Origin of the sequence: Massilia agrisoli (assembly GCF_020831365.1) — a bacterium.
Lineage (GTDB): Bacteria > Pseudomonadota > Gammaproteobacteria > Burkholderiales > Burkholderiaceae_D > Telluria_A > Telluria_A agrisoli.
Window position 1 is genome coordinate 396,711 of record NZ_JAJHPV010000020.1, and the last position, 54,004, is coordinate 450,714.

The 54,004-nt window shown below is 63.3% G+C and carries 56 protein-coding genes and 1 tRNA gene (2 of these 57 only partly in view); 32 read left to right on the forward strand and 25 right to left on the reverse strand.

Annotated features, from left to right (window positions below):
• A protein-coding gene (locus LMJ30_RS18435) for a TonB-dependent receptor (protein WP_229433879.1) crosses the window boundary here: on the reverse strand, positions 1-409 show its 5' end (the start). It extends 1,892 nt beyond the left edge of the window; only the first 409 of its 2,301 coding nucleotides appear in the window; its start codon is at positions 407-409; its stop codon lies beyond the left edge, outside the window.
• A 264-nt stretch (positions 410-673) separates the two neighbouring features.
• Between LMJ30_RS18435 and LMJ30_RS18440 the strand changes: the two genes are divergently transcribed.
• On the forward strand, positions 674-1,612 hold the full coding sequence (locus LMJ30_RS18440; protein WP_229433881.1) for a LysR family transcriptional regulator: 939 nt from the start codon (positions 674-676) through the stop codon (positions 1,610-1,612).
• Between the two features lie 2 nt (positions 1,613-1,614).
• Here the strand turns inward: LMJ30_RS18440 and LMJ30_RS18445 are convergent, their stop codons facing one another.
• Entirely contained in the window at positions 1,615-2,763 is a 1,149-nt protein-coding gene (locus LMJ30_RS18445; RefSeq protein ID WP_229433882.1) for a GNAT family N-acetyltransferase, read from the reverse strand.
• Between the two features lie 35 nt (positions 2,764-2,798).
• Between LMJ30_RS18445 and LMJ30_RS18450 the strand changes: the two genes are divergently transcribed.
• The 4 genes from LMJ30_RS18450 (at position 2,799) to LMJ30_RS18465 (ending at position 6,502) form a co-directional block, all read left to right on the forward strand.
• Entirely contained in the window at positions 2,799-4,850 is a 2,052-nt protein-coding gene (locus LMJ30_RS18450; RefSeq protein ID WP_229433884.1) for an NAD(+) synthase, read from the forward strand.
• A 107-nt stretch (positions 4,851-4,957) separates the two neighbouring features.
• On the forward strand, positions 4,958-5,680 hold the full coding sequence (phbB, locus tag LMJ30_RS18455) for an acetoacetyl-CoA reductase (RefSeq protein ID WP_229433886.1): 723 nt from the start codon (positions 4,958-4,960) through the stop codon (positions 5,678-5,680).
• 9 nt (positions 5,681-5,689) lie between these two features.
• The gene (locus LMJ30_RS18460; RefSeq protein WP_229433888.1) at positions 5,690-6,100 is read left to right on the forward strand and encodes a bacteriohemerythrin; all 411 of its coding nucleotides are present in this window, start codon (positions 5,690-5,692) and stop codon (positions 6,098-6,100) included.
• A gap of 63 nt (positions 6,101-6,163) precedes the next feature.
• Positions 6,164-6,502 (forward strand): P-II family nitrogen regulator, encoded by a 339-nt coding sequence (locus LMJ30_RS18465; protein ID WP_169466069.1) that lies wholly within the window; start codon positions 6,164-6,166, stop codon positions 6,500-6,502.
• 349 nt (positions 6,503-6,851) lie between these two features.
• Here the strand turns inward: LMJ30_RS18465 and LMJ30_RS18470 are convergent, their stop codons facing one another.
• The 3 genes from LMJ30_RS18470 to trxB all read right to left on the reverse strand — a co-directional run bounded on the left by LMJ30_RS18470 (position 6,852) and on the right by trxB (position 9,183).
• Entirely contained in the window at positions 6,852-7,457 is a 606-nt protein-coding gene (locus tag LMJ30_RS18470) for a trimeric intracellular cation channel family protein (RefSeq protein WP_229433890.1), read from the reverse strand.
• A gap of 91 nt (positions 7,458-7,548) precedes the next feature.
• The gene (locus LMJ30_RS18475) at positions 7,549-8,217 is read right to left on the reverse strand and encodes a Smr/MutS family protein (RefSeq protein ID WP_229433892.1); all 669 of its coding nucleotides are present in this window, start codon (positions 8,215-8,217) and stop codon (positions 7,549-7,551) included.
• 9 nt (positions 8,218-8,226) lie between these two features.
• Positions 8,227-9,183 (reverse strand): thioredoxin-disulfide reductase, encoded by a 957-nt coding sequence (gene trxB, locus LMJ30_RS18480; RefSeq protein ID WP_229433893.1) that lies wholly within the window; start codon positions 9,181-9,183, stop codon positions 8,227-8,229.
• Positions 9,184-9,375: 192 nt separating this feature from the next.
• Here trxB and LMJ30_RS18485 point away from each other — a divergent pair, with 192 nt between their 5' ends.
• From LMJ30_RS18485 to LMJ30_RS18495, 3 genes are all read left to right on the forward strand, one after another.
• On the forward strand, positions 9,376-11,730 hold the full coding sequence (locus tag LMJ30_RS18485) for a DNA translocase FtsK (RefSeq protein WP_229433895.1): 2,355 nt from the start codon (positions 9,376-9,378) through the stop codon (positions 11,728-11,730).
• A 24-nt stretch (positions 11,731-11,754) separates the two neighbouring features.
• Positions 11,755-12,384, forward strand: coding sequence for an outer membrane lipoprotein chaperone LolA (lolA, locus tag LMJ30_RS18490; protein WP_371873044.1), 630 nt, complete (start codon positions 11,755-11,757; stop codon positions 12,382-12,384).
• Between the two features lie 197 nt (positions 12,385-12,581).
• Positions 12,582-13,889 (forward strand): replication-associated recombination protein A, encoded by a 1,308-nt coding sequence (locus LMJ30_RS18495; RefSeq protein ID WP_229433898.1) that lies wholly within the window; start codon positions 12,582-12,584, stop codon positions 13,887-13,889.
• Between the two features lie 4 nt (positions 13,890-13,893).
• Here LMJ30_RS18495 and LMJ30_RS18500 read toward each other — a convergent pair whose 3' ends face one another.
• Positions 13,894-14,250 (reverse strand): winged helix-turn-helix domain-containing protein, encoded by a 357-nt coding sequence (locus LMJ30_RS18500; protein ID WP_229433900.1) that lies wholly within the window; start codon positions 14,248-14,250, stop codon positions 13,894-13,896.
• Positions 14,251-14,341: 91 nt separating this feature from the next.
• Here LMJ30_RS18500 and LMJ30_RS18505 point away from each other — a divergent pair, with 91 nt between their 5' ends.
• The 5 genes from LMJ30_RS18505 to LMJ30_RS18525 all read left to right on the forward strand — a co-directional run bounded on the left by LMJ30_RS18505 (position 14,342) and on the right by LMJ30_RS18525 (position 17,451).
• Positions 14,342-14,893: a hypothetical protein gene (locus tag LMJ30_RS18505; protein WP_229433901.1), complete on the forward strand. Its 552-nt coding sequence runs from the start codon at positions 14,342-14,344 to the stop codon at positions 14,891-14,893.
• A gap of 95 nt (positions 14,894-14,988) precedes the next feature.
• Entirely contained in the window at positions 14,989-15,432 is a 444-nt protein-coding gene (locus LMJ30_RS18510) for a hypothetical protein (protein ID WP_229433903.1), read from the forward strand.
• A 150-nt stretch (positions 15,433-15,582) separates the two neighbouring features.
• On the forward strand, positions 15,583-15,783 hold the full coding sequence (locus tag LMJ30_RS18515) for a hypothetical protein (protein WP_229433904.1): 201 nt from the start codon (positions 15,583-15,585) through the stop codon (positions 15,781-15,783).
• A gap of 109 nt (positions 15,784-15,892) precedes the next feature.
• Complete coding sequence (gene serS, locus LMJ30_RS18520) at positions 15,893-17,188, forward strand: serine--tRNA ligase (protein ID WP_229433906.1); 1,296 nt, start codon at positions 15,893-15,895, stop codon at positions 17,186-17,188.
• Positions 17,189-17,360: 172 nt separating this feature from the next.
• A tRNA-Ser gene (locus LMJ30_RS18525) sits at positions 17,361-17,451 on the forward strand.
• A 112-nt stretch (positions 17,452-17,563) separates the two neighbouring features.
• On the opposite strand, the gene LMJ30_RS18530 is transcribed toward LMJ30_RS18525, so the two are convergent.
• The 4 genes from LMJ30_RS18530 to LMJ30_RS18545 form a co-directional block, all read right to left on the reverse strand.
• Positions 17,564-18,037 (reverse strand): STY0301 family protein, encoded by a 474-nt coding sequence (locus LMJ30_RS18530; protein WP_229433908.1) that lies wholly within the window; start codon positions 18,035-18,037, stop codon positions 17,564-17,566.
• The gene (locus tag LMJ30_RS18535) at positions 18,034-18,438 is read right to left on the reverse strand and encodes a BPSL0067 family protein (RefSeq protein ID WP_229433910.1); all 405 of its coding nucleotides are present in this window, start codon (positions 18,436-18,438) and stop codon (positions 18,034-18,036) included. Before LMJ30_RS18535 ends, LMJ30_RS18530 begins: the two co-directional genes overlap by 4 nt.
• A gap of 183 nt (positions 18,439-18,621) precedes the next feature.
• Positions 18,622-19,158, reverse strand: coding sequence for a response regulator transcription factor (locus LMJ30_RS18540; RefSeq protein ID WP_229433912.1), 537 nt, complete (start codon positions 19,156-19,158; stop codon positions 18,622-18,624).
• Positions 19,158-20,420 (reverse strand): ATP-binding protein, encoded by a 1,263-nt coding sequence (locus LMJ30_RS18545; protein WP_229433914.1) that lies wholly within the window; start codon positions 20,418-20,420, stop codon positions 19,158-19,160. The genes LMJ30_RS18540 and LMJ30_RS18545 overlap by 1 nt, the downstream gene beginning before the upstream one ends.
• A 144-nt stretch (positions 20,421-20,564) precedes the next feature.
• Here LMJ30_RS18545 and LMJ30_RS18550 point away from each other — a divergent pair, with 144 nt between their 5' ends.
• The 4 genes from LMJ30_RS18550 (at position 20,565) to LMJ30_RS18570 (ending at position 26,867) form a co-directional block, all read left to right on the forward strand.
• Complete coding sequence (locus LMJ30_RS18550; RefSeq protein WP_229434050.1) at positions 20,565-21,917, forward strand: cytochrome ubiquinol oxidase subunit I; 1,353 nt, start codon at positions 20,565-20,567, stop codon at positions 21,915-21,917.
• A gap of 9 nt (positions 21,918-21,926) precedes the next feature.
• Positions 21,927-22,949: a cytochrome d ubiquinol oxidase subunit II gene (locus LMJ30_RS18555; RefSeq protein WP_229434052.1), complete on the forward strand. Its 1,023-nt coding sequence runs from the start codon at positions 21,927-21,929 to the stop codon at positions 22,947-22,949.
• Between the two features lie 347 nt (positions 22,950-23,296).
• Positions 23,297-24,952, forward strand: a complete 1,656-nt coding sequence (locus LMJ30_RS18565) for a methyl-accepting chemotaxis protein (protein ID WP_371873045.1) — start codon at positions 23,297-23,299, stop codon at positions 24,950-24,952.
• Positions 24,953-25,091: 139 nt separating this feature from the next.
• Positions 25,092-26,867: a DUF885 domain-containing protein gene (locus tag LMJ30_RS18570; protein ID WP_229433916.1), complete on the forward strand. Its 1,776-nt coding sequence runs from the start codon at positions 25,092-25,094 to the stop codon at positions 26,865-26,867.
• Positions 26,868-26,877: 10 nt separating this feature from the next.
• Here LMJ30_RS18570 and LMJ30_RS18575 read toward each other — a convergent pair whose 3' ends face one another.
• The gene (locus tag LMJ30_RS18575; protein ID WP_229433918.1) at positions 26,878-28,071 is read right to left on the reverse strand and encodes a PepSY-associated TM helix domain-containing protein; all 1,194 of its coding nucleotides are present in this window, start codon (positions 28,069-28,071) and stop codon (positions 26,878-26,880) included.
• 188 nt (positions 28,072-28,259) lie between these two features.
• On the opposite strand from LMJ30_RS18575, the gene LMJ30_RS18580 reads away from it, so the two are divergent.
• From LMJ30_RS18580 to LMJ30_RS18595, 4 genes are all read left to right on the forward strand, one after another.
• Positions 28,260-30,350 carry a TonB-dependent receptor gene (locus LMJ30_RS18580; RefSeq protein ID WP_229433919.1) on the forward strand — a complete coding sequence of 697 codons (2,091 nt, stop codon included), beginning with the start codon at positions 28,260-28,262 and terminating at the stop codon, positions 30,348-30,350.
• A 126-nt stretch (positions 30,351-30,476) separates the two neighbouring features.
• Entirely contained in the window at positions 30,477-32,033 is a 1,557-nt protein-coding gene (locus LMJ30_RS18585) for an ATPase domain-containing protein (RefSeq protein WP_229433921.1), read from the forward strand.
• Entirely contained in the window at positions 32,030-33,262 is a 1,233-nt protein-coding gene (locus tag LMJ30_RS21895; RefSeq protein WP_229433923.1) for a sensor histidine kinase, read from the forward strand. The genes LMJ30_RS18585 and LMJ30_RS21895 overlap by 4 nt, the downstream gene beginning before the upstream one ends.
• A 167-nt stretch (positions 33,263-33,429) precedes the next feature.
• Positions 33,430-35,196 carry a M4 family metallopeptidase gene (locus LMJ30_RS18595; protein WP_229433925.1) on the forward strand — a complete coding sequence of 589 codons (1,767 nt, stop codon included), beginning with the start codon at positions 33,430-33,432 and terminating at the stop codon, positions 35,194-35,196.
• On the opposite strand, the gene LMJ30_RS18600 is transcribed toward LMJ30_RS18595, so the two are convergent.
• On the reverse strand, positions 35,186-35,920 hold the full coding sequence (locus LMJ30_RS18600; RefSeq protein ID WP_229433927.1) for a M23 family metallopeptidase: 735 nt from the start codon (positions 35,918-35,920) through the stop codon (positions 35,186-35,188). The genes LMJ30_RS18595 and LMJ30_RS18600 overlap by 11 nt on opposite strands.
• A 24-nt stretch (positions 35,921-35,944) precedes the next feature.
• A complete protein-coding gene (locus tag LMJ30_RS18605; protein ID WP_229433929.1) occupies positions 35,945-36,928 on the reverse strand; it encodes a L,D-transpeptidase family protein in 984 nt (327 codons plus the stop codon).
• Positions 36,929-37,023: 95 nt separating this feature from the next.
• Between LMJ30_RS18605 and LMJ30_RS18610 the strand changes: the two genes are divergently transcribed.
• On the forward strand, positions 37,024-37,305 hold the full coding sequence (locus LMJ30_RS18610; RefSeq protein WP_229433937.1) for a 2Fe-2S iron-sulfur cluster-binding protein: 282 nt from the start codon (positions 37,024-37,026) through the stop codon (positions 37,303-37,305).
• Positions 37,306-37,313: 8 nt separating this feature from the next.
• Here LMJ30_RS18610 and LMJ30_RS18615 read toward each other — a convergent pair whose 3' ends face one another.
• A complete protein-coding gene (locus LMJ30_RS18615) occupies positions 37,314-38,201 on the reverse strand; it encodes an alpha/beta hydrolase (RefSeq protein ID WP_229433939.1) in 888 nt (295 codons plus the stop codon).
• Positions 38,202-38,426: 225 nt separating this feature from the next.
• Between LMJ30_RS18615 and LMJ30_RS18620 the strand changes: the two genes are divergently transcribed.
• A complete protein-coding gene (locus tag LMJ30_RS18620) occupies positions 38,427-38,612 on the forward strand; it encodes a hypothetical protein (RefSeq protein ID WP_229433941.1) in 186 nt (61 codons plus the stop codon).
• On the opposite strand, the gene LMJ30_RS18625 is transcribed toward LMJ30_RS18620, so the two are convergent.
• Positions 38,613-39,296 (reverse strand): SOS response-associated peptidase family protein, encoded by a 684-nt coding sequence (locus LMJ30_RS18625; protein ID WP_229433943.1) that lies wholly within the window; start codon positions 39,294-39,296, stop codon positions 38,613-38,615. It abuts the gene before it with no gap.
• Between the two features lie 143 nt (positions 39,297-39,439).
• On the opposite strand from LMJ30_RS18625, the gene LMJ30_RS18630 reads away from it, so the two are divergent.
• Entirely contained in the window at positions 39,440-39,595 is a 156-nt protein-coding gene (locus LMJ30_RS18630) for a hypothetical protein (RefSeq protein WP_229433945.1), read from the forward strand.
• A 17-nt stretch (positions 39,596-39,612) separates the two neighbouring features.
• On the opposite strand, the gene LMJ30_RS18635 is transcribed toward LMJ30_RS18630, so the two are convergent.
• Positions 39,613-39,804, reverse strand: a complete 192-nt coding sequence (locus LMJ30_RS18635) for a hypothetical protein (RefSeq protein ID WP_229433946.1) — start codon at positions 39,802-39,804, stop codon at positions 39,613-39,615.
• Positions 39,805-40,000: 196 nt separating this feature from the next.
• Here LMJ30_RS18635 and LMJ30_RS18640 point away from each other — a divergent pair, with 196 nt between their 5' ends.
• Together LMJ30_RS18640 and LMJ30_RS18645 are read left to right on the forward strand one after the other, a co-directional pair.
• Positions 40,001-40,141: a hypothetical protein gene (locus LMJ30_RS18640; RefSeq protein WP_229433947.1), complete on the forward strand. Its 141-nt coding sequence runs from the start codon at positions 40,001-40,003 to the stop codon at positions 40,139-40,141.
• Positions 40,142-40,220: 79 nt separating this feature from the next.
• Complete coding sequence (locus LMJ30_RS18645) at positions 40,221-40,583, forward strand: helix-turn-helix domain-containing protein (protein WP_229433949.1); 363 nt, start codon at positions 40,221-40,223, stop codon at positions 40,581-40,583.
• Positions 40,584-40,675: 92 nt separating this feature from the next.
• On the opposite strand, the gene LMJ30_RS18650 is transcribed toward LMJ30_RS18645, so the two are convergent.
• The 3 genes from LMJ30_RS18650 to LMJ30_RS18660 form a co-directional block, all read right to left on the reverse strand.
• A complete protein-coding gene (locus LMJ30_RS18650) occupies positions 40,676-40,885 on the reverse strand; it encodes a hypothetical protein (RefSeq protein WP_229433951.1) in 210 nt (69 codons plus the stop codon).
• Positions 40,886-41,015: 130 nt separating this feature from the next.
• On the reverse strand, positions 41,016-42,653 hold the full coding sequence (locus tag LMJ30_RS18655) for a putative bifunctional diguanylate cyclase/phosphodiesterase (protein WP_371873046.1): 1,638 nt from the start codon (positions 42,651-42,653) through the stop codon (positions 41,016-41,018).
• A gap of 114 nt (positions 42,654-42,767) precedes the next feature.
• Complete coding sequence (locus LMJ30_RS18660) at positions 42,768-43,550, reverse strand: fused MFS/spermidine synthase (RefSeq protein ID WP_229433953.1); 783 nt, start codon at positions 43,548-43,550, stop codon at positions 42,768-42,770.
• 41 nt (positions 43,551-43,591) lie between these two features.
• Here LMJ30_RS18660 and LMJ30_RS18665 point away from each other — a divergent pair, with 41 nt between their 5' ends.
• The 4 genes from LMJ30_RS18665 to LMJ30_RS18680 all read left to right on the forward strand — a co-directional run bounded on the left by LMJ30_RS18665 (position 43,592) and on the right by LMJ30_RS18680 (position 47,505).
• Positions 43,592-43,867 carry a hypothetical protein gene (locus tag LMJ30_RS18665; RefSeq protein WP_229433955.1) on the forward strand — a complete coding sequence of 92 codons (276 nt, stop codon included), beginning with the start codon at positions 43,592-43,594 and terminating at the stop codon, positions 43,865-43,867.
• 15 nt (positions 43,868-43,882) lie between these two features.
• Positions 43,883-45,067, forward strand: coding sequence for a GGDEF domain-containing protein (locus tag LMJ30_RS18670; protein ID WP_229433956.1), 1,185 nt, complete (start codon positions 43,883-43,885; stop codon positions 45,065-45,067).
• Between the two features lie 92 nt (positions 45,068-45,159).
• Positions 45,160-46,614, forward strand: coding sequence for a Ppx/GppA phosphatase family protein (locus tag LMJ30_RS18675; RefSeq protein ID WP_229433958.1), 1,455 nt, complete (start codon positions 45,160-45,162; stop codon positions 46,612-46,614).
• 228 nt (positions 46,615-46,842) lie between these two features.
• Entirely contained in the window at positions 46,843-47,505 is a 663-nt protein-coding gene (locus LMJ30_RS18680; RefSeq protein ID WP_229433960.1) for a hypothetical protein, read from the forward strand.
• 61 nt (positions 47,506-47,566) lie between these two features.
• On the opposite strand, the gene LMJ30_RS18685 is transcribed toward LMJ30_RS18680, so the two are convergent.
• From LMJ30_RS18685 to LMJ30_RS18710, 6 genes are all read right to left on the reverse strand, one after another.
• The gene (locus LMJ30_RS18685) at positions 47,567-47,854 is read right to left on the reverse strand and encodes a hypothetical protein (protein ID WP_229433962.1); all 288 of its coding nucleotides are present in this window, start codon (positions 47,852-47,854) and stop codon (positions 47,567-47,569) included.
• Positions 47,855-48,020: 166 nt separating this feature from the next.
• The gene (locus tag LMJ30_RS18690; protein ID WP_229433963.1) at positions 48,021-48,677 is read right to left on the reverse strand and encodes an ABC transporter ATP-binding protein; all 657 of its coding nucleotides are present in this window, start codon (positions 48,675-48,677) and stop codon (positions 48,021-48,023) included.
• Between the two features lie 7 nt (positions 48,678-48,684).
• Positions 48,685-49,476 (reverse strand): phosphonate ABC transporter, permease protein PhnE, encoded by a 792-nt coding sequence (gene phnE / locus LMJ30_RS18695; protein ID WP_229433964.1) that lies wholly within the window; start codon positions 49,474-49,476, stop codon positions 48,685-48,687.
• Positions 49,473-50,303, reverse strand: a complete 831-nt coding sequence (locus LMJ30_RS18700) for a PhnE/PtxC family ABC transporter permease (protein ID WP_229433965.1) — start codon at positions 50,301-50,303, stop codon at positions 49,473-49,475. Before LMJ30_RS18700 ends, phnE begins: the two co-directional genes overlap by 4 nt.
• A gap of 3 nt (positions 50,304-50,306) precedes the next feature.
• Positions 50,307-51,119 carry a phosphonate ABC transporter ATP-binding protein gene (locus LMJ30_RS18705; RefSeq protein ID WP_229433966.1) on the reverse strand — a complete coding sequence of 271 codons (813 nt, stop codon included), beginning with the start codon at positions 51,117-51,119 and terminating at the stop codon, positions 50,307-50,309.
• A 13-nt stretch (positions 51,120-51,132) separates the two neighbouring features.
• Complete coding sequence (locus tag LMJ30_RS18710; protein WP_229433967.1) at positions 51,133-52,020, reverse strand: putative selenate ABC transporter substrate-binding protein; 888 nt, start codon at positions 52,018-52,020, stop codon at positions 51,133-51,135.
• A 128-nt stretch (positions 52,021-52,148) separates the two neighbouring features.
• On the opposite strand from LMJ30_RS18710, the gene egtD reads away from it, so the two are divergent.
• Both egtD and egtB read left to right on the forward strand, forming a co-directional pair.
• On the forward strand, positions 52,149-53,120 hold the full coding sequence (gene egtD / locus LMJ30_RS18715; protein ID WP_229433968.1) for an L-histidine N(alpha)-methyltransferase: 972 nt from the start codon (positions 52,149-52,151) through the stop codon (positions 53,118-53,120).
• A protein-coding gene (gene egtB / locus LMJ30_RS18720; protein WP_229433969.1) for an ergothioneine biosynthesis protein EgtB crosses the window boundary here: on the forward strand, positions 53,098-54,004 show its 5' portion. Its footprint extends 287 nt past the window's final position; only the first 907 of its 1,194 coding nucleotides appear in the window; it begins with the start codon at positions 53,098-53,100; the stop codon falls past the right edge of the window. Before egtD ends, egtB begins: the two co-directional genes overlap by 23 nt.

Here is a 54,004-nt window from a genome sequence, read left to right on the forward strand (position 1 = left end):
CGTCGAGGTAGATGCCGACGCCGGACTCGAAGCCCGCCAGCGGATCCTGCTGGCCGACGCCGCGGATGAACGCGGTCAGGGTCGAGTTGGTGGCGCGCGAGGACTTGAGGGTGGTATTCGGGAGCGAGAAGGCGAGGGCGGTGATGTCCGGGATCCCTTGCTTGGACAGCTGCTCGGCGCTGTAGGCGGTGACCGATACCGGCACGTCCTGCAGCGTTTCTTCGCGGCGGCGGGCGGTAACGACGACTTTCCCTACGTTGTTTTCGGTCGCCACGTCGGTGGCAGCAGCCTGTGGTGCTTCGACAGGTGCGGTCTGGGCATGGGCCAGGCCCATGGCGCCGCCGGAAATGGCGAGCAGTGCGGCAGCGGAGCGGTTCAACAGCTTCAGTTTCTTTTTGGTAACACGCATCTTGTGTCTCCTTCTTTTATTAGTGGTATGCGGGACAAAAATCGCACGCAACGGAGTGTGCCCCTATTTCATCGTGTCCGAAAGCTAACAACACGCCCAACGGTTGTGCAAAATTGCACAATGGCTCACCTCGCTAGGGCAGCGCACCTTAGCAGGGCATCGCCAGGTATGTATTGATCTGGATTTATATTTGATTTCAGGGGGATTGCCACGGCAATGTGCAGTGGTGCACAATATTGCTCATGAATAAATCATATTCGCCCCATGAATAACCATACGCTGCCGGAATGGACCGACCTGCGCTTCTTTTTGGAGCTGGCGCGTGCGGGGACTTTGTCTGGGGCGTCGCGCCGGCTGGAAGTCGAGCACACCACGGTGGCGCGGCGCATCGACCGGCTAGAGGCGCAGTTGGGAACCACGCTGTTCGACCGCAGCCGTGAAGGGTATGAGCTCACCGAAATGGGGCAGGCGCTGCTGCCGCACGCGGAGGCGATGGAGAGCGCGGCGCTGGCCGCCACCGAACAGCTGAGCGGGAACGAGGTGTCGGTGCACGGGGTGGTGCGGCTCGGCGTGCCGGAGCTGTTCGCGGTGCGCGTAGTGGCGCCGCTGATGGTGAAGATGCTGCAGACACATCCCGAGCTGAGCGTGGATTTGCTGGTGCTGCCGCGCTTTGCGAACCTGGCGAACCGCGAAGCGGACCTGGGGGTGATGCTTGATCCGCCGACCACGGGGCGGTACATGATTACCCGGCTGGCTACTTTCCGCATGCAGCTGTATGCGGCGCCGTCATACCTTGCGAGACATCCGCCGATTCTTTCACACCTCGACCTCGCGCCGCATGACTTCGTCGATTATGTCCAGGACCGGCTGCCGAGTTCCGAGTTGAGCTATCTGGCCGAGCTGGGATTCACACCGCGCAGGCGCCTGTGCTGTACCGGCATGCCGGCGCAGATCGAGGCAGCAGCTGCGGGGATGGGGCTGATCATGGCGCCGCCGTATGCGGTGCCCGATGACGGACGGTTGGTGCCGGTGCTCAGTGAATTCCATGCAGAGCGTTCGTTCTGGCTGGCGGCGCCGACTGACCTTTTCCGGCTGCAGCGGGTGAGGGCGGTATGGAATGTGCTGCGCGAATATGCGGAGGCGAGGCCGTCGCTGTTTATGCAGACCAGTGAACCGGTCAGGCCGCTGCGGGTAGGCCCTTAGCTTTACACGATTTTGGGATCTGTTCGAAACGGATTTCGATCGTTAAGTTCGTCAATGTAGGCCTCAATACCGCCGCTTTCGCGTTCCAGGAAGCGTTCGATAGCATCAGCGAATGCCTCATGTGCCAGCCAATGCGCTGACCACGTCCGCGTCGGCAGGAAGCCGCGGGCCATCTTGTGTTCCCCCTGTGCGCCGCCTTCGAATACGGCGATCTTCTGCTCGATGCAGAATTCAAGCGGCTGGTAGTAAGCGGTTTCAAAGTGAAGGCAGGGGACATGTTCCAGCTCGCCCCAGTAGCGCCCGAACAGCGTGTCTTGGTTATGGATCACCATCGATGACGCCACCGGCTCGCCGTCCCGCTCCGCGATCACGAGCAGGATATTGTCGGGCATTGTCCGGCCGATGCGCAGGAAGAAGTCGAGGTTCAGGTAGGGCGTCGAGTGGTGGTCGCGATAGGTGTGGCGGTAACAGCGGTTGAACAAGCGCCAGTCGGCTTCCGTCACATCGATGCCCCGCACACGCCGCAGTACCACCCCGGCCTCATGCACCTTGCGCCGCTCGGCGTTGATGTTCTTGCGCTTCTTCCGCTCCAGCGTGGCGAGAAATTCGTCAAAATCCCGGTAGCCCGGATTCAGCCAATGGAACTGCACGCCGCTTCGAAGCATATAGCCCGCCTCGGCAAGCTGCTGGGCTTCTGCTTCCGGCGGATAAAGGATGTGGGTCGATGACACGCCCGATGCCTGCTGCGTCGCGCGCAGGACGTCGATCAGCGCGGCGCGCGCGGCGGCGTCTACCGCCATCAGGCGTGGCCCGGTCACCGGCGTGAACGGAATCGCAGACAACAGCTTTGGGTAATACTCAAAGCCGTTGCGGTGGTAGGCATCGGCCCACGCCCAGTCGAACACATATTCGCCATATGAATGCGATTTGACGTACAGCGGCAGCGCGGCGGCCAGTTCTGCGCCGTCATACAGCACGATGAATTGCGGCTGCCAGCCGCTTTCCTCGCTGGCGCTGCCGGACTCGTGCAGCGCGTGCAGGAAGGCATACGACAGGAAAGGGTTGGGCTTGTCCTGGCGCGCGACCAGGGTGTCCCATGCTGGCTGGCCGACCTCGGCCAGGGAAGAAACGATATGCGTGCGATAATTCATTTATATAAAACCACTCGTATTTTTGCGCGGAAGTCATGAAGAATAACTTTTTCAACCTTTACTCGCACGATTTCGCACGCGTTGCCGTCGCCACCCCTCGCTGCAAGGTCGCCGATCCGGGCTTTAACGCCGCCGAAACGATCCGCCTTGCGCAGGAAGCGGCCAGCCGCGGCGCGGTATTAGTCGCCTTCCCGGAGCTCGGTTTGTCGGCATATTCTTGCGATGATCTGTTCCAGCAGCGCGCACTGCTCGACGCCTGCGAAGACGCTTTGCGGCAGGTCACCAGCGCATCGGCCAGGCTATGCGCTGCCATTATCGTCGGACTGCCGCTGCGCGTCGGGCACCAGCTGTTCAATTGCGCGGCCGTGGTCGCGGGCGGAAAAGTGCTGGGCGTGGTTCCAAAGAGTTATTTGCCCAATTACGGTGAGTTTTACGAGGCGCGCCAGTTCAGCACTGCCGACTGCGCATCGACGACAACTGTAGAACTGCTCGGCGAAACCGTTCCATTCGGCGCCGAGTTGTTGTTTGAAGTCGAAAACCTGCCGCTGCTGCGTTTCCATATCGAGATTTGCGAGGACGTGTGGGTGCCCGTTCCGCCATCGTCGTTTGCGGCGCTTGCCGGCGCTACGGTGTTGGTCAACCTGTCGGCATCGAATGTGGTCGTCGGCAAGAGCGGCTACCGCCACCAGCTGGTCAGCCAGCAGTCGGCGCGCTGCCTCGCCGCCTACCTGTACACGTCAGCTGGCCTCGGCGAATCGTCCACCGATATGGCGTGGGACGGCCAGGCGCTGATCTACGAAAAGGGCGACCTGCTGGGCGAGGCAGAGCGCTTCAGCGATGAGTCGCACATTGTGTACGGCGACGTCGACCTTGAGCGGCTGTCGCGCGAGCGCTTCCACACCACCACCTTTGGCCAATCCGTGCGCCGCCATGCGGGCGAGGTGTCGAAGTTCCGCGTTATCCGCTTCGACCTGGAAGTGCCGCGCGAGGGCGAGTTGCCGCTGGCGCGCACTGTCGAGCGATTTCCTTACGTGCCGGCGGACCCTGCTCGGCGCGACGAGCGCTGCACCGAGGTGTACAACATCCAGGTGCAGGCACTGGTCCAGCGCCTTTCTTCAAGCGGGATTTCGAAGGTAGTCATCGGCGTGTCGGGCGGGCTCGATTCGACGCACGCACTGCTGGTGTGCGCCAAGGCAATGGACCGGTTGAACCTGCCGCGTTCGAATATCCTGGCCTACACCATGCCTGGCTTTGCGACCAGCGAACGCACCTTAAAGCAGGCGAAGGACCTGATGACGGCCGTCGGCTGTGCGGCGAAGGAAATCGATATTCGCCCGAGCTGCATCCAGATGCTGAAGGACCTCGGCCATCCATACGCGGAAGGAAAGGAAGAGTACGACGTCACGTTTGAAAACGTGCAGGCAGGGGAGCGGACCAGCCACCTGTTCCGGTTGGCAAACTTCAACAATGCCATCGTGATCGGCACGGGCGACCTGAGCGAACTGGCCCTCGGCTGGTGTACCTACGGCGTGGGCGACCACATGTCGCATTACAACGTAAACGCGAGCGTGCCAAAGACCTTGATCACGCACCTGGTGCGTTGGGTTGCCGATTCGGGCGCCATCGGGGCGGCAGGATCGGATGTGCTGATCAATATCCTCGACACCGAGATCAGCCCGGAACTGGTTCCCGGCAAGGCGGGCGACACCAAGCCGGCGCAAAGCACCGAACGCGTTATCGGCCCGTACGAAATGCAGGATTTCAATCTCTATTACATCTTGCGCTACGGGTTTGCGCCGTCGAAAGTGGCGTTCCTGTCGTACTCGGCCTGGAGCAAGCGCGATGCCGGCGTTTGGCCTGATGCGCCGCACGCCAGCCGCAACGAGTATGCGCTGCCGGAGATCAAGCGCTACCTCGGCATCTTCCTCTACCGCTTCTTCAAGACCAGCCAGTTCAAGCGTTCCTGCGTGCCGAATGGCCCGAAGGTCGGCAACGGCGGCTCGCTGTCGCCGCGCGGAGACTGGCGTGCTCCGAGTGACTCCGAGGCAACTGTCTGGATGAATGACCTCGACAATATTCCGGACTGAGCAGAAATTATTTATACCGTTCTTGATGCAGCTTAAGTACGCGCGGTGACACGGCCGCGGTTCGGTAATACAGTTGGGATTAGTGCCGCAGCTGTGAAGGAACCGCCATGCAGAGAACCGCGCTTGTCACCGGAGGAACCCGGGGCATAGGCCAAGCTATTTCCGTTGCTCTACACGCGGCTGGCCACCGCGTTGCAGCCGTTTATCAAAGCAATACCGACGCTGCCCGTGCTTTCTCGGAAGCCAGCGGCATCCCTGTTTTCCAATGGGACGTGTCCGACTTTGAGGCCTGCCGACACGGCGTGGGCAAGGTGTCGGAAGCGCTCGGGCCGGTGGACATTCTTGTCAACAACGCCGGCATCACAGACGACGCCATGTTGTATCGCATGTCTGTGGAGCAGTGGTGGAGCGTCATCAATACCAATCTCGGCTCAATGTTCAACATGTCGCGCCACGTCATCCACGGCATGCGCGAACGCGGCTTCGGCCGCATCATCAACATCAGTTCGATCAACGGGCAAAAAGGCCAGCTGGGCCAAGCCAACTATTCAGCCGCGAAGGCGGGCATCCTTGGCTTTACCAAGGCGCTGGCGCTGGAGAGCGCGCGCAAAAACGTCACCGTCAATGCCATCGCGCCAGGATATTGCGATACGGCGATGGTTGCAGAGGTGCCGCCCGATGTGCTGAAATCGATCGTCGACACCATACCGGTAGGGCGCCTGGGCACACCGCTGGACGTGGGGCGCATGGTCGCGTTCCTGGCTGACGACGCGGCTGGTTTCATCACTGGCGCTACCTTCAATGTCAATGGCGGCCAGTACCTGGCGTAAGGAGGGGAGATGGATGTACTTGAGTGGGTTCCGGCGATGGAGCTGGGCCACCCGGCGCTCGATGAAGCGCATAAGGCCCTGTTCCATGAAATGATGCGCTTGTACGTCGCGCCGGATAGCGAACTGGCCGAAGGTTTGCCGCTGCTATGTGACAAGCTCGAACGTGACTTCCGCGAGGAAGAAGACCTGATGGAAGCCATGGATGCTCCGCATATGAAGGAGCACCGTGAGCAGCACGCCAGGGTGCTGAGTGCCTTGCACCATGTTGAGGCAGGCGAACCGGCGGCGGCGCGCGAGGCGGTGATGCTGTTGCCGCAGTGGTTCCAGCTGCATCTGGCGACGATGGACAGGTCGTTGGCAGCGTTTGCGTCTGCATCCGGCATGCAGAAGCGGGAGAATGGAGGCTACGCAACCTTGTAGAAAGCACCACGGTGGTCGCTCGTCGTTTAAAATAGCAGGCGAACCACCTTACAAGGAGAAGCCATGAAACAGATTACCTGCGTGATCAAACCGTTCAAGCTGGACGAAGTGCGCGAAGCGCTGGCCGACGTGAACGTGACCGGGCTGACCGTAACCGAGGTGAAGGGCTTTGGCCGCCAGAAGGGCCACACCGAGCTGTACCGCGGTGCTGAGTACGTGGTCGATTTCCTGCCGAAGGTGAAGATCGAGGTGGTGGTGGATGACGGGATGGTGGAGCAGGTGGTTGATGCCATCATCAAGGCGGCGCGCACCGGCAAGATCGGCGACGGGAAGATTTTCGTGCAAGAGGTCGAGCAGGTGATCCGGATTCGCACCGGCGAAACGGGGCCGGAGGCAGTTTAAGTTTCGTACGCGGCACTACAGCCATGCAAACACGGCGGATGACGCGCTTCGCGCTCTTCCGCCCGACGCTGTTGAGATGATCCGTAGGGCGGATAAGCGCAGCGCATCCGCCGAATTGAGGACGCCGACACGCGTGCAAACATCCGCTATCGTCGTTTCTATGTAGGGCGGAAGAGCGAAGCGTCATCCGCCGATCTATGCAGCCGCGCCAACGGTGTGTCCGTATTCGCGGGCTCGCATGGCAAATTCGGCGGATGCGCTCCGCTTATCCGCCCTACGGTCGGCGGTCAACGGGTCGCGGAGATGGAAAAGCACGGCGCGGATTGCCAAATTACCAGCGCAAAATACGCTACCGCCCCATCTGGATATCAAACCGCCACGTCAGCAGCCGCAGTCCGGTAATAAACGTGGCGCTCGACCACAGCGCAAAGTCATGCGGGAATTCGAAATGCCGCATGAGTAAATACATCCAGCTTCCCAGGAACGAGCAGATCGCGTATGGCTTCCCGTCCCGGAACACCATCGGTACCTCGTTACAGACGATATCCCGCAGCACCCCGCCAAAAATCCCGGTAATCACGCCCATCATCGACGCGATAAAGATCGGCATATCGGCGTCCAGCGCAGCCGACACCCCCGCAATCGAAAACAATCCCAGCCCGATCGCATCCGCAATCACGATCAGCTTCTCGGACAGCACATGCCTTAGCGTGCGGATCAGCGGCGACGCCATCAGCGCAAGGATAAAAATGAGAATCGCATATTCCTGGTGCCTGACCCAGAACAGGGGCCGCAGGTCGAGCAGGATGTCGCGCAGCGTGCCGCCGCCGAACGCGGTAATGAACGCAACCGTGAACACCCCGACCAGGTCCATCCGCTTGCGCCGCGCTTCGATGAAGCCCGAGAACGCGCCGACCAGGATCGCCATGATTTCGATGAATTTAATGAGGGTCATGCATTAGGAGAAAGATAGCGATGTTGCTACCTTACCATGCGCATGACGGCAGGGGGAAGGGCGCGCAGCGCCCTCGGCAGTCCAGGCGGTGTCAGAGCGCGGGCAGGGCCGCCCTCAGCAGGACAATCAGTGCGCCGTGGGGGCGCCCGTCCATGTTTGCGGCGCAGAAGGCGATCACATCGTCTTTCTGCTCGAGCCAGCTGTGCACCATCGAGCGCAGCACCGGTTCGCCGCCAGCCGAGCCGAGGCCCTTGCCATGAATAATGCAGACGCAGCGCAGCTTGCCCTTGACCGCCCGGCGCAGGAAATCGCCAAGCTGGTCGCGCGCGGTGTCGCGCCGCATGCCGTGCAGGTCGAGCTCGTCCTGCACCTTCCAGTAGCCTTTGCGCAGCTTTTTCAGCACGTCGGAACCAACGCCGCTGCGGGTAAAGCTGACACCCGGTTCGTCTTCGAGCAGATGCTCGACATCAAAGTCGTCCGACAGCGATTCGCGCAGCACCGCCGCATCGTCCTCGGCCTGGGTGCGGAACTTTTGCCGTGGCGGAGGTGGATTGACCCCCGGCGGCGCGTTCGGCACATAGCGGTTCGACTCGGGCAGCTTCTTAACGCCGCCGAGCGAGCTGCGGAACACATTGGCTTCCTGCTGCGCAATGCGTTCACGCTTCTCGCGCTCGGCTTTTTCAATGGCGCGCTGCTCTTCCTGGGCCTTGAGCGATTCGCGCAAGGCTTTCAGGTCGGCAAAGTCCTTCATCGACGCCATGATGCTTCCTTAGTCCTCCAGGCTTTCGAGGTAGCGCTGTGCATCCAGTGCGGCCATGCAGCCGGTGCCGGCGCTGGTGATCGCCTGGCGGTACACGTGGTCCTGCACGTCGCCGGCCGCGAAAACGCCCGGGATGTTGGTCGACGTTGCCATGCCTTCGAGGCCGGTCTTGGTCTTGATGTAGCCGTCTTTCATGTCCAGCTGGCCTTCGAAGATGCCAGTGTTCGGCTTGTGGCCGATCGCCACGAACAGGCCATGCACCGACAGCGGGGTAATGGTGCCGTCTTCGGTCGACTTGATATTAACGCCCGTGACGCCGCTTTCATTGCCGGTAACTTCTTCCAGCGTGTGGTTGTACTTGATAACGATTTTGCCTTCCTCAGCCTTGGCCTTGAGGCGGTCGACCAGGATCGGCTCGGCGCGGAACTTGTCGCGGCGGTGGATCAGGGTGACCTTGGTGGCGATGTTCGACAGGTACAGCGCTTCCTCGACCGCGGTATTGCCGCCGCCGACAACCGCCACTTCCTGGCCACGGTAGAAGAAACCGTCGCAGGTGGCGCAGGCGGACACGCCTTTGCCCATAAATGCCTGTTCCGACGGCAGGCCGAGGTACTGGGCCGAAGCGCCGGTGGCGATGATCAGCGCATCGCAGGTGTAGGTGGCGGTGTCGCCAACCAGGCGGATCGGCTTCTCGTTCAGGTAGGTCGTGTGGATGTGGTCAAACACGATTTCGGTGTTAAAACGCTCCGCGTGCTGCAACAGGCGCTGCATCAGCTCAGGACCTTGCACGCCCATCGGGTCGCCCGGCCAGTTCTCGACATCAGTGGTGGTCATCAGCTGGCCGCCTTGCTCGACGCCGGTCACCAGCATCGGCTTCAGGTTCGCTCGCGCCGCATAAACTGCTGCGCTGTAGCCGGCTGGGCCGGAACCGATAATCAGGACTTTGGCGTGTTTGGTAGTGGTCATGGGAGCTTCTATCGAAATGTGTATGAGACGAAACTGGGGTTTATCTATGCCAGATCAAGTGACGCTTGGGTACTAAATGCGTAGCCAAGATTATAGACGATGATGCGTACGTGCATGAATGATGGGCATGTATTGCAATATATGGCTTAGAATGGACGGATTGCAGTTATAGCAGCAGCGCGTTACCTCAGAATGACAAAGACTACCCAAGCTCAAACTTCCAGTTATACCCGCAACACCACCGTCCGGCAGCCGCTGCCGAACCGCCTGGTGCGCCTGCTGTCCGAGGCGCGCTGGATCGCGCTTGCCGTGGTGTTCCTGTATTTCGTCATGATCCTCCTTAGCTATAACAAGGGTGACCCGGGCTGGTCGCACGAGGTGCAGGTGCCGAAGGTGATCAACCTCGGCGGCCGCGCCGGCGCATGGCTGGCCGACCTGATGCTGTTCGTGTTCGGATTCTCCGCCTGGTGGTGGTGCGTCTGTTTCCTGCGGCTGGTCTGGAAGGGCTACCGCTCGCTGACCGACAAGTTTGTGATGGAGCGCGAGTCCGACCCGGAGCATGAGCATGAAGGCGCGATCCGCTGGATCGGCTTTGCGTTGCTGTTTATCGGCAGCGTCGGGATTGAGTACCTGCGCATGCGCTCGCTGAACGTGCAGCTGCCCTTCGTCAATGGCGGCGTGCTGGGCAAGATGATCGGCCAGAATGCGCATGACGCCTTCGGTTTCACCGGCGCCACATTGCTGCTGCTGGCGCTGTTCGCGCTGGGTTTCTCGCTGTTCTTCCAGGTGTCATGGATGGCGGTGGCCGAGCGTATCGGCGAGGCAATCGAGAACGCCATCGAATGGTTCCGCCTGCGCTACCAGGACCGCGAGGACCGCAAGCAGGGTGAAGTGGCGGCCGTCAAGCGCGATGAAGTGGTCGTGCACGAGCGCGCCAAGCACGTTGAAAAGCACGTTTCGGCGCCACCGGTCAAGATCGAGCCGCAGGTGGTCGAGGTCGTCAAGTCCGAGCGGGTGCAGAAGGAAAAGCAGGCTGCCTTGTTCCAGGACCTGCCAGGCGACTCCAACCTGCCGCCGCTGTCGCTGCTGGATGAACCACCAGAAACGCAGGAAACGGTTTCCGTCGAGACGCTGGAATTCACCAGCCGCCTGATCGAGAAGAAGCTGTCCGACTTCGGCGTCGAAGCCAAGGTCGTGGCCGCTTACCCCGGCCCGGTCGTTACCCGCTACGAAATCGAACCGGCAACCGGCGTCAAGGGCAGCCAGATCGTCGGCCTGGCGCGCGACCTGGCCCGTTCGCTGTCGCTGACCTCGATTCGCGTCGTCGAAACCATTCCAGGCAAGAACTACATGGCGCTGGAACTGCCGAATCCGAAGCGCCAGATCGTGCGCCTGACGGAGATCGTCGGATCCAAGGTCTACAACGACAGCCCGTCCAACCTGACCGTTGCGCTGGGCAAGGACATCGCCGGCAAGGCGGTCGTGGCCGACCTGGCCAAGATGCCGCACCTGCTGGTCGCGGGTACCACAGGCTCGGGTAAGTCGGTGGGTATTAACGCCACCATCCTGTCGCTGCTGTACAAATCCGACCCGGCCGACGTACGCCTGATCCTGATCGACCCGAAAATGCTGGAAATGTCGGTGTACGAAGGCATCCCGCACCTGCTGGCGCCGGTTGTCACCGACATGCGCCAGGCCGGCCACGCCCTGAACTGGGCCGTGAACGAGATGGAACGCCGCTACAAGCTGATGAGTAAGCTGGGCGTGCGTAACCTGGCCGGCTACAACGCCAAGATTGCCGAGGCGGCAAAGCGCGAGGAACACATCCCGAATCCGTTCTCATTGACCCCGGATGCGCCCGAGCCTCTTGAAAAACTGCCAACCATCGTCATTATTATTGACGAGCTGGCCGACCTGATGATGGTCGTCGGTAAGAAGGTCGAGGAACTGATCGCCCGTATCGCCCAGAAGGCGCGTGCGGCCGGCCTGCACCTGATCCTGGCAACCCAGCGTCCATCGGTCGACGTTATTACCGGCCTGATCAAGGCAAACATCCCGACCCGTATCGCGTTCCAGGTGTCGTCGAAGATCGACTCGCGCACCATTTTGGACCAGATGGGTGCGGAAGCGCTGCTCGGCATGGGTGACATGCTGTACATGCCGCCGGGTACAGGCCTGCCGATCCGGGTCCACGGCGCCTTTGTTTCGGACGATGAAGTGCATCGAGTTGTAAAACATCTGCAATCTCTTGGCGAACCGAATTACATTGAAGGCATCCTCGAAGGGGGAACGCTGGAAGGCGAGGGCGGCGCAGAAGGCGGCGCAGCCGGCGAAGCGGGAGGCGAGGCCGATCCGATGTACGACCAGGCAGTCCAGGTTGTGCTCAAGAACCGCCGCGCATCGATTTCGCTGGTGCAGCGCCACCTGCGCATCGGCTACAACCGTGCGGCGCGCCTGCTGGAACAGATGGAAAACAGCGGGGTCGTCTCCGCAATGCAATCCAACGGCAATCGGGACATTCTCGTTCCTGCTGCCAGTGCTGAATAGAGAAGGAACACAATGGGTATCAGCTTGAAATCTACATTGAGCGTTGTCGTTGCCGCAGGCGCGTTGGCGCTGACGGGCTCGGCGTACGCAAGTGCGCTGGCCCAGTTCAAGACTTTCGTTGCCACCACCAAGGCAGCGCGCGGCGAATTCACGCAGCGCCAGGTCAAGAAGACCGAAGGCAGCAAGGTGTCGCCGCCGGCCACCGGGACCTTTGTCTTCGCGCGTCCCGGCAAGTTCATCTGGACGTATCAGAAGCCGTATGACCAGCTGCTGCAGGCCGATGGGGACCAGCTCTATATCTATGACAAGGACCTGCACCAGGTGACGGTCAAGAAACTGGGGAATGCGCTCGGCTCGTCGCCGGCCGCCATCCTGTTTGGCAGCAACGACCTGGAGAAGAATTTCACGCTTAGCGAAGCTGGCACGCGCGATGGTTTGGAATGGCTGAACGCCACGCCGAAGACCAAGGACACCGCGTTCGAGCAGATCAGCATCGGCCTGCGCAACGGCGCGCCGGAGGCAATGGAGCTGAAGGATGCGTTCGGGCAGACCTCGTTGCTGGCGTTTCAGAAGTTCGAGAAGAACCCCAACCTTGGCGCCCAGCAGTTCAAGTTTGTCATGCCGAAGGGCGCGGACGTCTTCAACAGCAACTAACACCGTGTCGTTCCCGACCCGGTCGGGAACCCATGCTGACTGTCCAAAGCCTGCTCAATGGATTCCCGCATTCGCGGGAACGACAGGGTTTCACATTCCTTGGCAAATTCGATACTGCGCGTCCGAACCCGGCCGGCGCAGCCGTTGTCATATAATTTTGCCACGTACAACCCTACAATACCGATCCGGACCCACCCGTGGATGACCTTTTCAAGACCGAGCCTTCGCCGCCACTGGCCGAGGCGTTGCGCCCGGCCACCATCGACGAGGTGATCGGGCAGAGCCATTTGCTGGCCCCCGGCAAGCCGCTGAATCTCGTATTCAAGTCCGGCAAGCCGCACTCGATGATCCTCTGGGGCCCTCCGGGCGTCGGCAAGACCACGCTCGCGCGCCTGACCGCCAATGCCTTCGGATGCGAATTCATCGCGCTGTCGGCGGTGCTGTCCGGCGTGAAAGACATCCGCGCATCCATCGAACAGGCTGAGCATTACCTGGCCGGCGGCAAGCACACCATCCTGTTCATCGACGAGATCCACCGCTTCAACAAGTCGCAGCAGGACGCCTTGCTGCCATTTGTTGAATCTGGCCTCGTCACCCTGATCGGCGCCACCACCGAGAACCCTTCGTTTGAAGTCAACTCGGCGCTGCTGTCGCGCTCGCAAGTATATGTATTGAAAGCGCTGACGGACGCCGAGATGCTCCAGCTGCTCAAGCGCGCGCAGGAAAGGGTTCTGCAGCATCTTAAATTCGATGAAGTAGCAATCGCCACGCTGATCGGTTACGCCGACGGCGACGCGCGCCGCTTCCTTAACTTGCTGGAACAAACCAAGACCTCGGCGGAAACCTCAGGCATCACCACCATCACCGGCGAATTCGTCGATAACGCGCTGACGCTCAATTCGCGCCGTTTCGACAAGGGCGGGGACAACTTCTACGACCAGATATCTGCGCTGCACAAGTCCGTGCGCGGCTCGCATCCTGACGCTGCCCTGTACTGGCTGTGCCGCATGCTTGATGGTGGCGCCGACGCCAAATACCTGTCGCGCCGCATCGTGCGCATGGCATGGGAAGACATCGGCATTGCCGACCCGCGCGCCATCCAGCTGGCCAACGATGCCGCGGCGACCTATGAACGGCTCGGTTCACCAGAAGGCGAACTGGCGCTGGGGCAAGCGGTGATCTACCTTGCAATTGCGGCAAAGAGCAATGCCGGCTACAACGCGTACAACCGCGCGATGGCGTTCGTCAAAAAAGACAAGTCGCGCGAAGTGCCGGTCCACCTGCGCAACGCGCCGACCAAGCTGATGAAGGAACTCGGCTACGGCCACGAGTACCGCTACGCGCATGATGAACCGAATGCCTATGCGGCTGGCGAAACCTACCTCCCCGACGGCATGGCCGAACCGCGCTGGTACGAGCCGGTCCCGCGCGGCATCGAAGCCAAGATCGCCGAGAAACTGGCGTGGCTGCGCAGCCTCGATGAAGATGCGCAGGCCCGGGATTGACGCCTTAACCGTTTCGCGCTGCCTTCACCATGGCAGCAGACAATTCGTCAAAATAAGATAGTGCAGCCTGCGTCAGTTCGACCTGCTTTCGACGGCTGTCTTCCGTATCCGACAGCGTGATCCACCCTTTTTCCCGCATCGATTTCAGCCGCGTATGAAGCGTGGCCGGCGCACCCAGTTCGTCACGCGCCATCACGTCCCGTACGCTCAGCCGGCTGTTCGCCTGCCCGGCACGCGCCACCAGTTCGAGGATCCGCTCCTCCAATGGATCGAGTGCGGGTAGCGATGGCAGGCCGCGCAACGCTGCCGTCAGGTTCAGGAAGCGCAGGTACAGGTCGGCAGGGCGGGTGGGCTTGGTCATCTGTATCAGGTTGGCGTCATTGATGATTTATTGCAGCTTACTTACTGTATGTATATACTTTTGATTGTCAATAACTGTGGGTAGCTCAACGATGTCGCAAGCTCGTCTCAACGTGTACATGGCTTGTGCTACCGTTCTTCTTTTTTGCTTTGCTCTCGTCCTGAACGAACTGCTATTTACGCAGCTCGAATTCGCTCGCGGTATCAACTGGATCTACCTGCCCGCCGGAATGCGCCTGCTGTGCATCCTGCTGTTCGCCGAAGCCGGGGCGGTTGGCCTGCTGCTTGTTTCCTGGGGCGTCTGCTTCCTGTATTTCTTCCCCGATGATGTGCTGCGCTCGTTCGTAGGCGGCGTCATCGCCGCCGCTGCTCCCTACCTTGTGTATCGCGGTGCTGGTTGGCTGGCCGGAGCGCGTACGTCGCTGGCGGACCTGACGCCAACGCGCCTGCTCGCCTACGCGGTCGTGTTCTCGATTGCGAGTCCCTTGCTGCACCACGTATGGTTCGCGTTGCGCGGGCAGGACAACCTGCTCTCGGGCTTTCTGGTCATGGCTGCCGGCGACCTCGCTGGCACACTCGTCGTGCTGTATTCAGCCAAAGCCCTGCTCACCCTGGCCTCTCCCCGCTCGGCCGCGCCGCGCTAGATTTAAAATCTTACCAGAGTTGAACTAATTTCTGTACAGGAACCAGTTTCTTATGTAGAGTTTCGCTCTAAATATTAGAGCAATCGGGGCGGGGTATGAAACTGAAATCGAAACTGGTGCGTGCAGCGGCATTATCTGCAATGGTCGGCCTGATGAGTTTGCAGGCTGGCTGCGGCACGGAGGTCGGTGCGCAAATCGCGAGCGCAATTCTTCCGGCCGATGTGCACGACGTAACGGCCAGCGTCAATCGAAAAATCTCAGAAGGAAAGTTCAAGGAAGCGCAGGACGAGGGCATGGATTACCTGCAAGACCATGAGGACAAGTCTGGCCAGTTGGCCTGGGCGCTCGCCCGGGCCAGCGCAAGGCTCAGTAACCATCAGCTGGCCGTGAAATTCGCCGGCCAAGCCTACAATGCCGGCGCCGTAAGCACTGTGCAACTGATGTCCGAGCCGATGCTCGCGCCGGTGCGAACCGAGCTACGCATCACGCTGCTGCACCCCGGCGTTGACGCCGCTGATGCGGCTGGCGCCCTGCCTTAGAGTAGAGGGGCGGGTGCTGGAAACGCCTCAATCCGTGATTTTTACAGCTTGTTCCGCGATTCCGGCGCTTCATCGCAAGCCGGTGGCTACTGGTGCTGCGGGTGGTTAAAGTACCACCATACCAACCCGCACCGCACTAAGGAGCCCACCATGAACATCCGTAAAAACGCCGAAGCCGTCTTCCTTGCAGCCACCGTCCTGTGCACGTTTGCGGCGTACGCAACGGCTGAAGTCCCGAACTACCGCGCTGCCACCGCAGTCCAGGTTGCCTTGGCTTCCGACGCCAACATGCAAGTGGTCGTCATCAAAGGCAAGCGCCTGACCGCCGCCGAAAAAGCACAGCTCGATTGATATAAACGAGGTAGCGGGCACGGCGCAGTTGGCTGCATCGTGAAACTCGCAGGAAATGCCTGTCGGCTTGGTACAATTGCGGTTTCGCCATATCCGCCCATCCCGACAAATGATAGACATCCAATTACTTCGCAAAGACATCGACAACGTCGCGGCGCGCCTCGCGACCCGCAAGTTCCAGCTCGACGTGGCAGGATTCAACGCCCTCGAAGCGGAGCGTAAAGCGATCCAGACGCGCACCGAAGAGCTGCAGGGCAAGCGCAATTCGCTGTCCAAGCAGATCGGCATGATGAAGGGCAAGGGTGAAGACACCTCGGCCCTGATGGCGGAAGTCGGCGGCCTGGGCGATGAGCTGAAGGCGAACGAAACCTCGCTGGCCGACGTGCAAGCCAAACTGGCGGCCTTCATGGAATCGGTCCCGAACCTGCCGCACGCATCCGTGCCAGTGGGCACCGATGAAAGCGGCAACGTCGAAGTACGCAAGGTCGGCACGCCGCCTGCGTTTGACTTCGAAGTGAAAGACCACGTCGACGTCGGCGGCCCGCTCGGCCTCGATTTCGACGTCGCGACCAAGCTGACCGGATCGCGCTTCTCTGTGATGAAAGGCGGCATCGCCCGCCTGCACCGCGCGCTCGCGCAGTACATGCTCAATACCCACACGGGCGAGCACGGCTACACCGAGTGCTACACCCCGTACCTGGTCAACGCCGACTCGCTGCGCGGCACCGGCCAGCTGCCGAAATTCGAAGCCGACCTGTTCTCGGTGAAGAAGGGCGGCGCGGAAGGCGAGGGCGAGAACTTCTACCTGATCCCGACATCCGAAGTGTCGCTGACCAACCTGGTGCGCGATGAAATCGTTGCCGCCGACCAGTTGCCGATGAAGATGACGGCGCACACCCCGTGCTTCCGCTCGGAAGCAGGCAGCTACGGCCGCGACACCCGCGGCATGATTCGCCAACACCAGTTCGACAAAGTCGAAATGGTCCAGGTCGTGCATCCGGAAACCTCGTACGACGCGCTGGAAGAAATGGTCGGCCACGCAGAGACCATTCTCAAGACGCTCGGCTTGCCTTATCGCGTCATGTCGCTGTGCACTGGCGACATGGGCTTCGGCGCCACCAAGACCTACGACCTCGAAGTATGGTTGCCAGCGCAGAATACCTACCGCGAGATTTCGTCGCTGTCGAACTGCGAAGCTTTCCAGGCACGCCGCATGCAGGCACGCTTCCGCAATGCCCAGGGCAAGCCTGAGCTGGTGCACACGCTGAACGGCTCCGGCCTGGCAGTCGGGCGCACCCTGGTCGCGGTGCTGGAGAACTACCAGCAAGCCGACGGCAGCGTGGTGATCCCGGAAGTGCTGCGTCCGTACATGGGTGGCATGGAGCGCCTGACCCCGGCAGGCTGACGCGAAAAGTTGCGGAAGAGGAAAATAATCAGGTTTTTTTGAATTTCGCTCTTCCGTTTTTGATGGGCGTTGTCTATAATCTTGTCTTCGCCGCAGTACGCGATTGTCGCAAGACAGAAATACCAGACCACACTTGTGCTGCTTTGGCAGCCAAGGGCTCGATTAGAACACCGGAGAGGTGGCAGAGTGGTCGAATGTACCTGACTCGAAATCAGGCGTAGGGTTTCCCCCTACCGTGGGTTCGAATCCCACCCTCTCCGCCAGCATTTGAAAAAGCCCTTGAATTTCAAGGGCTTTTTCTTTTTTGGTTCCATGGGCACTTCGATCGTCCAGCGTAATCCAGCAAAATCCTAAAACAGGAGTCGACCGTGCAGGTCATGGTCGAGCCGCCGGTCGAGTTGGCGAAGACTTCGCATCGGACGGCTGGCTGATCGGGCGGGCGCTACACGCAGCGTGCATCTCCGCCACCCCGCCAAGCTTCGCGTCTGTGTAGATGATTGAGCATTCCGTCGCGCTGTCTGGCATGCGCTTTGAAATCTGAATAGCGCCGCCGCCATCGTATGTGCAATAGAGCCACTTCTCATCGTCACCGCCAAAGATCCATTTTTGAACGCCAACCCCTTTAGTCTTGTCGGTCTTGAACGGGACGAGATAGGTCATCGAGTCGGGTGGGCCGGCCATCATGCCAAATCCAGTCAAACGAACGAAGGACGGGTTGTACCCTGTCCAACCCGTAGGAGCGTGCACGTTGACAGCGTCTTTTTGCAGAATCAGCGGGCATGATGTTTTCGGCTCGGAGGCGACGGCGAAGGGAAGGGCTAGTAGGTACAGGGCAAGTGCGCGCATCATTTCATCTCGATCACGTAATAGGCTTCGGCGGCATTGCTCGGGTCGCGCAATGTCCCGTCACGATGTTTAAGACCAGGCCGGATTAGGCGGGAAGCGACCCAGGGCCTCTTGTCGTCGTTCTTCCATTGGTCCATCACCCATATCGCGTTTCCCGAATAGGACAGAAAAAACGCGGCATGATTTCCAGTGGGCTTGTTCGGATAGCGCCCGTCGACAAAGGTGGCGATGGCCGTCCCCGGTTGCAATCCACGGCTGTCCACAACCTTGACCCCTGGCCGCCAAGATGAGGTAGCCAATCCTTTCAAACCCGGCGCTAATGCTTTGATGAGCGCGACGCAATCTCCGCCGTCAACCAACGCGTGTCGCTCGAGCGATTGAACTTCTCGATATACGTGTGGCATTTAGACCTCCGGCTTTTCGTCAAGCGATCACTTTGGAGGAGGCGGAAAATGTTGACGTGCTCTAGCGCAATAGAAGGCAGCTAGCCTCTTGCCGCTTCGCAAAAACGAGTCTCTAACGCATCAAGGGGGGAGGGGGGCTTGCTCGGTTGCGCTTTATCTGTTGCAGCGCCGGGCCCGGCCAGGCTAGCGCGCAACGGGCTTCTTGCCAAGCTTGCGCTGCAGTGTGCGGCGATGCATGTTCAATGCGCGCGCGGTGGACGAAATGTTCCCGTCATGTTCGGCGAGAACGCGCTGGATGTGTTCCCATTCCAGTCGGTCCACCGTCAGCGGCACCGGCGCTCTCGCGGAATCGGCCGCCCCGTCACCATCCGGGCTGGCCTTGAGCGCCGACAAAATCGAATCCACGTTCGCAGGCTTGGCCAGGTAATCGTCGGCGCCGAGCTTGATCGCCTGGACGGTCGTCGCAATGCTCGCGTACCCGGTCAGCACCAGCATGCTCGCGTGCGGCAATGCCTTGCGCAAGGGGACAATCCACTGCAAGCCCGAATCCTTCGCGAGATGCAGGTCGATCGTCACAAAATCAAACGCCGTCGTCGCTGCCGCGAGCAAGGCTTGCTCGCCAGTGTGCGCGACTGTGGTCTCGAAACCGCGCCGGCCCAGCGACCTCGCCAGTGTCGCGGAGAACACTTCATCATCATCGAGGACCAGGAAGGTCGGCATTATGCGAGCGGAAGCGAAATCGCTGCAAGCGTCCCGCCGGCAGCGGTCGAGGACAATCGAATCTCCGCACCGATCTGCCGCGCGGTCGCAAAAGCCAGCATCAGTCCCATTCCCTGTCCGCCCGTCGTGCTGCTGACCTGGTCATGGCCGAGTTGCTTTAACAGGTCGGGCGCGATGCCCGCGCCATGATCTTGTATGCGAATGGTGGCGGTGTGCGCGTCTACGCTTAGCGACAGCGAAATCGGCGTATCGCCAGGTGCTGCGGCGCGCGCGGCATTGTCAAGCAGGGTCAACAAAATCTGTCCGACAGCCCCCGTGTTGGCGATGCGCGCGTCGCTTTGCGCCAGCGCCAGTTCGAGCCGGGCGCCGGGGTGGCGCAGGCGCCAGCCTTCGATAAAGCGTGCCAGCCATTGGCCAATGACGACGGTGTGCGCAGCCGACGCCGCATCCGCGCCGGCGTGCTTGCCGAGCCGGTCGAGCGATGTTTTGCACACGGCGATTTGCGTTTCGATTGCGGCGAGGTCGTCGCGGAACTGCATCAGCGATGGATGCTTCTTCATTTCATGCAGCAGGTCGCCCGCTATCACGGCGATCGTTGCAAGCGGTGTGCCGATCTCGTGCGCTGCGCTGGCCGCTTGGGTGCCCAGGGCGACGATTTGCTCGTTCTGCAGGTGCTGCTGGCGCGCGCGCGCCAGTTGGGCGTCGCGCTCGCGCAGGGTGCTCGACATGCGCGCAACGAACCACGTAATGAGCGCGGCGGACAAGGCGAAATTCGCCCACATGCCGGCCAGGTGATAGGTGAAAGCGCGTTCGCCGGGGACGATTTGCAGCGGCACGTACAAGGTCATCATCAGCGAATAACATGCCAGGGAAAATATGGCCAGCAACAGCGAGAAGCCCCACGGCAGGATCGCAGCCGCAACGGCAAGCGCGGGGAGGTAAACGGAGACGAACGGGTTGGTCGCGCCGCCCGAGAAAAACAGCAGGCTGGATAAAGCCAGCAGATCGACGAAGAGCTGGATGAACAAGGTCCCGTCTCCCGTCAGGCGGGCTTTACGCAAACTCCACCAGGTCCACGCGTTAAATGCGGCCAGCAAAACGATCACGGTCAGCATCGGCGCCAGCGGCAAGTCAATGCCCAGCCACCAGTGCGCCGTCGCCACTGCGCTGAACTGGCCGGTGATGGCGATTACGCGCATCCACATGAGCCGGCGCAGGATTTCGTGCTGCGGCAAAGCTTTCGGGGCAGGGGAGAAGATCATGGTCCGATTATATCGGAGCGCATAGCGAGGGCGGCAGGGTGCGACGTTATGACGCATTCCCCGCGCGCGCGTGAGTCCCTATGATGAAAACGAATCTGGATAAACAGGTCATTTCTCACGGAGAGCGCTGTGGTTGATCCCCTTATGCTGGCCCGCATTCAGTTTGCGGGAAATATCACTTTCCATATCCTGTTCCCGACGATTTCCATCGCATTGGGCTGGGTACTGCTGTTCTTTAAGCTTCGCCACAATAAAACCGGCGACGCAAAATGGGCCGAGGCTTATCAGTTCTGGGTCAAGATATTTGCGCTGACATTCGCGCTTGGCGTGGTATCCGGAATTACCATGAGCTTCCAGTTCGGTACCAACTGGCCGGGCTTCATGGAAACGGTCGGGAATATCGCCGGCCCGCTGCTGGCGTACGAAGTATTAACCGCCTTCTTCCTCGAAGCGACTTTCCTCGGGATTATGCTGTTCGGCGCCCAGCGCGTGTCGAACAAAGTGCATACGATCGCCACCTGCCTGGTGGCGGGCGGCACCACCCTGTCAGCCTTCTGGATCATCGCGCTCAATTCATGGATGCACACGCCGGCCGGCTTTGAGATGATCAATGGCCAGGCCCATGCCACCGACTGGCTGGCGATCGTGTTCAATCCTTCCATGCCATACCGCCTGACCCACATGCTGATTGCGTCGGGCTTGACGGTGTCGTTCCTCATTGCGGGTATTTCGGCTTATCGCTGGCTGCGCCACGATCGCACCCCGGCGGTAATGTCGGCGCTCAAAACCGGTGTCGTGCTGGCGGCATTGCTGATTCCGGTGCAGATCCTCGTCGGCGACATGCATGGCTTAAATACGCTCAAACACCAGCCGGCGAAGGTGGCCGCGATGGAAGGCATCTGGGAAACCGAGCGCGGCGCGCCGCTGCTGTTGTTCGCGCTTCCCGATGCAACGCAACGGACCAATCACTTCGAGCTCGCCGTGCCCAATATGGCCAGCATCATCCTGACGCATGAACTGGACGGCGAACTGCAGGGCGTCAATGCATTCGGCGACAAGCACCCGCCGGTGGCCCCCGTGTTCTGGGCGTTCCGCGTGATGGTTGGCGTGGGCATGCTGATGCTGGCCACCGCGTGGCTGGCCGCCTGGCAGCTGCGGCGCGCCGGCGATGTCAGGCCCTGGGTGGCGCGTGCCCTTGTCGCCATGAGTTTTTCCGGCTGGGTCGCCACCGTGGCGGGCTGGTATGTCACCGAGATTGGCCGGCAACCCTACCTGGTGTACGGCGTCCTCACCACCGCGCAGGCTGCCTCGCCCGTGCCCACGGCAATGGTCGCCGCCACGCTGGCCATGTACCTGGCGCTGTACGCCTCGCTCATCGTGGCCTACGTCACGGTCCTGTTCCACCTCGCGCGCAAGGCCGGAGCGGGGAAGGGGGCCCAGCCCGTCTATCCGGCGCCGGGGCTGCCTGTCCCGCAATCACAACTGGTTAATTTCTAGGAGTCCATGATGCCTGACCTGTCCCAACCCGCCGGCTGGCTGCCGCTGGTGTTCCTCGCCCTGATGGGGGTGGCAATGCTGGCGTATGTCATCCTTGATGGCTTTGACCTCGGCGTCGGCATCCTCCTGCGGCGCGCAGGCGATGATGACAAGGACACCATGATCGCGTCGATCGGCCCATTCTGGGATGCCAACGAAACCTGGCTCGTGCTTGGGGTCGGGCTGCTGCTGGTGGCATTTCCGATGGCGCATGGCGTCATCTTGGGCGAGCTGTATTTCCCCGTCGCGCTGATGCTGTTAGGCCTGATCCTGCGCGGCGTCGCTTTCGATTTCCGGGTAAAAGCGCGGGACGACCACAAACACGCATGGAACATGGCGTTCTATGGCGGCTCGGTGCTGGCCACGTTCGCGCAAGGGCTGATGATCGGGCTTTACATCGTCGGTTTCAATTATGGCCCGCCGCAACTGGCGTTCGCCGTCTTCACGGCGCTAGGCCTGCTCGCCGGTTATGCGTTGCTGGGCGCCACCTGGCTGATCATGAAAACAGAAGGCGAACTGCAACTGCGCGCTGTCGCCTGGGCGCGTGGCAGCGTGCTGCTGTGTGCCATGGGCGTGGCGGCAGTGTCGGTGGCCACGCCCCTGGTAAGCCAGCAGATATTCAACAAGTGGTTCTCCTTCCCGGAGATCTTGCTGCTTGCGCCCATTCCAGCGGTAACAGCCGGATTATTCATCCTCACCTATCTCACTTTGCGCCGGCTTCCGGCTTTGCTCGCCGCCGGCAATCACGCATTCTGCTGGGTACCGTTTGCGGCCACCGTCGGGACTTTCCTGCTGGCGTTTAATGGCCTGGCCTACAGCCTCTTTCCATACCTGCTGGTGGACCGGATGACAATCTGGCAGGCGGCTAGCGCGCCTGAGTCGCTGGAGATCATCCTGGTCGGGGTTGTGGTCGTGCTGCCAACGATTATTGGCTACACCGTCTTTTCGTACCGGGTGTTCTGGGGGAAGGCGAGGGCGCTCAGCTACGCGTGATGGCGGCCGACGTGTTCCAAATCGGTGCATTCCAGCACTAATCCGGTGCGCCGCCACGCGTACCTGAGGGCGCCATACAACACCCTGGCAGAATCGTGACAATGTGCAACAATTCCGCAGCGCAAGATAGTAGTATGGCGTCTCCAGGCCGCAAAAGCGCAAGCAGAGCCGGTCATCAAGGCGCCCGCGCCCGGACCTAACCCCCGTCCACGTACATGATCCTGAAACCGCCGGCCACCAGCCAGCGTGTCTCTGCGCATCCGTATCTCGCGCCTTGCAGTTGCCCGCGCCCGAGCGCGTTGTTGCGGTCGAAATCCTTACTCTATAGGTGCCTCATGTTCCGGAATGTGACAGTCAAAGTCCGCTTTGCGGTTGTCGTTGGTTTGCTCTGCGTTATTGCCGGCGTGATTTCGCTCACCGGCCTGTCAGCGCTGGGCGAAACGAACAAGTCAATCGAGACGATCTACAAAGACCGCCTGGTCGCACTTGGCCAGCTGCACAGCATGCTAACGCTCAACCAGCAGAACCAGCTCTCCGTGGCCAAGAGCGTCCTGCTGACCGGCGACCAGCAGCAGGAAGAGGCGCGCCGCGTCACCGAGCGTATCGAAGCCATCAACACGTTGTGGAAAGCGTACAGCATCACCTACCTGACGCCGGAAGAAAAAGCGCTCGCCGCACAGTTTGCCGAAGCGCGCGCGAAGTTTGTGGCGGGCAGCCTAACCCCGGCCCTGGCGGCCATGCGCGCTGGCGATACGCTCGCGCTCCAGGCGATCGTGCAAGGCCCGATGGCCGAGCTGTCCGCGCCGCTTGGCAAAGTGATGGAGCAACTGGTGAGCCTGCAGCTGGCGATCGGCGAACAGGAATACGCCGCATCGCAGGAACGCTATGAAGCGTCGCGCATCCTTTCCATTTCGCTGACGATCATCGGCGTGCTGGCAGGTGTTGCGATCGGCGCGTGGATTATCCGCAGCATCACCCGTTCGCTGCATGGCGCGCTGGTGATTGCGCAGAGTGTGGCGGAAGGCGACCTGACGGCGGAGGTTGCGGTCGACGCAAACGACGAAGTTGGCCGCCTGGTGGCGGCGCTCAAGCAGATGCAGGGCAGCCTGGTCGGTATCGTGCATGAAGTACGTAGCGGCACCGACACGATCGCCACTGCGGCAGGCCAGATTGCCGCCGGCACCCTCGACCTGTCGAGCCGCACCGAGGAGCAGGCAAGCTCGCTGGAAGAAACGGCGTCGTCGATGGAGGAGCTGTCCTCGACCGTGCGCCAGAATGCCGACAACGCGCGCCAGGCCAACCAGATGGCCGTATCGGCTGCGGCAGTGGCCGGCAAGGGCGGGCAGGTGGTCGCGCAAGTGGTCGAGACCATGGGGGCGATCGATAATTCATCGCGCAAGATCGTCGATATCATCGCAACGATCGATGGCATCGCCTTCCAGACCAATATCCTCGCCCTGAATGCCGCCGTCGAGGCAGCCCGCGCGGGCGAACAGGGCCGTGGTTTCGCCGTGGTCGCCAGCGAAGTGCGCAATCTGGCCCAGCGCTCGGCCGTCGCCGCCAAAGAGATCAAGTCGCTGATCGCTGATTCGGTACAGCAGGTCGACACCGGCAACAAGCTCGTTGCCGAGGCTGGCGCGACGATGACCGAGGTGGTCGACAGCGTGCGCCGCGTCACCGACATCATGGCCGAGATCATGGCGGCAACCCAGGAGCAAAGCGCTGGCATCGAGCAGGTCAACCAGGCCGTCGGGCAGATGGATGAAGTGACCCAGCAGAACGCGGCGCTGGTGGAGGAGGCTTCGGCCGCCGCCGCGTCGATGGACGAGCAGGCCGCGGGCCTGCTGCGCGTGGTGAGCGTCTTCAAGCTCGCTGGCAAGCCTGAAGCCGCTGCCGCCAAGAAGCCGGCGCCGGCGGTGCGCAAGCCGCAGCCGAAAGCGGCGCCGCTGCGTGTTGCGCCGCGGGCAGCGCTTGCCACTGCATCGGACTGGGAAGAATTCTGAAATAAACCACCAACAACCGGCGCGAGCCGGTTTTTTTATGCTGGTTGCGCACCCGCGCATTCTTTGCCTGCCATTCCGATTGCTTCTATACTTCCCACCAGTTTCAAATTCGCATCCTCACACAACGAAAAGGAATTCAATGTCGACATCGAATCTCAAAGTCCGCGCGCTGGTGAGCGGCTTGACGCTGGCGCTGCTGTCGCTGCCGGTTGCCGCGGCCGAACTGCCATGGGTTACCAAGAGCAATGCCAACGCCAAGCTGCTGCTGAATGTGGTTGCCAAGTATTCGCCCGAGGGGGCCAGCCAGCTGGGCGTGGATGGATTCGACGAGCAGATCACCGACCTGTCGCGCGACCTGTACGAGCCAAGCAACAAGGACCTGCGTGGGGTGATCGCCGAACTGGAAAAGCGCCTCAAGGCGGAGACCGATCCAAAGGTGAAGCAGGACCTGGAAATCCTGATCGGCAGCGCAAAGGACCAGATGCGCTCGAACAGCCTTGACCGTAAATACTTCATGCCGTTCAACGACCTGACCCAGACGATTTTCGGCGTGATCCGTTCGACCCTGGACCCGCGCATTCCGAAGGAACGCCAGAAAACCTTGCTGGTCCGCCTCGAGAAATATGCCGGGCTGGCAAAGGGCCACCGTCCGGCCACCGAACTGGCCAACGAGCGCTTGCAGGAACGCCTGAAGGCAAACAAGAACCTGCTGGGGCCGTACAAGGGCGAAGTAGAGCAGGCCATCAACAACAGCCCGACCCTGATCGCGGGCATGAAAGACCTGCTCGCCAAGAGCGACCTGAAAGGCTGGGAAGCAAGCTTCGCCGTGCTGGAAAAGCAGCTGACGCAATACAACGCGCAGGTGAAGTCGCAGATCTTGCCGCGCGCGCGCCTTGACCATCGCTTGCCGGCCGAGGTCTACGCAAACAACCTGAAGCAGTTCGGCGTGGACATTCCGCCGCAGGAACTGATCGCCAAGGCGCTGACCTCGTTTGCGGAAATCCGCAACCAGATGAACATCACGGCCGGTTTGATCGCGCGCGAGCGCAACTTGCCGAACGCGGATTACCGCGCGGTGATGCTCGAACTGAAGAAAGAGCAGATCCCGGCTGAAAAAGTGATGCCGCTGTACGCCGAGCGCCTGGCCCAGATCGAAGACGCGGTGCGCAAACAGGACATCGTCACGATGCCGTCGCGCAAAGCCCTGATCCGCCTCGCCAGTGCAGCCGAAAACGCCCGCAGCCCGGCGCCGCACATGAACCCGCCACGTTTGATCGGCAATACCGGCGAGTACGGCGAGTTTGTCCTGACCACCGGCATGGCGCCCGACGCCAGCGGCAAGTCGCTGGCCTTTGACGACTTCACCCACCAGGCCGGCACCTGGTCGATCACGGCGCATGAAGCACGTCCCGGGCACGAGCTGCAGTTTGCCAAGATGATAGAAACCGGCGTGTCGACGGCGCGCGCGGTATTCGCCTTCAACAGCGTCAACGTGGAAGGCTGGGCGCTCTATGCCGAGGCGGAAATGCAACCGTACGAGCCGCTCGACGGCCAGCTGTTCGCCCTGCAGGCGCGCATGCTGCGCGCGGCGCGTGCTTTCCTCGATCCGATGGTCAACCTCGGCGAGATCTCGCCGGAAGGCGTGAAGGGTTTCCTGATGGATGAAGTGGGCATGTCCGAAGGCATGGCAACGCAGGAAATGCAGCGCTACACCTTCCGTTCGCCGGGCCAGGCCACGTCGTACTTCTACGGCTACCAGCGCCTGATGGAAACGCGCCAGGCTGCCGAGGTTGCCTTGCGCAAGAAGTTCAACCGCAAGGCCTTCAACGACTTCGTGCTGGCCCAGGGACTGGTTCCGCCGCAACTGCTCCGCAAGGCAGTGATGCAGGAGTTTGTACCAGCCCAGGGTAAGTGATTCGGGCGGCTCAGGCTGCGACCGCGGCAGCTTGCTTGCGGCGCGGCGCCTTGGCAGGCCTGCGCAGCTTGAGCCACACCACCAGCCCGGTAACGAAGAATGCCAGCGGCACCAGGCCGAACAGGCTGATGAACACCCGGCCAGCGGTGCCGAACGCTTCGCCGGTATGCAGCGGGAACAGCCAGCTGATGAATTTGTCGCCGCCGGTTGCACGCACCGGGTCGATTACGCGCAGCACGGCGCCATTGCCGGAGTCGATGCTGATGCGGGTGGCCCCCGGGCCCATGCGCAGTTCGCCGGGCTGGCGCACGCGCGCCTCGAATGGCTGGTCGGGCTTGGCCGGGAACGACAGGCGCGAAACCCTGCCGTTGGGAAATTCGGCCTGGGCGGCAGCGACTGCCTCGGCAGCGGAGACGCGCGACCCGGCCTCGCTCTTGTTCGTCAGTTTTCCGTTTGGCGATACGTGGGACACGGCCTTGATGGCCGGTGTCACCCAGGCCGGCATATTGAAATAGACGCCTGACAACGCGGTCACCAGCAGCACCGGCGCGGCAAAGAACCCGCCCGCGCGATGCAGCTGGAAGCTGAACCGCGGCCACGAGCCGCCATGGCGCACGGTGATCGCCTTCCAGATCGCCGCCTTTGCCATCTTCGGCCACCACAGGATGATGCCGGTGATCGTCATCAACAGCAGCGATACCCCTGTCACCGCAATCACCACCTTGCCGACCTCGCCTGCGACCAGGTAGCGGTGGATGTGGAACAGGGTGGGCATCAGGAGCGGGCGCGACAAGCCTGCCTCGCCCCAGTTGCGTTCGCCCAACACAACCAGCCTGGCCGGATCGACCATCACCTGGCGGGTGACCGCCTGGCTCCACGGCGCCGCGCCGGCAGCCGGGGCAGGGCGGTACCACGCCACAAAGACGTCGCCGGCGCGTTCGGGCAGTTCCAGCATGCTCGGGCGGCCATATGCCGGGTTCGCCACCAGCGTGTCAGTTGCCGCCTGCACCAGCGCCGCATCCACCTTGAAAGGATCGCCCGCGCGCATGTTTGCCGGCGGCGCGACCTGCAACAGGCCCGGATTGAGCATGCTGTCGAGTTCATGGATCCAGCTCAGCAGCGAGCCGGTCAGGCCGAGGACGACCAGGATGGCGCCGAAGACGAGGCCGGTCCACAGGTGTAGGGTGCGGAGGAATTGTTTCATAGTGCAATTTCAGGTCAGCGAAGCGACAGTATAAATGAGAATAATTCTCGATACGCTTGATTTATCAAATAAGAATCGTTATCATTCGTATTGTACATTGCTTAACGGCAAATGCCGTTTTTTTCATCAAGGATATTTGCCGCATGACCTCTATCAAGCCTCTCTCCCGCGCCGTTGCCGCAGCATGCATGACCATGGCAGCCAACGCCTTTGCACAACAGGCAGTCGCCACCGAAGAGGGGCAGATGGCGGAAGTCGTGGTGACCGCCACGCGCGGTGAAAAAGCCGTCGACAAGATCCCGGGCGCCATTTCCGTGATCAGCCAGCAGGACCTGGCGGCCCAGTACCTGATCGCCGACGATCCGTCGCAAGCGCTGTCGACCTATATTCCCGGCTACGCGCCGAGCCGCCAGAAGATGACGTCCACCGGCGAATCGCTGCGCGGCCGCCAGCCGCTGATCCTGCTCGACGGCATTCCGCAGTCGAACCCGCTGCGCGCCGGCATGCGCGAAGGCTACTTCGCCGACAGCTTCATCATCGAGCGCATCGAAGTCATCAACGGCGCCTCGGCGGTGCAGGGCATGGGCGCGACCGGCGGCATCATCAACTACATTACCAAGGCGCCGCGCACCAACGGCACCACCCATGGCGTCAACCTGCGCGCCTCGACCCAGTTCCGCTCCGATAATCTGGACTGGAAGACCGGCTACTCGATCAGCCACAAGTCGGATGCCTTCGACTTCCTCGGCTATGCGGCCATCCAGCGCCGCGGCATGAGCTACGACGGCAACGGCCGCCGCCTGGGCATCGACACCGTCCAGGGCGATACCCTCGACACCCATGGCAACGACCTGTTCGTCAAGGTCGGCAAAACCTTTGGCAACCAGCGCCTGCAGCTGTCGCTGAACCGCTTCAACCTCGAAGGCGACGGCGACTACAAGAACGATCCGGGCAGCGTGGCCGAAGGCGTGCCGACCAGCTCGCTGCCGGGCACCCCGATCGGCGAAGCGCCGCGCAACAAAGTGCGCAGCGCCAGCCTGGATTACCGCCATGCCGACCTGGCTGGCGGCATGTTCAGCGCCCAGCTGTTCGGCCACCAGTTCGAATCGCTGTACGGCGCCACCAAGGTCGCCACCTTCCAGGACACCCGCATCGCGCCATCGGGCACCCTGTGGGACCAGTCGCAGATCCTCGCCGACAAGCTCGGCTCGCGCATCACCTATGTGCGTCCGGATACCTTGATTGCCGGCCTCGAGGCGACGGTGGGCGTGGACGTTTTGCGCGATGAAACCGAACAGCGCCTGGCGATCACCGACCGCACCTGGGTGCCGCTGCTGAAGTTCAATTCGACCGCGCCGTTCGCCCAGCTGGAGTACGAGTTCGGCCCGGTCACCGTGCGCGGCGGCGTGCGCCATGAGATCGCCGAGCTGGACGTCGACACCTACACCACGCTGGCCGCCTATGGCAGCCAGACGGTGCAGGGCGGCTCGGCCGAGTTCTCGGAGTCGGTCAAGAACATCGGCGCGGTCTGGCGCTTCGCGCCGCAATGGTCGGCGTTTGCCGCCAGCTCGGAAGGCTTCGGCGTGCCGGACGCCGGCCTGGTGCTGCGTGGCGTCAACAAGCCGAACCAGTCGGTGTCGAACCTGATCAGCCTGCAGCCTATCGTGACCCGCAATAACGAAATCGGCGTCAACTGGCGCGGCGAGAAGGGCCAGTTCGGCATCTCGCGCTACGATTCGCGCTCCAAGCTGGGCAGCGTAATCCGCATCACTTCGGCCGGCGTGGGCCTGGTCGAGCGCGTGCCGACCACCGTCAAGGGCTGGGAAGTGAGCGGCGAGTGGCGTCCGACCCGCGCGGTCAGCGCCTTCGGCAGCTACGCCAAGACCGACGGCAAGACCGCCGCCACCCAGGGCGCGCCGATGGACATCGCGCTCGGCGCCCGCTCGCAGGGACCGGACAAGGCCGTGCTGGGCACAAACTGGAAGTGGATGCCGGCGTCCAGCCTGCGCCTGCAAGCGACCCACCTGTTCGACCGCGATATCAATATCGGCCGCATGGTCGGCACCAGCCGCCTGGAAGAACACTTCAACGGCTACACCCTGGTCGATGCGGCGGCAACCTGGGACACGCGTCATGGCAAGATTGGCGTGAGTATCGAAAACCTGCTGGACAAGCAGTATGTCGGCTACTATTCGCAATCGGCGGCGGCAACCGACCCGGGAAATACCTACGCCGGGCGTGGCCGTACCCTGGCAGTCAACTTCAGCAAGACCTTCTAACACCCATTTGCACAGTTGCAATGTAACGTGACGCACATAACGAAGTAACACGTTACACTGTTGGCTCATGCGCCGTGAATGAATGACGGCCCAACAAGAACATCATTATGTGCGAAAGAGGCAACTGTGGACACGCTGGTAAAGACGGGCATTATTGGATTGGATGAGGTGTTGCTGGGCGGGATCCCCCGTAACAACAACCTTATCGTCGAGGGAGCCCCGGGCTCCGGCAAGACCACCCTGGGGCTGGGTTTCATCTACGCCGGCGCCGCCCACTACGGCGAGCCGGGCGCCATCATTTCCTTCGAGCTGGACCCGCAGAAGCTGCTGCGCGATGCGGCCGGTTTCAACTGGCCAATGCAGGAGCTGATCGACCAGGGCAAGATCAAGATCATCCAGACCAGCCCGGCGGTACTGCTCAACGAATTCCGTTCCTCCGACGGCGTCCTGACCAGCGTGCTGCAGGAACTGGGTGCCAGGCGCCTGCTGATCGACGGCCTGACCCCGATCCGCCTGTATGCCGAAGTGCATGACATTCCTTTCCGCGAAGACGTCCACCTGCTGATCGAAGGCCTGACCCGCCTCGGCGTCACCACCATGGTCACCGCCGAGCAGGACGAGGGCACCAATGGCGTCTATCCGCACGAGCGCTTCGTGTTCGACACCATCATTTCGCTGACCCGCGAAGAAAAGCAGCGCCGCGTGCACCGCCGCCTGACCGTGCTCAAGTCGCGCGGCCAGGAATTCATCGGCGGCAGCCACACCATGCGCATCGAAAAGGATGTTGGCATCCACGTCTACCGCCGCGCCCAGTCGCGCCCGGTCACGTCGGACGACCAGCCAACCTCGAGCGAGCGCCTGTCGACCGGCTCCAACACCATCGATTGCATGATGGATGGTGGCATCTACCAGGGTTCGGTCACGATGGTCACCGGCATTTCCGGCACCGGCAAGACGGTGTTCGGCGTGCAGTTCCTGACCTCGGCCATCAAGGCGGGCCACAAGACCTTGCTGGTCAGCCTGGACGAGCACCCGCGCCAGCTGATCCGCAACGCCAGCTCGCTCGGTTTCGACCTCGAAGGCCATGTCGCCGCGGGCGAGCTGTTCATCCACTACGAGTCGCCGCTGGAACTGGAGCTGGACGTGCACTTCGACCGCATCATCAAGCTGGTCGAGGAGCACGGCATCGACTGCGTGGTGTTCGATTCGGTGGCGGTCTACGAAATGACCAGCCGCGAGGAAGTAGCCGACTACCTGTACGCGCTGGCGACCTTCTTCAAGGACCGCCTGGCGACGATCCTGTTCAACTACGAAAGCCCGGAACTGCTGGGCATTTCGCAGATCAGCGAGGAGCTCAAGGGTTCCCACCTGGTCGACAACATCATCTTGCTGAATTACGTAGAGATTTCGACCCAGCTGCGGCGCGCGATCGCCATTCCAAAGGTGCGCGGCAGCCGTATCCACCAGGTCACGCGTGAATATGTGATCGGGGAGGGCGGCCTGCTGCTGATCGACGAGGAAACGGCAGACGAACCGGGCAGCGTGCCGCAATTGCCGTTCTCGTCGTACTACGGCCTGCTGTCGCGTTCGCCTTCGCGCACCGGCCCCAGCATCGAGGTGGCGGTTGCCCAGGGAAAGAAGCTGCCCGAGTCGCCTGAGTTGCCTGTAGAACCAGCGTCGTGATCAGCGTCCACGCAAACGGCGAACCGGTAGTCGACTGGGATGACTGGTCGGGGCCGTTGCGCCAGTTTGCCCACGCGTCGGGGCTGGTGGTGTCGGCCTACGACGGCCACGCCAGGCGCCAGATCGGGCCGCTTCATGCGACCCGCACCGCGACCTTGCTGGCCGGCTCGACCTTGTGGCGCGACGGCGGGCCCGGCAGTTTGCTGGAACAGGAACTGGCGATCCAGGTGCTGGACCACGGCGCCGCCGTGTCGGCGTCCTTTTGCGACGCCTTGCGGGTCTGCGCGATGCCGCTGACCCGCTTCGGCAAGACCTATGGCGTGGTGGTGTATGGCTGGACCTTCCGTGATTTCAGTTCGCCCATGGCGTGCGACCGCATCGGCCGCCAGGTCGGCTTGCTCGGCCACGTGCTGTGGGGCGAGGTGCGGCTCGAGTCGCCGGTTTCCGACGCCCGCATGACGGTGCTGACAGCCTTGCTGCGCACGCTGGTCGATTCGTCCGACCGCCACCGCGAGGCGATTGCCGAGGTCAACCGGGTCAACCGCGCCCGCGAACAGTTTTTGGCGACCGTGTCGCACGAGATGCGCACGCCGCTGGCCGCGCTGTCGCTGCGCCTGGAGCTGATGCAGCGGACCATGCCCGACCTGCCCGAGGCCGCCAGGGCCAGCCTCGGCATGATGCGCAAGCACGTGGCCCAGGAAACCCTGATGGTCAACGACCTGATCGATGCCTCGCGCACCCTGACCGGCCAGATGTCGATCGAGCGCCAGCCGGTGTCGCTGGGGCAGGTGCTGCACGACGCGGTGTCGACCGTCGAAATCAATGCCCACGACAAGCAGGTCACCCTGCAGGTCACGCCGGCCGACTACGCCGCGCGCGTGGTGATCGAAGCCGACGCCCAACGCCTGCAGCAGGTGGTGTGGAACCTGCTGCTCAATGCCGTCAAGTTCACGCCGGAGGGCGGCCGCATCGTGCTGAACGTGCGCCAGGAGCCGCGCCATGTGGTCATCGACGTGACCGATTCGGGGCAGGGCATCGAGGCCCACGACCTGCCGCATGTGTTCGGCGCCTTCAACCTGCAAAAGCAGGGCAATGACTCCGGCCTCGGGCTGGGCCTGTACATCGCCCGCCACATCGTCGAACTGCACGGCGGTACCATCACCGTCAGCAGCCCCGGCCCCGGCTACGGCGCCACCTTTTCGATCCGCCTGCCGCTGACGGCGGCGTGAACCGGCCACTGTTTTTTCCTCCCTTGTAATTCGTTGTGATCGCGCAAATCGCGCAACAGCTGAGCCAGCCCGGTTTTTGCGGCGCGGCAAATCCGACTATCCTGTCTCATCCAATATGCCAGAGAGCCCGGCGCGATTGCGCGGCCAGCTGACTATTGGAGACCGATATGAAGATCAACAAAACCCCGGTGGCTGCGGCAATCTGCGCGCTGGCCTTCCATGCCGCGGCACCGGCGCTGGCGGCCCCCCTGATGATGAGCGCGCCCGTCGCCATCGACGCCCAGGCGGCAACGGCGCTGGTGTCCAAGCTGGCGGCCCACCGCAGCCTGCAGGGCCTCGACGCCGACCATGGCTATGTCGTCACCAACCAGCATCCCGGCGTCGAAGGCACCACGGTGGCGCGCGCCAGCCATACCTACAAGGGCGTGCGCGTGTTCGGTTCCGAATCGGTGGTGGTGGTCAATGCGGCCGGCCAGATCCTCAACGAGTCGGTGTCGGACCGCCGCCTGTTCCTCGGCCGCGGGCCGGCCAACAAGCTTGGGGCGGTCACCGCCAACTTCAGCGTCAGGCCGGCCATCACGCCGCAGGCGGCGATCGCCGTGGCGGTGAAATCGACTGCACCCAAGGGCAAGCCGCTGGTGGCGCCGACGGCCGAACTGATTGTCTACCCGATCGTCAGGACCGAAAGGGTGCCGGCTGCGCTCAGCAAGCCCGAATCGGAGCTGAACGCTTTCGACGTCGAGGAAGTGGTGGCGGGGTATGAGCTGGCTTACCTGGTGCGCACCCGCATGGTGGTCGGCAACCAGCCGTATTACCACGACACCGTGGTGAGCGCGCGCGATGGCCGCATCATCCACCAGTGGAGCATGCTGCAGACCACGGCAACCGGCGTGGGCAACAGCCAGTACAACGGCGTGGTGCCGCTGTCGACCACCCAGCAGGGCGACACCTACAAAATGGTCGACCCGCTGCGCGGCAAGGGCGGCCTGCACGGCGGCCTGGCGGTCACCAATGCCAACCACGGCACCTCGGCCGGCGAACTGTACGCGCACTGGAGCAATACCTGGGGCGACGGCAAGCAATTCGTCGAAGGCGGCAGCACCACCGGCGCCAACGGCCAGACCGCGGCGGTCAACGCCATGTGGGGCCTGATGAATACCTACGACATGCTGAAAAACGCGCTGGGCTGGCAATCGCTCGACGGCCAGAATAATTCGACCTACATCGCGGTGCACGTCAACACGGCCTACGACAACGCCTACTACAGCGACACCTGCAAGTGCATGTTCATCGGCGACGGTTCCAGCTTCAACAACCTGGGCTCGCTCGACGTGGTCGGCCATGAGATGGGGCACGGGGTGACCGCCGCCACCTCCAACCTGCTGTACTTCGGCGAGTCGGGCGGCCTGAACGAGTCGGCCTCCGACATCGCGGGCGAAATGGTGGAAGCCTACGCGCGCGCCGGCGGCACCGGCGCCGAGATACCGGCCAGGGGCAATGACTGGATGATGGGAACGGAGATCAGCAAGTCCAACACGCCGCTGCGCTGGATGTTCAAGCCCAGCAAGGACCGCAGCAGCCCGGACGCCTGGAGCAGCAGCCTGAAGCGGATCGACGTGCATTACAGCAGCGGGCCGAACAACCGCATGTTCTATTTCCTGGCGCAGGGCTCGAACGCCGACAAGGCTAGCGAGCACTACAGCAAGTACCTGAGCAAGGAGCCGCTCGGCATGACCGGCATCGGCAGCGACAAGGCTTACCGCATCTGGTTCAAGGCGCTGACGACGAAATTCACGGCGGTGACCAACTACGCCGACGCGCGCAACAAGATGCTGGCGGCGGCGCAGGAACTGTACGGCATGGACAGCAAGGAAGCCATCGCCGTGCAGCGCGCCTACGCCGCGATCAACGTCGGGCCGGACGTCAGCGAGTAACTGCCGCGGTCGCGGGAGCGGGCGCCGGGTCACCCATCAGCGGATACGGGTTGACCGGCGTTCCCTTCCACCACTGCTTTTCCGGTGTCAGCTCGAACACCGCGAAGTGCAGGTGCGGGCCGTTCGGGTCGGAATTGCCGGTCACTCCCACGTAACCGACCAGGTCGCCGCGCTTGAGGACGTCGCCTTCCTTGATGCCATCGGCGTAGCGGTCCAGGTGCGCGTAGTAGTAGGCATAGGTCTCGGTCGGATCGAACTGGTAGACCGTCAGGCCGCCTTGCTTGCTGTTGAACAGCTTGGCCACTTTCCCGTCCGCCGTCGCGAACACCTTGGTCCCCTTGGGCGCCATGATGTCGAGCGCCTCGTGGGTACGGTCCTCGCCGCGCGGCTGGTTGTAGTTGTCCGACAGGTCGGCCGCCTTGATGCCTTCCACCGGGATCATCAGCCTGGCGGCAGCCGTCTGGGTGACGCCGTCGACCCTGGCGATCGCCGCGGCTTCCGACGCGGCCGGGCGGATCGGCAGGTCGGCTTCGGTCAGGTCGGTGGGGATGTCGGGCGCGCCCGGCAAGGCCGCGGCCGGCACCGGGACCGGCGCCGCCGGCGCGGTGGCGGCGGGAGGGACGACGACCGGCGGCGGCGCTTCGGTGCCCACCTTGCGCAGGTAGATGAACAAGGCGATCACCCCGAGCAGGGTGCCACCGATAAACGTCAGGATCCACTTCATGCTCGTCACTCCGGTTGGGTTGGCTTACTCTTGCAGTTCGACTGCGGTGCCGGCCGCGACCGATTCGCCCAGTGCCGCGACGCTCCAGTTGGTCAGGCGGATGCAGCCATGCGACTGGGTCTTGCCGATGGTGCCCGGGATCGGGGTGCCGTGGATGCCGTAGTGTTCCTTGGACAAGTCAATCCATGCCACGCCGACCGGGTTGTTCGGGCCCGGCTGGATCTTGGCCTTCTTGTCGCCCGGCTCCGCGTCCCAGAACAACTTTGGGTTGTAGTGGTAGACCGGGTTCTTCGAGATGCCATTGACCTTCCAGGTGCCGATCGGCAGCGGGTCGTTTTCACTGCCGGTCGAGACCGGGTACTGGGCGATCGCCTTGCCGGCCGTATCGAACAGGGTCAGCGTGCTGTCGGACTTGTCCACCACGATCTTGCCGGCCTTCGGCAGCGGCGCCAGGCCGGTGACATTCGGCACAACGATCTGTTCGCCGGCGCGGAATTCCTTGCCCGGGTTCAGGCGCGCCAGCAGTTTCGGGCTGGCGTGGAATTTTTCGCCGAGGGCTTCGGCGGCGCTGGCGAAGCCCAGCGCCGGCAGCTTGGCCTTGTCGGCCATATCTTCCGGAATTTCCTGGAACGGACCGGCAACGTCGGCGTCCGTGATGGTGTAGTTGACCAGGGCAGGGCCCTTGTCGGCGTTGAGCGCATCCCAGGTTTTGGTGTCGATCATGCCGCTGGGCTGCAGGCCGCGGGCCCTTTGGTAACCGGCCAGCGCGCGGCGCATGTTGGAACCGTAAGCGGCGTCGATTTCGCCCGGCGAGAATTGCGCGCGGTCGAGCAGGATCTGGGCGCGCAGCATGACCGCGCTGGGCTGTTTGGCCTGGCTGGCCAGTTTGCCGGCCGAGTTGACTGCGTCCGCCGTCAGGCCGGGAGCAGGCGCTGCGGGGGCGGCGTAAGAAGTGGACAAGGCGGCGGCGACGGCGGCGCCGACGGCAAGGTGTGCGAATTTTTTCATGGGGCTCCCGAACTCAAATGATGCGATGAGTCAAGAGTAGTGCTGCGGGGATAATAGGGTCTGTGCGGTACCGTACTCATTGCTAGAATATCCACATGCGTTCCAGTCCGGCCTATCCCATCCTCCTGCAGCCATCCGGCGCGGCGTTCACCGCTGGCCCCGGTGAAACCTTATTGGCCGCGGCCGAGCGGGCCGGCATTGCCATGCCCAGTTCGTGCCGCAATGGCAGCTGCCGCACCTGCCTGCGCAAGGTGGTTGAGGGCAAGGCGCGCCACCTGGTCGACTGGCCGGGCCTGTCCGCCGAGGAAAAGCGCGACGGCTACATCCTGCCCTGCGTGGCGGTGGCCGAGAGCGCGCTGGTGCTGGCCGCGCCCTGAGGCGCCGCTCAGCGTTCCAGCGCGGCGCGGATGAGCGGCAGCACCAGTTTCCAGGCGGGCGAGCTGGCGGCGATTTCGTCGTAGTGGCTGGCGCCCGGCAAGATCACAACGTCGGCCTGGTCGCCGGCCTTGCGTGCCCGCGCCGCGTAGTCGTGGGCCGCGCGCGGCGGCGAGATGGTGTCGAGCTCGCCGGTGACCAGCACGGTGCGGCTGCCGTTCGGCATCAGCTCGGCCGCATTGGTGTCGGAGAACACGTCGGGCCGGGCTGCCGATGGCAGGCCTGCCAGTTCCGCGGTGTCGCGCCCGCAGCTTGATTTGATCAGGCCTTTCTCGTTGCGCAGGTCGGCCAGGCCGCCCAGGCTGATGATCTCGCGCACCGGCAGCGGGTTCGGGTGGAACAGCGGACTCGTTGGCGCGATGCGGCTGCGCCCGGCGATCCACTGCACCAGCTGGCCGCCGGCGGAGTGGCCCATGGCGACGATGCGGCTGGTGTCGAGCTGGTAGTTGGCCGCTTCCAGCGCCAGTTTGTCGAGCGCGGCGTTGATGTCATGGTAGGTGCCGGGATAGCCGCCGCCTTCTTCATCAGACCTGCGGTATTCGACGTTCCACACGGCGATGCCTTCGGCGGCCAGCGCGCCGGCCACATTGCGCATCTGTTCGATGCCGCCGAACTTGATGGTCCAGCATCCGCCATGCACCAGCACCACCACCGGGAACGGTCCCTTGCCCTGCGGCCGGAACAGCTCGGCAAACTGCGACGGTGCGCTGCCATAAGCGATGCGCGCCGTCGGCGCGGGGCCGGACAGCTTCAGGTAATCGTCCAGGGTCATCGGTGCGGCGACGGCCGCGCTGGAAAACAGGAGGGCGGGAAGCAGGGCGCGCAGGCGGTCGGTCATCGGGCATGGTCCATGTGTGAAAGGTGCTGAACTATACCCAGATTCGCGGCAAAAGTGCTAGCGGCAGCAGGCCCGGCAAGGCCGCGCACGATTGAACAGCGCGTACCGACCGTTCAGATCTTCCATGCTAAGGTGACAAAAAACGTGCCCGCAGACAGGCCCTGTCGGGGCTCGCGGCGCGGCGCGCTTTGCTTATTTTTTGCCACCCACAACAAGGAGCACATCATGACCCAAAACAAATCGACCGGTACCCAGAACCAGCAGTCGGCCCATGAGTCCGAGGACGAGGCAGCGAAGAAGCGCGCCGGCGTCAACACCGAAAAAAGCAGCCATGACCACATGAGCCGCGAAAAGGCCGGCAAGGATGAAGGCGCCGGCGGCGGCGCCAAGCAGAAGCAGAACCACCGCTAATCACAAGGGCAGGTCGAGCTGGGCCGCCAGGTGCGGCCCCTCGTTCGTCGAGCGCCCGACTTCGCGGCTGACCGCATGCCACTCGAATTCATCCGGCCCCAGCGCCACCGAGCGCACCAGCTGTTCGGCCGCCTCGGCCGACAGGGCGGGGTCGAGCCACAGCTTGGCGTCCCCGGCCGACAGCACCACCGGACGCCGGTCGTGCACGTCGACCATGCCTCCTTCGGCGTCCGCCGTAACGATCACGAAGCCGGCCTCGCAGGCATTCTCGCGGCACGGCCCGGTGGCGGCAATCGCCGCCATGAACAGCGGCTCGCGCGTCTTCCGGTGGATATGCCAGGGTTGCTTCTTGCCTTTTTCGCCGGTCCATTCGTACCAGCCGTCGGCAGGGATGATCGCGCGCCCGGTGCGCACCAGCGGCGACCAGTAGCGGTTGGAGATTTTCTCGATGCGCGCGTTGATCGCAATGGGTACCTTGCCGACCGCCCACGCTGCGCGGTAGCCCCAGAACCAGTCGTCGATCACCAGCTGGTCGTCGACGATGCGCATCAGGGGGCGGTAGGTGCCGGGCGAAGCGTTATAGCTGGGCGCGGCCTGGCTGGCCACGAACGGATTCTGTTGCGGCCATTGCATGGCGGCGAGGTATTCACTGGCGCTGTGGCTTTGGTCGAGGCGTCCGCACATGCGGTATCCCTTTGTAATAAGTCGGTGACACGAAACGATACCCGAAAACCGCGCGCGCTTCCCGGCCCCAACTCGAAGTTGATTTTCGATAAGGCCGGCAGGGCGCGCTTTGCTACGATTCTTCTTCCGTTGAAAGGTAGATCATGAGTAAGACTTTCGCGCAGCAGGCGCACTCGACCCCCGACCCTGACATTCCGCCGGAGCCGAAGCCGACCCCGGTTCCGGATGACGTTCCGGCGCCGGCCAACGCCCCGGTCGAGGAGCCGACGTTTCCGGAGCCGCCGATCAAGGCGGCTTGAACCCCGGTGGGGGCGGCTTACGGTTGGCCGGTCCCTCGGTTCCTGGAGGCCTCATCGCCGGCCGGTGCCGATGGCGGCAGTGGCGGAATCTGGCGGATCATCTCTTCGGTTTCAGCGTGGCCAGGCGATTTTTCGCCGCTGCCGATGTCGGCTTCCTCGGTCATCGGACGGGCTGCGGCAGGATCGGATTGTGGTTTGGTTGCGTTCATGGGGGCTCCGTTGCAAGTGTTGTATTTGAGTCCATCGTATCAGTCGCGCTGCGCGTCCGGCGCGCAGTATGGGGGGCAACATTTTGTGTTGCCATGCGGATACAAATGTTGCAATTTGTGTCCGGCGTCACATGAAAAGTTTTTAGGCCATTTTTATAATGAATCATCGTTTGATTCATAGTGCTGAGGGGAGAACATGATGGGCAATTCCTTACACAACAAGATCCACCTTGGGCGCACCTCGGTGCTGGAATCGGCGCGCTGGCGTGTGGCGCTGGTGTTTGGCGCCTGCCTCGGCATCGGCCTGGCCTGGCTGGCGCTGCGGGCCCTGGGCTGAGCACCCGGCGTTTCGGCTTGCCGCGCACGGGCTGCGCGGTTACCATGTGGGCCGCCTGGCTTACTTGGAAATTGCTGCAATGAAGAATGAAAAACTGACTACCGACGAATACGACGCGCTCGACTTCATCCGCCGCGGCGCTTCGCATGACAAGGTCAACGCCTGCGTCGGGCGCAACGCCAAGCGCCTGTCGGGCATCAAGCTGATCAAGTACGAGCGCAACGGCAAGGTGCAGCTGACCGACAAAGGGCAGGAAGTGCTGTTCCTGCGCCGCTGCGTGGAAACCCTGCGCGCCCTGGCCGCCGATCCGGCTGCCGCGGTCGATGCCGACGTCCAGCTGTTCCTCGGCAAAAAGTCGCACATCGCGCCGCGCGAGGAAGGCGGTTTTACCCTGACCGACAAGGGCCGCGAATCGCTGGCCGACATCGACGCCCAGGCCTGAGCGCCGCGCCCGTCAAACCCCCGGACAAAAAAGAGACGCCGGGACCTGCCCCTTTCGGAGCCGGTCCCGGCGTCTTTCTTTACTGCGCCGGTTTAGTGCTTGCGCTTGACCGGGTAGGCCAGGGCGCGGATCGCTACCTCAGGCGGGACGTTCATCGCCGACAGGAATTCTGCCGCCTTCTGAAGCCCCAGCGTCGGTATTGCCGCTATTGCCTGGTTCACTACGTCGCGGGTGCGAAAATCAGTACGGATGTGTGCGCTGCCTTCTTCGGCGGCGCCGTTGCTGTTCATCTCTGAGCTCATGTTTTTCCGTGTTGGTCCTGCTCGCGTTGCACTTTGGCATCAGCCGCTGTGACATTTCGTGATTGTACGCAAACGATGTCGATGTGACCACAACAAACTTAACTAAAGATAACTTTTTTTCGCAATTATTTTAGTCCGCACTTGCCGCCAGCAGGACCTGGTCATCCGCCAGGTTATTGTGCTCGCGCAAAAAGCGTTCAAATTCCTGGGCGGGGAGGGGGCGGCTGACGTAATAGCCCTGCATTTCGTCGCAACCGTGGCGGCGCAGGTAGCCGAGCTGTTCTTCGGTTTCAACGCCTTCGGCAATCACCGAAAGTTTCAGGTTGTGCGCCAGGTTGATGATCGATGCGACCAGTGCCGCGTCATTGGCGTCGCGCGTGATGTTGGTGACGAAGGAGCGGTCGATCTTGAGCACATCGATCGGGAAGCGCGACAGGTAGGACAGGCTGGAGTAGCCAGTGCCGAAGTCGTCGATCGACAGGTTGACGCCGATTGCCTTCATGCTGTGCAGCAGTTCGACGGCGAGGGTAACGTCGCTCATGAACAGGCTTTCGGTCAGCTCGATTTCCAGGCAGTGCGCATCTAGCCCGCTGTCCTCCAGCACGGCGCGGATGTTGTCGAGCAGTTCAGGCGAGCCGAACTGGCGCGCCGACAAGTTGACCGCCACCCGCAGCGCGCCCATGCCGGCATCTTGCCACGCGCGGTTCTGCAGGCAGGCGGTACGCATCACCCAGGCGCCGATCGGCACGATCAGGCCGGTATCCTCGGCCACGCTGATGAAACGCATCGGCGGCACCATGCCCAGTTCGGGATGCTGCCAGCGCAGCAGCGCTTCCATGCCGACGATCTTGCCGCTGGCCAGGTCGACCTGCGGCTGGTAGTGCAGCACGAATTCGTCGCGTTCGAGCGCCTTGCGCAGCGCGCTTTCGATGCGCACGCGCTCCTGCGCTTCATCGTTCATGGCAGGCGTATAGAACTGGAAATTGTTGCGGCCCAGCTTCTTGGCGCTGTACATGGCGATGTCGGCGTGTTCGATCAGGCTGTCGGCAAGCGCGCCGGCGGTCGGATACACGGCCACGCCAATGCTGCAGGTCACCGAGTACTCCTTGGCGCCCAGCAGGACTGGCTGGGCCACCGAGTCCATCAGCTGCTGCACCAGGTGCGGCCCGAGCTGCTGGGCCGGGTGCTGGCTCATGATCACCACGAACTCGTCGCCCGACAGGCGCGCCACGGTGTCGCTGTCTTGCAGCGCCGAGCGCAGGCGCGCGGCGACTGTCATCAACAGGACGTCGCCCGCCTTGTGGCCCATGCTGTCGTTGACATACTTAAAGCGGTCGAGGTCGATCAGCATGACCCACAGCGGCTGGCCGCTGCGTTCGGACGCGCCGATCGCCAGGCTTAGCTGGTCCTGCAGCAGGCTGCGGCTGGGCAGGCCGGTCAACACGTCGTGCTGGGCGATATGGTGGATGCGCTGCTCGCTGGCCGAGCGGGCCTTGGCGTCGTCGGCAATGCACTGGTGGGCGCGCTCCAGTTCTGCGCTGCGCTGGTCGAGCAGTTGTTGCAGGTGGCGGGCGCGCTGCGCCAGTACCCGGAGCGCCGCGATGGCGCCGGCGCCAATTGCAATGGCCAGGCCCAGCAAGATCAGCGGCAGCTGGCGCGCATCGGGCAGGCCGGCAGCAGCCAGCAGGGAGGCGGCGTTGGCCGGTCCGCCGGTGAAGGTCAGGGCCGCCGCGGCAGTAAACGAAAGTGACAGGCGGCGGTGCAGCAAATCGGTGGTTCCTAAAGTGCAAAATGGACGCAATGGCGTGCCGGGTGTGAAAAGCGTGCGCCAGTGTGTCACAAAAACCATTCTCATCGCAAATTTTATTGCTAGGTATTTACTTCAAGTTGTCGTTAGGAAAGTAACCACAATCCGCGCCAACAGGCGGTTCAGCCATCCCGCGCCCAGCCCGTTATGCCGCGCCACCAGGCGCTGCGCGCGCAGCGAACGCGGCGGCGCGCCGGCAAGCGGCGCCTTGACGGCAAACAGGATGCGGTTGTTGCCCGCCACCTTGTCGAAGCGGCATACGCGGTCGTCGAACGCCAGGCGCAGGCGTTCGGTCATGGCCGCGTAATGCGAGTCGTAGCTGAAGATATTGGCGACCATCACGCCGCCGTCGCGCAGGGCACGGCGGCAGTCGGCGTAAAAGCGCGCGCTGCCCAGTTCCGGCGGCAGGCCCTGTGCGTCGAACCCGTCGACCACCAGCACGTCGGCGCTGGCGGGCATGCAGGCCAGGTAGCTGGCCGCGTCCGCATGGACGACCTCGAAACGCCAGTCGTCCGGCGGCACGTGGAACTGGCTGCGCAGGGCAATGACATCGGCGCGCACTTCGACCACGGTGATGCGCGCCTGCGGAAAATGGCGGTAGCAGAACTTGGCCAGCGAACCGCCGCCCAGGCCCACCATCACAATATGGCGCGGGCGCGGCACGAACAAGGCAAAGCACATGATCGCACGGCAGTAGGCCAGCACCAGGGCGTCGGGGTCGGACAGCAGCATCTCGCTCTGCACTTCGCCGGGCGCAAATTCGAGCGTGCGGCGGCCGCCGCGGGTGGCGACGATGGGCGCGGCGGGCAGCGAAAAATCGGTGGGCGGCATGGCAAAGGATACCTTGTTGATAAGCATGGGTTTCTGATAAGCTCTGCGGGCAGCCACTCGGAGACGCCATGTTCTTAGATCATCCTACCATTACCGCGACCAACAGCATGACCGAACCGGACCGCATCGAGCGGCTGACCCGCGTGTACGGCTATGTCATGGCGCTGGCCGACGCCAGCGGGAACGCGGCGTTCGTCGAGAAATTCACCCAGCTGCACGACCACAAGGGCACGCTGATCGTATTCTGGAACCTGGCCCCGACCGACGCCGAGCGCGACTACTTCGCCCGCGCCTGGGCCAGCAAGATCGGCGACGGCAGCACCAGCGTCGAACACGAAATCTGATCCAGGCGCGGCGCCATGGACATCACCACGATGGTCTTCGTGCTCGCGCTGGGCAACCTGGCCCTGTGCGCGGCACTCTTCTTCTTTGAATTCGGCAGCCACAAGGCGCCATCGCTGTCGACCTGGGCGATCTCGCGCCAGTGCCAGGCGGCTGGCTGGCTGCTGCTGTACTTCCGCGGCAGCGGCGTCGCCCCCGACCTGGTCTCGATCCCGATCGGCTATGGCCTGCTGTTTGCCGGCGTGGCGCTGGAAGCGGGCAGCCTGTGGGAAGTGGCGGGGCGGCCGCACTGGCGCCGCTTCGTCTACCCGATGCTCGGCCTGTCGATCGCTGCCTTCCTGGCCTGTTACGCCATCGACCAGATCGGGCTGCGCGTCGTCGCCAGCTCGCTGATCTTGGGCGGCTTCTACCTGCTCGGCGCCGCGGCGCTGGCGCTGGGCTGGCGCAATGGCACCATGCTGCGCCGCTTCCTGGTGGTGGCGCTGGCGCTGCTGTCGCTGCTGGTCGCCGCGCGCGGCATCCTGGTGCTGACCATGCCGGGAGGCTGGGGCTGGATCAGCAACGCCCTGGTGCAGGCGCTGTCGTCGGGCGCATTCGTATTGCTGATGCTGCTCACCGCATTCGGCTACCTGCTGCTGTCGCGCGAGCAGCTGCAGCAGGAACTCGCACGGCTGGAGACGACCGACCCGCTCACCGACGCGCCCAACCGGCGCGGCTTCTTCAACCTGCTGGCGCCGTGGATGGCGCTGGCGAGGAGGCCGGGCCAGCCGACCGCGGTGGTGCTGCTCGACCTCGACCAGTTCAAGCGCATCAACGACGGCTATGGCCATCCGGCCGGCGACGTGGTGCTGCGCGCCATGGTCGACACCTGCAAGCGCCAGCTGCGCGACAGCGATATTTTGGGACGCATGGCGGGCGTCGAGTTCGCGCTGCTGCTGCCGCGCACCGACCTGCTCGACGCGCTGCTGGTGTCCGAGCGCATACGCCGCGCGATCGAGGCCACCCCGGTCAAGACCGAGCGCGCGATGATCAAGATGACGGCCAGCTTCGGCGTAACCACCATCCGTCCGGAAGACACCACCGTCAGCCTGTTCCAGCGCGCCGACGAAGCGCTGCGCGCGGCCAAGCAGGGCGGGCGCAACAAGGTGGTGCAGGCCGTCACGCCGGTCGCGCCGGAAGCTTGGGTGCCGCCGGCGCCGTGAGCGGGTCATGAGGGCGTCACATTGCCCGGCTATCGTGTTACGATTTTCACGGCCGGGGTCCCCTCATGACAATAAGCGAAACAGAGGCTCGCATGTATGCTGCCGTTGATTTGGGTTCCAACAGTTTTCGCCTGTCGATCGGCAGGCATGACGGCGAGACCATCCGCGTGCTCAAAAGCGTGCGCGAACCGATTCGCCTTGCCGCGGGCCTCGACGCCAACGGCGACCTGACCGAAACCGCCAAACAGGCGGCGCTCTCCTGCCTGGTCAATTTCCGCGTCGCGCTGGCGGCCTACCGCTTCGACGCCGTGCGCGTGGTCGCCACCTCCGCCATGCGGGTGGCGCGCAACGGCCAGGCCTTTTTGCCCGAACTCGAACAGGCGATCGGCCACCCCATCGAGATCATCTCGGGCGAGGAAGAAGGGCGCCTGATCTACATGGGCGTGGCCAGTTCGCTGGCAGCGCCCAAGGAACGCCGGCTGGTGGTCGACATCGGCGGCGGCTCCACCGAACTGATACTCGGGCGCGGCCTCGATATCGAGCGGGTCGAGTCGTTCAGCGTCGGTACCGTCAAGCAAAGCCTGTCGTTCTTTGCCGGCGGGCGCATCGACGCCGTATCGTTCGAGCACGCGATCCTGTCGGCGCGCAGCCACTTCGAAGATGCGGCGCCGCCTTACCACCCGCATAACTGGAGCCAGGCCTACGGCTCGTCCGGCACCATCCGCACGCTGGCTGACGTCATTGCAAAGAACGGGCTGGGCGACGGCAAGCTGACCCCGGCAGGGCTGGACGCGCTCAAGAAGCGCTTCATCGAATTTGGCAATGTTTCGCGCATCGACATGCCCGGCCTGCGCGCCGACCGCGCCGGCACCATCATCGGCGGGCTGGCGATCCTGATCGGCCTGATGGCCGAACTGGGCATCGCCGAACTGGCGCCGGTGGAGGCCGGCCTGCGCATGGGCGTGATGTGGGACCTGTACCTGCGCTCGATGCACCGCGACCGGCGCGACGAATCGGTGCGCATGCTGGCTTCCCGTTTCCACGTCGACGAGGAGCGCGCGACCCGCGTGGCCGACGCCGCGGCCATGCTCTATACCCAGCTCAAACCGGCCGACGACAGCCTGGTGCGCCTGTTGTACTGGAGCGCCTGGATGCACGAAGTAGGCATGGTCGTGTCCCAGACCGGCGCCCACAAGCACGGCGCCTACATGGTCGAAAACGCCGACCTCCCGGGGTTCACCGCTGGCGAGCAGAAGGCCATGAGCCGCCTGATCCTGGCCCAGAAGGGCAACCTGCGCAAGCTGGGCGGGGCGCTGTCGGACCCTGACTTCGCCAAGGCGGTGCTGGCGCTGCGCTTCGCGATCCTGCTGATGCACGCGCGGATCGAACTGGCGCCCGGCCAGCTGCGCCTGCGCATGAAGAGCCGCATCGACATCGAAGCCGCCCGCGACCTGCTCGCGGAACACCCGACGATCAGCTACTGGATAGAAAAAGAGCAGGAATGGTGGGACGAGGCCGGTACTGACCTGGTCGTCAAGCCAATCTAGCAATACTGTTTCCGGGCGAGTGTCTCGCAAGATCGACATTGCCTCATTCAGCTGATGATGCATGTCAAGTTTTCCCATCCCGTACACCCCGCACCAGCAAGTTTGGCGTATGTTGAACGAGTGAAATGCCCGTTCAGTGCCCTTGTGCGCGCAGCTGGTCCAGGCGCCGCCTTCCGGAAACCGGCTAAATCGTATATATTGTTTTAACTATTGAGCGATGGAGATCCAATGAGCAAGACAGCCCCCGCGAAAACCAACGGACATCCGGTCGACGCCATCAACGCAGTGGCGCAAAAGGCCGCCGCCCGCCCGCTGCCGAAAGCAGCGGCAAAGGCCCCGGTCAAAGCCGCCGCCAAGGCGCCGCTGAAAGTGGCGGCCAAGGCGCCTGCCAAGGCCGCCGCCAGGGTGGCGCCAAAAGCCGCGGCCAAGCCAGCGGCCAAGGCCGCCGCGGCGCCAGCGCTAAAAAAAGCCGCGGCACCGGCCGCGAAGGGCGCCGCCAGGCCAGTGGCCGGCAAAGGTGCCGCCAAGCCCGCCAACAAAGCCACCGCCAGGCCTGCGCCAAAATCATCGGCAAAGGCCGCGCCGAAAGCCGCCGCCAAAGCCGACCCGAAAGCCAGGCCGAAAGCGGCCCCGAAAGCAGTCCAGGGCCAGGGCGAACGCGAGAAAATCCGCAAGCCAAAGCTGGTGCGCGATAGTTTTACGATGCCGGAGGAAGAATACGCCGTGCTGGCGCTGGTGAAGAAGGCTTGCCTGAAGGCGGGCTTCGAGATCAAGAAGAGCGAGCTGTTGCGGGTTGGCGTGGCGCTGATCAGCCAGATCGACATGGCCACCTTGAAAAGCGTACTGGCCAGCTTGCCGCAACTGAAGACCGGGCGGCCGAAGAGCAGTTAAGCGGTATCCAGGAGGCGCGGCGATCGGACCGTCGGGTAACGGCAGTTCGCAGCCCGCGTCTTTAGTGCATCGAGGCGTTCGACAGTTCCTTCAGTTCCTTGATGCTCATGTCCGATTTCTCGTGCATGCGCAGCAGGATGGTGGCGCCGACGGCCAGTTTTCGGTGGCGGATCTTGCTGATGATCGGCGGCTGCACTTCCAGTACACGGCACAGCTCAGCGTCGTTCTTCAGGTTCATTTTCTGGATTAAGGTGTCGAGCAGCTTGTTTGGGACGAAGCTCGACGGTTCCAGCGCGCGGGCGCGGTTCATCGCCTCGATCATTTCCAGTTTTCTCTGCCGTACGTTCATCGTACCCCTCCAATTAGCTCACATTGACAGGATTTGTCGACTTCCGCCCAACGTTGCCGATCGTTACTTTGTGTGAGAATTGATGCAGATCGGGTCGGAATAATGATACTACGTTAAGAATATATACGCAGCATTGTTGACAAATTAAACCTGAAATTTGAACTAACTAGCGCACAACAGGCGCTACCGCCAGCCCGGACCGCGTGAGCACCAGGGTTTTGTCGGCTTTTTCTGCAGCGGCGTGGGAATGCGTCACCATGATGGCGGCGGCGCCGCTGGCCTTGATTTCGGCGCGCAGCAGGTCGAGGATGCCGGCCGCGGTGTCGGGGTCGAGGTTGCCGGTCGGCTCATCGGCAAGCACCAGCGCCGGCTTGTGCACCAGCGCGCGCGCGATCGCCACCCGCTGCAGCTCGCCGCCGGACAACTGGCGCGGAAAATCGCCGCCGCGTCCTCCTAGCCCGACTTTATCCAGCATCCCCAGCGCCGCGCCAGCGTCCAGGCCATTGAGCAGCAGCGGTAGCGCGACGTTCTGCTGCAAGGTCAGGTGCGGCAGTACGTGGAAGGCCTGGAACACGAAGCCCATGCGGCTGCGGCGCAGGCGGGTGGCGGCATCGTCGTCCAGCGCGGAGATCGGCGTGCCGTCCACCACGACTTCCCCGCTGTCCGGGGTGTCCAGCCCGGCGACGAGGTTCAGCAGGGTCGATTTGCCGACCCCGGATTCGCCCATGATCGCGACAAACTCGCCGGCGCCGAAATGGTGGGACAGTTGTGCCAGCACCGGGCGCTGGCTATAGGTTTTGGAGATGTTGATCAGGTCCAGCATGGTGTGCCTAGCGGGTAAGGATACGGCGCAGTGCGAAGCTGGCCGCATCGACCAGCGCGACCAGCAGCAGCATCGCGAGGATAACGGTGGCGGCCTGCTGCATCTGGAATAGCGACAGGTGGTACTTCAGCATTTGCCCGAGGCCGCCGGCGCCGACCACGCCGAGGACAGCGGCGGCGCGGATGTTGTTCTCCCAGCGGTACAAGGTATACGACAGCATTTGCGGCAGTGCCTGCGGCAAGGTCGAGTACAGGAAGGCCGCGCCGGGCGCGGCCCCATTGGCGCGCAGTGCCCGTTCGGGATTCGGCTCGGCGTTCTCGATCACGTCGGCAAACAGCCGTCCCAGCACCCCGGAGGTATGGGCGGCCAGCGCCAGGGTGCCCGCAAACGGCCCGAGGCCGGCGGCCACCAGCAGCAGCGAGGCCCATACCAGTTCGGGAATCGAGCGCAGCACGTTCAGCAGGCCGCGCGCCGGCACGCGCAGCACCTTGCCGAAGCGGCCTGCGGCCGGCATCGCCAGCGCCATCCCGCCGGCGACCGCGAGCAGTGTCCCGAGCGCCGACATCGACAAGGTTTCGGCCGTCGCGGCCAGCACTTTTTGCAGGAACGGCAGGGCGGTTTCGGGCGGCGCGAAGCCGGCTAAAAATTCACGGCTGCTGCGCAGCGTGTCGCCGGAAAACAGCGCGGCCCATTCCAGCGGCAGGGTTGCAAAGCTGGCGGCCACCAGGGCGCACAGGCCGAGCATCAGCAGCAGGGTGGACAAGGAGCGCCGCGGCGGCGCTGGGAGTGCGCGCCTCATGCGAGCCTCGAGCGCAGCATTTTGGAGACCACGTCGGCGCCGGCGACCAGCAGCACGAACACAATCAGCATCGTCGCCACTTCGCCGCCCGCCATCATGCGCATCGATTCATCCATGCGCTGGCCAAGGCCGCCCGCGCCGACAAAGCCCATCACGGCCGAGCCGCGGATCGCACACTCCCAGCGGTACACCGTGTACGACACCAGCTCGGACGCCGATTCCGGAATCGCCCCGTAGAACAGCGCTGGCAGGCGCGCGGCGCCGCCGGCCAGCAGGGCGTCGGTCGTGCGGGCGTCGGCCGATTCGAGGATCTCGGCATACACCTTGCCGAGCATGCCGCAGTAAGTGAGGGCGATCGCCAGCACGCCCGCGGTCGGCCCGAGGCCCACCAGGCGCACGAACAGCAGCGCCCATACCAGTTCGGGCACGCTGCGCAGCAGGACCAGTATCCAGCGGACCGACTGGCGCACGATGCGCGCGGAAAAACGCATGCGGCCGGTGCCAAGGCGCGATATGGACAGGATTTCGGTGACCACCAGCGTGGCCGGAATGGCGGCAAGCAGCGCCAGGGCCAGGCCGGCGGTGGCAATGGCCACGGTCTGCCAGGTCTCGCGCAGCACCATGCGCAGGAACTCGGGATCGTGCGCAGGCGCCAGGAAGCCCGACGCGAAGCTCCACGCGGCGGCAAGGCTTTGCGGCTCGAACAAAGTCCACGGCTTGAATTCGGAGTACACCAGCATCGGCCACAGCAGGGCGATACAGGCGAGGGTAATCACGACGCGCGAGCGCCACGCCGGATCGGGATGGAGGATGACGGCCTGGCCCATGCGCTAGAAGCAGGCGCCGACCGCGAGCCGTTCCGGGGTTTCGTGCATGGCAGGGCGCGCGGCCTCGGCCTGCTCGTTGCGGTACAGGGCGGCGATCATCTCGGCGCTTACCTGGTCGCGGGCCGCATCGAACATCACGCGGCCGTCGCGCAGGCCGACGATGCGCGGGAAATTGGCCAGCGCCATGTCGACCTGGTGCAGGCTGCACACCAGGGTCGCGTTGCGCGCGGCCGCTTCCTCTTGCAGGGTGGTGAGCGTCATTTGCGACAGCGCCGGGTCGAGCGCGGACAGCGGCTCGTCGACCAGGAAGGCTTTGGCGTCGGACAACAACAGCCGCGCCAGGGCGCAGCGCTGGCGTTCGCCGCCGGACAGGCGGTCGACACGGGCGTACAGCTTGTCGCCAAGGCCGAAGCGTTCGAGCGCGTCGAACGCGGCGTCCGGGTCGAGCGGGCGGACCAGCGAGACCAGCGCCTGCCACAGGGTCCAGCGCGGCAGGCGCGCGGCCAGCACCGCGGTGACGACGCGCTGGCGCGGCGGCAGCGGCGGCGTTTGCGGCGCCAGGAACAGGCTGGCGCGCATCCGGTGGCGGCTGGCCTCCGCCAGCGCCCACGGATCGTCGCCAAACACGGTGAACCTGCCGCGCGCGGGACGGTGCGCGCACGCCAGGGTCGAGAGCAGGGTGGTCTTGCCGGCCCCGGAAGGCCCGATGATGGCCAGCTGCTCGCCCTGCGCAACATCCAGGTCGATCTCGTGCAGCGCTACCGGCGCGCCGGGCGCCAGGTGCCGCACTGTCAGTTTGTCGAGCCTGAATGTCATGTGCGCGCCTGGCTTACTTCAGCAGTCCCGCATTGCGCGCGGCCGCTTCGATGGTGGCGTAGTTGGCCGGCTTGGTAGGCACGAACTTCGTGGCGCGCTGCAGCGCCAGGATTCCCTTGCCCTCAGGCGTGGCCGGGTCCAGCGTGAGGAAGGCGTCGCTGATCTTCTTTTTCAGGGCCGGGTCCATATCGCTGCGGACCGTCCAGTTGTAGTCGTAGTAGGCCGGGGTGGTGTAGAACACGCGCACCGCGGCCGGGTCGACCTTGCGCTCGGCGACCAGCTTTTCCCACACCGAGATATTCAGCGCGCCAGCATCGACCTTGCCGCCTGCGACCGCAGCCACCGTGGCGTCATGCGCGCCCGAGAAGGCGATGCGCTTCATGTCGGTGTCCGGATTGATCTTTGCCGCCAGCAGGTAGGAGCGCGGCATCAGGTGACCGGAAGTCGAGGACTCGGAACCGAAGCTGAAGGTTTTGCCCTTCAGGTCGGCCAGCTGCCTGATCTCGTTCGACGCGGTGATGAAGACAGAGCGGAACTTCTCGTCTTCGGCGCGCTGCACCAGCGGGGTGACCTTGCCGCCGCTGCGGGCGTTGGCCTGCACAAAGGTAAAGCCGCCGAACCAGACCATGTCGAGCTTGTTGTTGACCAGGCCTTCGACCGACGCCGCATAGTCCGTCACGGGCGTGAACACCACCTTCAGGCCGGTGGCCTTCGACAGGTATTCGCCCAGCGGCTTGAATTTGCGCTGCAGTTCAGTCGGCGCTTCATCCGGAATGGCCGACACGCGCAGCACGCCGGGCCGGGCCTGGGCCGCGGCTGGCAAGGCGGCAAAAGCGAGCGCAAGGGCGCAGCCGGCGGCCAGCATGCTTTTCATGCTGTGAATTGCGGAGAGACGGAACATGAGGGCTTTCTGTGAAGAAATGCGTTAATGACACGCCGCAGGGACGGCTTCTATTGCGGCGCGAGAAAAATAGATATTCAGCTATGATAACAAAATCACCAAAAACGCATCGGCGCACCGGGAATCTTATGCTGACTCACTGCCAGACCGAAGTACCTTGTCCCGTTGCCGTTGCCGGCGCCGGCGTTCAAGCCGAGCTCAGCGCAGGCCTGTGCGCCCCCCAGGCAACCATCTCGCCGAAGTTCCTGTACGACCCGCTCGGCTCGCGGCTCTTTGAAGCCATCTGTGAACTGCCCGAATATTACCCGACACGAACTGAAGCTGCCATTTTCGCCCGCTACGGCGCCGACATCGCCCGCGCCATCGGTCCTGGGGCGACCCTGATCGACCTCGGCGCCGGCAATTGCGCCAAGGCGGCCAGCCTGTTTCCGCTGCTGCACCCTGACCAGTATGTGGCCATCGACATCTCGCGGGACTTCCTGCACGAGTCGCTGGCCCGCCTGCGCCAGCGCTTTCCCCACATCGAGATGACGGCGCTGGGGCAGGATTTTTCGTCCAGGCTCGACCTGCCGGCCGACATCAGCCCGGCGCGCCGCCTGTTCTTTTATCCCGGTTCATCGATCGGCAACTTCACCCCCGACGAAGCGCGCGGCTTCCTGCGCCGCGTGCGCGCCCAGTGCGACCCCGACGGCGGCGTGCTGATCGGGATCGACCTGCTGAAGGACGAACAGACGCTGGCCGACGCCTATGACGACGCGCTCGGCGTCACCGCGGCCTTCAACCTCAACGTGCTGCGCCACGTGAACCAGCTGCTCGGCGCCGACTTCGACGTGCGCGGCTGGCGCCACCAGGCCTTCTTCAACCGCGACGAGGGCCGCATCGAGATGCACCTGCAGGCCATGCGCGACATGCTGGTGCGCTGGCCGGGCGGGTCGCGCAGCTTTGCGCGCGGCGACTGCATCCACACCGAGAACAGCTACAAGTACCGCAAGAGCGCGGCCATCGGCCTGCTCGAACAGTCCGGCTTCCAGGCCACCAATGCCTGGGTCGATGTCGACGAATGGTTTGCCGTCATCCATGCGCGCGCCATTGGACCCTGAACTGCTGTGCCGCCGCTTCGGCGAGGTCCGGCGCCGTTCGCTGGCGCTGGCCGGGCCGCTGTCGGACGAAGACTGCACGGCCCAGTCGATGGCCGACGCCAGCCCGGTCAAGTGGCACCTGGCGCACACCACCTGGTTCTTCGAAACCTTCATCCTCGAGCGCCATGAAGCGGGCTTCAAGCCCTTCCATCCCGCTTTCCGCGTCCTGTTCAATTCGTATTACAACGGCATAGGGGCAAAGCACCCGCGGGCCCAGCGCGGGCTGGTGACGCGCCCCGGCATGGCGCTGGTGCGCGACTACCGCCTCGACGTCGACGCGCGGATGCTGCGGCTGCTCGATAGCAGGGCGGGGGACGCCGCACTGGCCGAACTGGTGGTCCTCGGCCTCCAGCACGAGCAGCAGCACCAGGAACTGATCCTCACCGACGTACTGCACCTGCTGGCGCAAAACCCCTTGTATCCTGCGTATGACGAAGCCAGGCCAGCTTTCCCGGCCAGCGCGCCGGCCTTGTCGTGGCGCGGCTTCGACGGCGGCCTGGCCGACATCGGCTACGCCGGCGGGGGCTTCTGCTTCGATAACGAGCTGCCGCGCCACCGCCAGTACCTGGCGCCGTTCGAGCTGGCCAGCCGCCTGGTGACCAATGGCGACTACCTGGCCTTCATCGAAGCGGGCGGCTACCGCGACGCTTCGCTGTGGCTGTCGGAAGGCTGGGACCAGGCCTGCGCAGGCACGCTGGAGCATCCTTTGTACTGGCGGCGCGATGACAGCGGCCAGTGGCGCGAATTCACGCTGCATGGCGAGCACGCGCTCGACCTGGCGCTGCCTGTCACCCACGTGTCGCTGTATGAGGCTGACGCCTACGCCCGCTGGGCCGGCGCGCGCC

Excerpts from the sequence above, each read along its gene's own strand:
- LMJ30_RS18440 (WP_229433881.1), top strand. The coding sequence starts at position 674 with ATGAATAACCATACGCTGCCGGAATGGACCGACCTGCGCTTCTTTTTG.
- LMJ30_RS18445 (WP_229433882.1), bottom strand. The coding sequence starts at position 2,763 with ATGAATTATCGCACGCATATCGTTTCTTCCCTGGCCGAGGTCGGCCAG.
- LMJ30_RS18450 (WP_229433884.1), top strand. The coding sequence starts at position 2,799 with ATGAAGAATAACTTTTTCAACCTTTACTCGCACGATTTCGCACGCGTT.
- phbB (WP_229433886.1), top strand. The coding sequence starts at position 4,958 with ATGCAGAGAACCGCGCTTGTCACCGGAGGAACCCGGGGCATAGGCCAA.
- LMJ30_RS18460 (WP_229433888.1), top strand. The coding sequence starts at position 5,690 with ATGGATGTACTTGAGTGGGTTCCGGCGATGGAGCTGGGCCACCCGGCG.
- LMJ30_RS18465 (WP_169466069.1), top strand. The coding sequence starts at position 6,164 with ATGAAACAGATTACCTGCGTGATCAAACCGTTCAAGCTGGACGAAGTG.
- LMJ30_RS18470 (WP_229433890.1), bottom strand. The coding sequence starts at position 7,457 with ATGACCCTCATTAAATTCATCGAAATCATGGCGATCCTGGTCGGCGCG.
- LMJ30_RS18475 (WP_229433892.1), bottom strand. The coding sequence starts at position 8,217 with ATGGCGTCGATGAAGGACTTTGCCGACCTGAAAGCCTTGCGCGAATCG.
- trxB (WP_229433893.1), bottom strand. The coding sequence starts at position 9,183 with ATGACCACTACCAAACACGCCAAAGTCCTGATTATCGGTTCCGGCCCA.
- LMJ30_RS18485 (WP_229433895.1), top strand. The coding sequence starts at position 9,376 with ATGACAAAGACTACCCAAGCTCAAACTTCCAGTTATACCCGCAACACC.
- LMJ30_RS18500 (WP_229433900.1), bottom strand. The coding sequence starts at position 14,250 with ATGACCAAGCCCACCCGCCCTGCCGACCTGTACCTGCGCTTCCTGAAC.
- LMJ30_RS18505 (WP_229433901.1), top strand. The coding sequence starts at position 14,342 with ATGTCGCAAGCTCGTCTCAACGTGTACATGGCTTGTGCTACCGTTCTT.
- LMJ30_RS18510 (WP_229433903.1), top strand. The coding sequence starts at position 14,989 with ATGAAACTGAAATCGAAACTGGTGCGTGCAGCGGCATTATCTGCAATG.
- LMJ30_RS18515 (WP_229433904.1), top strand. The coding sequence starts at position 15,583 with ATGAACATCCGTAAAAACGCCGAAGCCGTCTTCCTTGCAGCCACCGTC.
- serS (WP_229433906.1), top strand. The coding sequence starts at position 15,893 with ATGATAGACATCCAATTACTTCGCAAAGACATCGACAACGTCGCGGCG.
- LMJ30_RS18530 (WP_229433908.1), bottom strand. The coding sequence starts at position 18,037 with ATGATGCGCGCACTTGCCCTGTACCTACTAGCCCTTCCCTTCGCCGTC.
- LMJ30_RS18535 (WP_229433910.1), bottom strand. The coding sequence starts at position 18,438 with ATGCCACACGTATATCGAGAAGTTCAATCGCTCGAGCGACACGCGTTG.
- LMJ30_RS18540 (WP_229433912.1), bottom strand. The coding sequence starts at position 19,158 with ATGCCGACCTTCCTGGTCCTCGATGATGATGAAGTGTTCTCCGCGACA.
- LMJ30_RS18545 (WP_229433914.1), bottom strand. The coding sequence starts at position 20,420 with ATGATCTTCTCCCCTGCCCCGAAAGCTTTGCCGCAGCACGAAATCCTG.
- LMJ30_RS18550 (WP_229434050.1), top strand. The coding sequence starts at position 20,565 with ATGCTGGCCCGCATTCAGTTTGCGGGAAATATCACTTTCCATATCCTG.
- LMJ30_RS18555 (WP_229434052.1), top strand. The coding sequence starts at position 21,927 with ATGCCTGACCTGTCCCAACCCGCCGGCTGGCTGCCGCTGGTGTTCCTC.
- LMJ30_RS18570 (WP_229433916.1), top strand. The coding sequence starts at position 25,092 with ATGTCGACATCGAATCTCAAAGTCCGCGCGCTGGTGAGCGGCTTGACG.
- LMJ30_RS18575 (WP_229433918.1), bottom strand. The coding sequence starts at position 28,071 with ATGAAACAATTCCTCCGCACCCTACACCTGTGGACCGGCCTCGTCTTC.
- LMJ30_RS18580 (WP_229433919.1), top strand. The coding sequence starts at position 28,260 with ATGACCATGGCAGCCAACGCCTTTGCACAACAGGCAGTCGCCACCGAA.
- LMJ30_RS18595 (WP_229433925.1), top strand. The coding sequence starts at position 33,430 with ATGAAGATCAACAAAACCCCGGTGGCTGCGGCAATCTGCGCGCTGGCC.
- LMJ30_RS18600 (WP_229433927.1), bottom strand. The coding sequence starts at position 35,920 with ATGAAGTGGATCCTGACGTTTATCGGTGGCACCCTGCTCGGGGTGATC.
- LMJ30_RS18605 (WP_229433929.1), bottom strand. The coding sequence starts at position 36,928 with ATGAAAAAATTCGCACACCTTGCCGTCGGCGCCGCCGTCGCCGCCGCC.
- LMJ30_RS18610 (WP_229433937.1), top strand. The coding sequence starts at position 37,024 with ATGCGTTCCAGTCCGGCCTATCCCATCCTCCTGCAGCCATCCGGCGCG.
- LMJ30_RS18615 (WP_229433939.1), bottom strand. The coding sequence starts at position 38,201 with ATGACCGACCGCCTGCGCGCCCTGCTTCCCGCCCTCCTGTTTTCCAGC.
- LMJ30_RS18620 (WP_229433941.1), top strand. The coding sequence starts at position 38,427 with ATGACCCAAAACAAATCGACCGGTACCCAGAACCAGCAGTCGGCCCAT.
- LMJ30_RS18625 (WP_229433943.1), bottom strand. The coding sequence starts at position 39,296 with ATGTGCGGACGCCTCGACCAAAGCCACAGCGCCAGTGAATACCTCGCC.
- LMJ30_RS18630 (WP_229433945.1), top strand. The coding sequence starts at position 39,440 with ATGAGTAAGACTTTCGCGCAGCAGGCGCACTCGACCCCCGACCCTGAC.
- LMJ30_RS18635 (WP_229433946.1), bottom strand. The coding sequence starts at position 39,804 with ATGAACGCAACCAAACCACAATCCGATCCTGCCGCAGCCCGTCCGATG.
- LMJ30_RS18640 (WP_229433947.1), top strand. The coding sequence starts at position 40,001 with ATGATGGGCAATTCCTTACACAACAAGATCCACCTTGGGCGCACCTCG.
- LMJ30_RS18645 (WP_229433949.1), top strand. The coding sequence starts at position 40,221 with ATGAAGAATGAAAAACTGACTACCGACGAATACGACGCGCTCGACTTC.
- LMJ30_RS18650 (WP_229433951.1), bottom strand. The coding sequence starts at position 40,885 with ATGAGCTCAGAGATGAACAGCAACGGCGCCGCCGAAGAAGGCAGCGCA.
- LMJ30_RS18660 (WP_229433953.1), bottom strand. The coding sequence starts at position 43,550 with ATGCTTATCAACAAGGTATCCTTTGCCATGCCGCCCACCGATTTTTCG.
- LMJ30_RS18665 (WP_229433955.1), top strand. The coding sequence starts at position 43,592 with ATGTTCTTAGATCATCCTACCATTACCGCGACCAACAGCATGACCGAA.
- LMJ30_RS18670 (WP_229433956.1), top strand. The coding sequence starts at position 43,883 with ATGGACATCACCACGATGGTCTTCGTGCTCGCGCTGGGCAACCTGGCC.
- LMJ30_RS18675 (WP_229433958.1), top strand. The coding sequence starts at position 45,160 with ATGTATGCTGCCGTTGATTTGGGTTCCAACAGTTTTCGCCTGTCGATC.
- LMJ30_RS18680 (WP_229433960.1), top strand. The coding sequence starts at position 46,843 with ATGAGCAAGACAGCCCCCGCGAAAACCAACGGACATCCGGTCGACGCC.
- LMJ30_RS18685 (WP_229433962.1), bottom strand. The coding sequence starts at position 47,854 with ATGAACGTACGGCAGAGAAAACTGGAAATGATCGAGGCGATGAACCGC.
- LMJ30_RS18690 (WP_229433963.1), bottom strand. The coding sequence starts at position 48,677 with ATGCTGGACCTGATCAACATCTCCAAAACCTATAGCCAGCGCCCGGTG.
- phnE (WP_229433964.1), bottom strand. The coding sequence starts at position 49,476 with ATGAGGCGCGCACTCCCAGCGCCGCCGCGGCGCTCCTTGTCCACCCTG.
- LMJ30_RS18700 (WP_229433965.1), bottom strand. The coding sequence starts at position 50,303 with ATGGGCCAGGCCGTCATCCTCCATCCCGATCCGGCGTGGCGCTCGCGC.
- LMJ30_RS18705 (WP_229433966.1), bottom strand. The coding sequence starts at position 51,119 with ATGACATTCAGGCTCGACAAACTGACAGTGCGGCACCTGGCGCCCGGC.
- LMJ30_RS18710 (WP_229433967.1), bottom strand. The coding sequence starts at position 52,020 with ATGTTCCGTCTCTCCGCAATTCACAGCATGAAAAGCATGCTGGCCGCC.
- egtD (WP_229433968.1), top strand. The coding sequence starts at position 52,149 with ATGCTGACTCACTGCCAGACCGAAGTACCTTGTCCCGTTGCCGTTGCC.